General features: G+C 73.9%; 34 protein-coding genes and 1 pseudogene. 14 read left to right on the top strand and 21 right to left on the bottom strand.

What is annotated here, in order from left to right; all coding sequences use genetic code 11:
- Positions 1-191, bottom strand: a pseudogene (locus tag ACH4ZX_RS37160) (2-oxoglutarate ferredoxin oxidoreductase subunit alpha); the annotation flags it as partial.
- Between the two features lie 333 nt (positions 192-524).
- Between ACH4ZX_RS37160 and ACH4ZX_RS37155 the strand changes: the two are divergent.
- The 3 genes from ACH4ZX_RS37155 to ACH4ZX_RS37145 all read left to right on the top strand — a co-directional run bounded on the left by ACH4ZX_RS37155 (position 525) and on the right by ACH4ZX_RS37145 (position 4501).
- A complete protein-coding gene (locus tag ACH4ZX_RS37155; protein WP_398282821.1) occupies positions 525-1109 on the top strand; it encodes a TetR family transcriptional regulator in 585 nt (194 codons plus the stop codon).
- Positions 1110-1581: 472 nt separating this feature from the next.
- Positions 1582-3324 (top strand): MFS transporter, encoded by a 1743-nt coding sequence (locus ACH4ZX_RS37150; RefSeq protein WP_398282819.1) that lies wholly within the window; start codon positions 1582-1584, stop codon positions 3322-3324.
- A gap of 157 nt (positions 3325-3481) precedes the next feature.
- Entirely contained in the window at positions 3482-4501 is a 1020-nt protein-coding gene (locus tag ACH4ZX_RS37145) for a hypothetical protein (protein ID WP_398282817.1), read from the top strand.
- On the opposite strand, the gene ACH4ZX_RS37140 is transcribed toward ACH4ZX_RS37145, so the two are convergent.
- The 7 genes from ACH4ZX_RS37140 to ACH4ZX_RS37110 form a co-directional block, all read right to left on the bottom strand.
- Positions 4396-5076, bottom strand: coding sequence for a TetR family transcriptional regulator (locus ACH4ZX_RS37140; protein ID WP_398282815.1), 681 nt, complete (start codon positions 5074-5076; stop codon positions 4396-4398). The genes ACH4ZX_RS37145 and ACH4ZX_RS37140 overlap by 106 nt on opposite strands.
- Positions 5077-5360: 284 nt before the next feature.
- Positions 5361-7379, bottom strand: a complete 2019-nt coding sequence (locus ACH4ZX_RS37135; RefSeq protein ID WP_398282813.1) for an NAD(P)/FAD-dependent oxidoreductase — start codon at positions 7377-7379, stop codon at positions 5361-5363.
- Positions 7380-7399: 20 nt separating this feature from the next.
- The gene (locus ACH4ZX_RS37130) at positions 7400-9067 is read right to left on the bottom strand and encodes an NAD(P)/FAD-dependent oxidoreductase (RefSeq protein ID WP_398282811.1); all 1668 of its coding nucleotides are present in this window, start codon (positions 9065-9067) and stop codon (positions 7400-7402) included.
- Between the two features lie 84 nt (positions 9068-9151).
- The gene (locus tag ACH4ZX_RS37125; protein ID WP_398282809.1) at positions 9152-14533 is read right to left on the bottom strand and encodes a beta-ketoacyl synthase N-terminal-like domain-containing protein; all 5382 of its coding nucleotides are present in this window, start codon (positions 14531-14533) and stop codon (positions 9152-9154) included.
- The gene (locus tag ACH4ZX_RS37120) at positions 14530-23268 is read right to left on the bottom strand and encodes a beta-ketoacyl synthase N-terminal-like domain-containing protein (protein WP_398282807.1); all 8739 of its coding nucleotides are present in this window, start codon (positions 23266-23268) and stop codon (positions 14530-14532) included. Before ACH4ZX_RS37120 ends, ACH4ZX_RS37125 begins: the two co-directional genes overlap by 4 nt.
- A gap of 169 nt (positions 23269-23437) precedes the next feature.
- A complete protein-coding gene (locus ACH4ZX_RS37115) occupies positions 23438-24802 on the bottom strand; it encodes an NAD(P)/FAD-dependent oxidoreductase (protein WP_398282805.1) in 1365 nt (454 codons plus the stop codon).
- Positions 24803-24883: 81 nt separating this feature from the next.
- Entirely contained in the window at positions 24884-25141 is a 258-nt protein-coding gene (locus ACH4ZX_RS37110; protein WP_360759376.1) for an acyl carrier protein, read from the bottom strand.
- Positions 25142-25301: 160 nt separating this feature from the next.
- Here ACH4ZX_RS37110 and ACH4ZX_RS37105 point away from each other — a divergent pair, with 160 nt between their 5' ends.
- Complete coding sequence (locus ACH4ZX_RS37105; protein ID WP_398282803.1) at positions 25302-26750, top strand: 4'-phosphopantetheinyl transferase family protein; 1449 nt, start codon at positions 25302-25304, stop codon at positions 26748-26750.
- The gene (locus ACH4ZX_RS37100) at positions 26741-27541 is read left to right on the top strand and encodes a thioesterase II family protein (RefSeq protein WP_398282801.1); all 801 of its coding nucleotides are present in this window, start codon (positions 26741-26743) and stop codon (positions 27539-27541) included. The genes ACH4ZX_RS37105 and ACH4ZX_RS37100 overlap by 10 nt, the downstream gene beginning before the upstream one ends.
- Before the next feature lie 88 nt (positions 27542-27629).
- Here ACH4ZX_RS37100 and ACH4ZX_RS37095 read toward each other — a convergent pair whose 3' ends face one another.
- The 5 genes from ACH4ZX_RS37095 to ACH4ZX_RS37075 all read right to left on the bottom strand — a co-directional run bounded on the left by ACH4ZX_RS37095 (position 27630) and on the right by ACH4ZX_RS37075 (position 33806).
- A complete protein-coding gene (locus tag ACH4ZX_RS37095; protein ID WP_398282799.1) occupies positions 27630-28211 on the bottom strand; it encodes a flavin reductase family protein in 582 nt (193 codons plus the stop codon).
- Positions 28212-28217: 6 nt separating this feature from the next.
- On the bottom strand, positions 28218-29693 hold the full coding sequence (locus tag ACH4ZX_RS37090) for an amino acid adenylation domain-containing protein (RefSeq protein ID WP_398282797.1): 1476 nt from the start codon (positions 29691-29693) through the stop codon (positions 28218-28220).
- Positions 29690-30823, bottom strand: coding sequence for an acyl-CoA dehydrogenase family protein (locus tag ACH4ZX_RS37085; protein WP_398282795.1), 1134 nt, complete (start codon positions 30821-30823; stop codon positions 29690-29692). The genes ACH4ZX_RS37090 and ACH4ZX_RS37085 overlap by 4 nt, the downstream gene beginning before the upstream one ends.
- Positions 30824-30875: 52 nt before the next feature.
- Positions 30876-32291 (bottom strand): citrate/2-methylcitrate synthase, encoded by a 1416-nt coding sequence (locus ACH4ZX_RS37080; RefSeq protein ID WP_398282793.1) that lies wholly within the window; start codon positions 32289-32291, stop codon positions 30876-30878.
- 192 nt (positions 32292-32483) lie between these two features.
- The gene (locus ACH4ZX_RS37075; RefSeq protein WP_398282791.1) at positions 32484-33806 is read right to left on the bottom strand and encodes a cation:proton antiporter; all 1323 of its coding nucleotides are present in this window, start codon (positions 33804-33806) and stop codon (positions 32484-32486) included.
- Between the two features lie 294 nt (positions 33807-34100).
- On the opposite strand from ACH4ZX_RS37075, the gene ccrA reads away from it, so the two are divergent.
- The 5 genes from ccrA to ACH4ZX_RS37050 all read left to right on the top strand — a co-directional run bounded on the left by ccrA (position 34101) and on the right by ACH4ZX_RS37050 (position 39037).
- A complete protein-coding gene (gene ccrA / locus ACH4ZX_RS37070; RefSeq protein WP_398282789.1) occupies positions 34101-35480 on the top strand; it encodes a crotonyl-CoA carboxylase/reductase in 1380 nt (459 codons plus the stop codon).
- Complete coding sequence (locus ACH4ZX_RS37065) at positions 35477-37261, top strand: 3-hydroxyacyl-CoA dehydrogenase family protein (protein ID WP_398282787.1); 1785 nt, start codon at positions 35477-35479, stop codon at positions 37259-37261. Before ccrA ends, ACH4ZX_RS37065 begins: the two co-directional genes overlap by 4 nt.
- Before the next feature lie 33 nt (positions 37262-37294).
- On the top strand, positions 37295-37462 hold the full coding sequence (locus ACH4ZX_RS37060) for a hypothetical protein (RefSeq protein WP_398282785.1): 168 nt from the start codon (positions 37295-37297) through the stop codon (positions 37460-37462).
- 66 nt (positions 37463-37528) lie between these two features.
- Positions 37529-38842, top strand: a complete 1314-nt coding sequence (locus ACH4ZX_RS37055) for a glutamate-5-semialdehyde dehydrogenase (protein ID WP_398282783.1) — start codon at positions 37529-37531, stop codon at positions 38840-38842.
- Between the two features lie 15 nt (positions 38843-38857).
- Complete coding sequence (locus ACH4ZX_RS37050) at positions 38858-39037, top strand: hypothetical protein (protein ID WP_398282781.1); 180 nt, start codon at positions 38858-38860, stop codon at positions 39035-39037.
- Between the two features lie 66 nt (positions 39038-39103).
- Here the strand turns inward: ACH4ZX_RS37050 and ACH4ZX_RS37045 are convergent, their stop codons facing one another.
- The 5 genes from ACH4ZX_RS37045 to ACH4ZX_RS37025 all read right to left on the bottom strand — a co-directional run bounded on the left by ACH4ZX_RS37045 (position 39104) and on the right by ACH4ZX_RS37025 (position 43957).
- Positions 39104-39499 carry a peptidoglycan-binding protein gene (locus ACH4ZX_RS37045; RefSeq protein WP_398282779.1) on the bottom strand — a complete coding sequence of 132 codons (396 nt, stop codon included), beginning with the start codon at positions 39497-39499 and terminating at the stop codon, positions 39104-39106.
- A gap of 292 nt (positions 39500-39791) precedes the next feature.
- Complete coding sequence (locus ACH4ZX_RS37040) at positions 39792-40721, bottom strand: ADP-ribosylglycohydrolase family protein (protein WP_398282777.1); 930 nt, start codon at positions 40719-40721, stop codon at positions 39792-39794.
- A 172-nt stretch (positions 40722-40893) separates the two neighbouring features.
- Positions 40894-42132: a glutamate 5-kinase gene (proB, locus tag ACH4ZX_RS37035; protein WP_398282775.1), complete on the bottom strand. Its 1239-nt coding sequence runs from the start codon at positions 42130-42132 to the stop codon at positions 40894-40896.
- Positions 42129-43142 (bottom strand): alpha/beta fold hydrolase, encoded by a 1014-nt coding sequence (locus ACH4ZX_RS37030; RefSeq protein WP_398282773.1) that lies wholly within the window; start codon positions 43140-43142, stop codon positions 42129-42131. The genes proB and ACH4ZX_RS37030 overlap by 4 nt, the downstream gene beginning before the upstream one ends.
- Entirely contained in the window at positions 43139-43957 is an 819-nt protein-coding gene (locus ACH4ZX_RS37025; protein ID WP_398282771.1) for a WhiB family transcriptional regulator, read from the bottom strand. Before ACH4ZX_RS37025 ends, ACH4ZX_RS37030 begins: the two co-directional genes overlap by 4 nt.
- Positions 43958-44531: 574 nt before the next feature.
- On the opposite strand from ACH4ZX_RS37025, the gene ACH4ZX_RS37020 reads away from it, so the two are divergent.
- Positions 44532-45593, top strand: a complete 1062-nt coding sequence (locus ACH4ZX_RS37020; protein WP_398282769.1) for a PhlD — start codon at positions 44532-44534, stop codon at positions 45591-45593.
- A 46-nt stretch (positions 45594-45639) separates the two neighbouring features.
- On the opposite strand, the gene ACH4ZX_RS37015 is transcribed toward ACH4ZX_RS37020, so the two are convergent.
- Both ACH4ZX_RS37015 and ACH4ZX_RS37010 read right to left on the bottom strand, forming a co-directional pair.
- On the bottom strand, positions 45640-46365 hold the full coding sequence (locus ACH4ZX_RS37015) for a TetR/AcrR family transcriptional regulator (protein WP_398282767.1): 726 nt from the start codon (positions 46363-46365) through the stop codon (positions 45640-45642).
- A 182-nt stretch (positions 46366-46547) separates the two neighbouring features.
- Positions 46548-47156 (bottom strand): hypothetical protein, encoded by a 609-nt coding sequence (locus ACH4ZX_RS37010; protein WP_398282765.1) that lies wholly within the window; start codon positions 47154-47156, stop codon positions 46548-46550.
- A gap of 165 nt (positions 47157-47321) precedes the next feature.
- Here ACH4ZX_RS37010 and ACH4ZX_RS37005 point away from each other — a divergent pair, with 165 nt between their 5' ends.
- From ACH4ZX_RS37005 to ACH4ZX_RS36995, 3 genes are read left to right on the top strand one after another with little or no spacing between them, the layout of a single operon-like run.
- Complete coding sequence (locus ACH4ZX_RS37005) at positions 47322-48374, top strand: 3-oxoacyl-ACP synthase III family protein (RefSeq protein WP_398282763.1); 1053 nt, start codon at positions 47322-47324, stop codon at positions 48372-48374.
- On the top strand, positions 48371-49927 hold the full coding sequence (locus tag ACH4ZX_RS37000) for an acyl-CoA carboxylase subunit beta (protein ID WP_398282761.1): 1557 nt from the start codon (positions 48371-48373) through the stop codon (positions 49925-49927). Before ACH4ZX_RS37005 ends, ACH4ZX_RS37000 begins: the two co-directional genes overlap by 4 nt.
- 12 nt (positions 49928-49939) lie before the next feature.
- On the top strand, positions 49940-50131 hold the full coding sequence (locus tag ACH4ZX_RS36995) for an acyl-CoA carboxylase subunit epsilon (RefSeq protein ID WP_398282759.1): 192 nt from the start codon (positions 49940-49942) through the stop codon (positions 50129-50131).
- Here the strand turns inward: ACH4ZX_RS36995 and ACH4ZX_RS36990 are convergent.
- Positions 50108-50680, bottom strand: a complete 573-nt coding sequence (locus ACH4ZX_RS36990; protein WP_398282757.1) for a TetR family transcriptional regulator — start codon at positions 50678-50680, stop codon at positions 50108-50110. The genes ACH4ZX_RS36995 and ACH4ZX_RS36990 overlap by 24 nt on opposite strands.
- Positions 50681-50875: the final 195 nt, after the last annotated feature.

Genomic DNA, 50875 nt, shown 5'->3' with positions numbered 1-50875 from the left:
AACGACGACACGCCCGGCAGGGTGCCTGCGGGAGCGCGGATCTCGGCGGGGAAGTTCGGCAGCGTCGACAGGTCGTTGCCGAACGACGCCGTCTCGGAGGTGAACAGATCACCTGTCAGCTGCATACCGTCGCCCGAGTCGCCCGAGAAGCGTATGACGACCCGGTCGAGCTGCTCTGTTTGATTCGTCACCGGCAAGTGCCTCTCCCTGGACGGAAAATGCGCGTGTCGTACGGCCCGACGGGGGCGGAAGCCCATCGCGAGCCTAAGCTCAACGAACGATGATTTCAATGGGTGTTGAATTGCCCTGGGGGTGGGGGTAGAGTCCGGCCGTTCGGGGTTCGTGGCAGGGGTGCCGCCGGCATCCGCGGTCGAAGCGCAGGCCAGCCGGGGAGTGGCGCCTGCAAGCGGTCTACGCGCGGCGCAAAGCTTTGACCGAAGAAGTCACTGAACGTAGACTTCACGCCAAGATGAATTCGCGTCGCGCGTCCTTCGGGGGACTCGGGATCGAGAGGAAGTGCCGCCGTGGCAAACGCTAGAGGCGCATCCGAAACCCGCCGCGCGATCATGAGGTCGGCGGCGGACCTCTTCGCCGAACTGGGGTACAGCAACACCTCCCTGCGGGCCGTCGCAGCCGACGCCGGCTGTGATCCCGCACTGATCGGGCACTACTTCGCCTCGAAGGAGGATCTCTACAGCGCTGTGGTCGAGGAGACGGTCAGACCCGCCGAGGCGATCCGGGAGGCGATGGAGCGCGGCGATCCGGACGCCGCGGAATGGTTGATGCGGCACGCCGTCGCCGACTGGAACGACCCGGTGCAGCAGCGGCGCATCCTCGGCGTCCTGCGGTCCGCGGCGGACCTGCCCGCGGCCAGGGAGCGGCTGAGCCAGTCGCTGCTGCCCAGGGAGGTGGCGGACAGCGGCGCCGACGAGATCAAGGTGTGGCTGATCAGCAGCCTGTTCATCGGGGTCAACACGTCCCGCCGTATGGGGCTGCTGGATCCCGGGCTGGCGGAGGACGACGAGAGGATGGTGCGCGCGCTGGCTCCGGTCGTGGCCGCGTTCCTCACGCCGCAGGGGATCGCCGGCGGCGCCCGTGCCTCTTCCTGAGGGGCCGCGCGTACGTTCGGCGGTGGTGCTGGGCGGGATCGGCGTTCGATCCCGCCCGGCACCGTGCCGTCGTATCCCCGCTGTCATTTCCCTGTCGTCGTCCCGGTGTGGGCGTCTCCGCGCCGTCGTCCCTGTGCCGTCGTCCCAGTGCCGTCGTCCCAGTGCCGTCGTCCCCGTGCCGGCGTCCCTGTGCCGGCGTCTGCCGTCGTGCGGCGGCCGGGGTCCGTTCTTCGCGGTGTCGGACATCCGTGCGTCCGGCGCTCCCCTCGTGGCCGGGGTGGCGGCCGTCCGTGCCCTGGCCACCGGGTTGTCGCAGGTCAACTCCGAAGAATCGGTGGGCGGTCGAGCGGACGACGAGTGTCCGGATCACGGTCGCCGCGGTTGCCCAAAAGAATTCAGTGCTCGTAGACTTCATTGGAGAGTGAAATATTGAGGGCGCTGTCGGGCAAGGCAGTCGACCCAGGGAGGAATCATGGAATCCATCGACACCGGCGTGACGGCTCCGCCCGGCACCGCACCCGCTCCGTCCGCCACCGCAAACCCCGCGCGCTGGCTGATCCTCGCGGTCACCCTGTCCGCGATCTTCATGCAGATGCTGGACACGACCATCACGATGGTCGCGCTGCCGTCGCTGCAGAGCGATCTCGGCGCCACGTTCGCCGAGATCCAGCTCGTCGTCGCGGTCTACTCGCTCGCCTTCGCCTGCACCCTGGTGACCGGCGGCCGGCTGGGTGACATCCACGGCCGCCGCAAGGTGTTCCTCATCGGCATGCTGGGCTTCACCATCGCCTCCGCCCTGTGCGGCGCGGCCCCCAGCTCCACGTTCCTGATCGCCTCCCGGGTGCTTCAGGGCATGTGCTCGGGCCTGATGTTCCCCCAGGTCCTGTCGATCATCCAGGTCACCTTCTCCAAGCAGGAACGCCCCAAGGCCCTCGCCATGTACGGCGCCTCGGTCGGCCTGGGCACCGTGCTCGGCCCGGTCCTCGGCGGCTGGCTGATCGACCTGAACATCATGGGCACCGACTGGCGTGCGATCTTCTACGTCAACCTGCCCATCGGCGCGATCGCCCTGTGCCTGGGCCTGGCGAAGATCCCCGAGTCCTCCGCACCGGGCGCGCAGCGGCTCGACGTGACCGGCGCCGGCATCCTGACGGCCGGCCTGTTCAGCCTGATCCTGCCGCTGGTCATCGGCCGTGAGCACGACTGGCCGGGCTGGAGCCTGGCGCTGCTGGTGCTGAGCCCGGTGCTGCTCGCCGAGTTCTTCCTCTACGAGAACAAGCTCTCGAAGTCGGCCGACCGCTCCCCACTGGTGCCCACCGGGCTGTTCAAGGAGCGGTCGTTCACCGTCGGGCTCATCATCAGCGTCGTGTTCTTCGCCGGCATCCCGTCGTTCTTCATGACGTTCTTCATGAGCCTGCAGATCGGCTTCGGCTACACGCCCATCTCCGCCGGTCTGGTCAGCCTCGGCTTCGCCGCCCTCATCGCGGTCGGCTCCGCACGCTCGGCGGCCGTGGTCAGGAAGCTCGGCACGAAGACGCTGGCCCTGGGCACCGGTCTGCTCCTGGTCGGCATGGCCGGGGTCATCGGCACCCTGCACTGGGCGGGCTCCGACCTGCACGGCTACCAGCTGATCCCCTCCCTGATGGTGGCCGGTATGGGCGGCGGTTTCTTCCTGGCGCCGTGCACCGGCATCATCCTGGCCGGCATCCGCTCCAGCAACGCGGGCTCCGCGTCCGGCATGCTCGCCACCGTCCAGCAGGTCGGCATCGCCATCGGTATCGCCGTCGCCGGCATCCTGTTCTACGGGCTGCTCGGGTCCAACGCCGACGACTCCAGCGCGTCGGCGGTGCCCCGGCTGCGCAGCGACCTCGCGGCCGCCGGGGTGGCCGAGGCGCAGCAGACGCAGATCACCACGTCCTTCCAGACCTGCTTCCACGACAAGATGAACCAGAAGGACCTCACCGAGACGCCCGCGAGCTGCGCGCGGATCGAGAAGGAGATGGCGAACAGCCCGCTGCCGCAGGACGTCAAGCAGAAGGTGAAGGACGCGGTGCTCGGCACGGCCGTGCCCGAGGCCCGCAAGGCCAACTTCAGCGACAGCTTCGAGCAGGTCGTGTACTGGCAGATCGGCTGCTTCGGCCTGTCCTGCCTGCTGGTGCTCGCGCTGCCCAAGGTCCGGCCGGAGGACGTCGCCGACGTGCCGGGCGGCGCGTGAGCGACTGACCCGGGGCGGGCGGGACGTACGCCGTCGCCGCCCGCCCCGGCATCCCCGTGCGTCCGGGCCGGGGCGCCGCCCGACGGCGGCACCCCGGCCCGTCGCATTTCTTCCGCTACTGCCGCCTCCCGTGCGGCGAAAGGAAGTCGCTGACACCGTGTGGACGGTTCTCGCGCTCGGTACGGCCTCGGCCCTGGTGTACGCGGCCGCGGCCGTCGCGCAGCGGTCGACGGCCGCGCGGTCCGGCGCACCGGGCGGCACGAGCCTCGGCCGCTCGCCCGCGTGGTGGGCCGCCGTCCTGCTCAACGCGCTCGGCGCGCTGCTGCACACCGCGGCCCTGCGCTACGGCTCCCTGGTCGCCGTGCAGATGCTGGGCGTGCTCACCCTGGTCGCGGCGCCGCTGCTGTCGGTCCCGCTGCTGCGGCACCGGATGACCTCCGAGCAGTGGTCGGGCACGGCGGCGACCGTGGCCGGTGTCGTCGGGCTGCTGATGCTGGTTCCCTCCGCGGGCGTCAGCCGTCCGCTGGAGGGACGGGAGGCGCTGGGCGTCGGGGCGCTGGCCGCCGCGGCCCTCGGCGTCCTGGCGGTGGCGGCGCTCGCCGCGCGCCGGGCGGCGGTCAGCAGCCTGGCCTGCGCGGCCGCCGCCGGCGTCGCGTTCGGCGCCGCCTCCGCGCTGGCCCAGACCGCCGTGCTGGAGCTGACCGGACGGGGGGCGGGGGAGCCGGGCACGGCCGTCCTGCTCGCCGTCGGCGTGATCTGCCTGGCGCCCGGCGGGCTCCTGCTGTGCCAGCGCGCCTACCGCACCGGCCTGGAGGCGCCGCTGGCCACGGTCACCCTGGTCAACCCGGTGTTCGCGGCCGTCGTCGGCGTCTTCGTCCTCGGCGACCGCTGTGCCGCGGGTGCGGCCACCGCGCTGGCCGGAGCCGCCGCCGCGCTGGTGGCCGGGCGCGGCGTCTTCGTCCTGGCGCGGGCGGAGGGCGCCACGACGCGGGCGGAGGGCGCCACGACGCGGGCCGTCGAGACCGGCGCCGGGGCGGGCGGACGGGCCGGCAGGATCGCCGCCGTCTGCGGCTACTCCTCGGCCAGGCGGTCGAAGTGGACCTGGATGGAAGGCGCGAGCCAGTCCATCAGCTCCTCGAAGTCCAGCGAGGCGAGCGGCTCCACCGCGAGCACGTAGCGCAGCATGACCAGACCCGCCAGCTGCGCGGAAACCAGCGAGGTGAACGCCGGTGCGCGGTCGGACCGTTCGGGGACGAACCGGCTCAGGCAGGCCTCGAAGGACGACTCGATCCGGTCCCGGAAGGTCTTGGCCGTCGCCTCGTCCGACAGGCTGGTGCGGTAGACGGCGACCAGTGCGGGCCGGGTCGACTCGTCCTCCCAGAGGGAGAGGAAGGCGCGCGCGACCCACTCGCCGCGGCTCTGGCGGCCCGCCTGCACCTCGTCGTCCGTCAGGGAGTCGAAGAGGGCGGACATGTCCAGGCGCGAGGAGACCGCGTCCTGGAACAGCCCGTCCTTGTTGTTGAAGAAGTGGTGGATGAGCGCCGGGTCGACCCGGGCCTGCTGGGCGATGCCACGCATCGTGGTGCCCGAGTAGCCCTTGTCCGCGAAGAGCTCGAGAGCCGCGGTGAGGATCTGGTTCCTGGTGCCGCTCTGACCGGGCCGCCGGCCTCCGCCCCGCGTGGGGCGGCCCGCGCGGGGCGTGGCGCCGCGACGGGTGCTGTTCGGGCAGGGGCTCCCGGCTCCGTTACTCATTGCCCCTCCGTTAATTCATGGGATGTGGAAATCAAGGTTACCAGCATTCCACATGAGGTGACTCCCCGGTAGGGAGCATTCCGTTGGCCGTGCGCCGTGTCCAGCCGCGCCGGATGCGCCGGTGGGCGGGCTGGCCGGAACCGGCAGTCGCCGCCCGCACACGAGGCGCACCGCGCCGCCACCGGACGCCCGCATGCGAAGCCGCCGTTCCGCTCTCCGCCCGCCAGACGGACGCGGAACGGCGGCTTCTCCGGGGCACCGTCAGGTGACGCCCGGCCGGCCGGTCACCGCTCGACGCTGGGGGAAACGGTGGCCCCCGGCGTGAGCACCCGCCGGACCATGTGCGGGGCCCGGCGCTTGGCCCACAGCAGAGTCTTGATCCGCTTGAGGGGAGTGAAGTTGTAGTAACGGTCGGTCGGATCGCCGAAGCCGAACAGCGGCGGCACGAACGAGGCCTGACGCAATTGGCCGAAGATCCGCTCGGCGGCGGCCCCCGCGTCCATCCGGTTGTCGGCGACCTGGCGCACCAGCCGGTCCATGTCGTCGAACAGCGCGACGAAACCGGGATACACCGGGAACCACAGCCCCGCGCCCCGGTGCCGGCCCAGCTCCCGCCACTGTCCGGGGTGACCGGCCGACGCCAGGGCGTCGTTGCGGGCCCGCTTCAGGGACAGCGCGGCGAACATCGAGTGCAGCAGCCACACCCGGCAGAAGGCGTTCCACAGCCGGAAGTCCGTGGTGGCCGTCAGCGCCGTGCCCAGCAGCCGCTCGCTGTGCTCGATCAGGGCCGCCTGGAACGACTCCAGGGCCGTGAACCGCGCCACCGACCAGTCGTCCTCGGCCGCCGCCGCCATGATGTGCGCCGCCGCCTCGTGCACGAGTTCCGCGGTCAGCGTGACGTCCCGGGAGAGCGTGAAGTCGCAGCGCACGGCGGAGCGGTCGAGGACCACGAAGCCGGGGCCCGCCGCCGCGGTGGCCGCGTACTGCCACGGCTCCGCGCTCGTCCACGGACGTACCGTGGTCGCCTTCTCGAACTGCCAGGCCAGGTCCGGGAACTGACGGACCAGCTGCTGGAAGTCCTCCTCCGCGGACGCCGAACCCTGCGGCCACAGCTTGGTGTCCAGACTGACCGCCACACTGGTCAGCGCGTCGTCCCCGTCCCGCTCGGAGCCGAACGGCACCAGCTGGATCCAGCCGCCGGGGAAGACCACCTGGGTCGTGCCGCCCGTCCACGCCGTGCCGCCGGGGCCCGGGTCCACCCGCCGCTCCAGCGGCCGTACGCCCCGCAGGTGCGCGGTGAGCACCCGGGAGGAGTGGCGCAGCGGACGCAGCGCCGGCTCCGGCCCCAGGCGGGCCAGCATCGGGGCGTCCGGCCCGGACATGTCGACCACGAACTCGGCGGCCACGCTGCTGCCGTCGGCCAGCTCGACCGTGAAGTCGCCCGCCTCGCCCCGCACGTCCTTCAGCACGGGACGGCCCTGCGGCGCCTTCGCCCCGTGGCCGACGGCGACCCGGTGCACCCAGGCGTCCACCTCCGGGCGGTACAGGTGCGACTCGCCGTGCTCGCTGGGCACGTTGAACTGCAGCTTGTGGTGCGGGCGGACGCGGGCGCCGGGGCGGGCGTAGACGAAGCCGATGCTCGACTTCAGCCCGGATCCGGCGCGCACCGAAGCGGGCAGCTGCCCGAAGTGGCCGAGCGCGGCGAGCTCCGGGACGCCGTAGCGGCGCGCGAGGAGCTCGAAGACCTCCGCGGTGTACGGGACCGTCGTCTCGCCCGCCGGGATCGCGGCGTCGTGCGCCGAGTCCACCAGGACCACGTCGAGGCCGGCCCGGGCCAGGACCGCGGCGAGCATGCCGCCGCCCAGGTGCGCGCCGAGCACGGCGACCTTGTGGCGGGACGCCGGTGCCGCCGCGGCCACGATCCGCGACGGCCCGTCCGCCAGGGCGCCGCCCGCGCCGCGGACGGCTCCGGCGCGGCCGCCTTCGGTCCCGGCGCCTTCGGTGCGGGCGGCTGCCGCCCGGATGTCCTCGGGCCGGATGTCCTCGGGCTCGTCGGGCAGCGCGGACTCGGCCGCGCCCACCGCCTCGGCGCCCTCCAGCCAGCCGCTGTCCTGCGCCGCGTCCGCCGCCCCGGGCGCCGTCCGCCCGTCCTTGCCGTCCGCCGCGCGGGCCGCGCGCCGCGCCTGCACGTCCTTCGGGGTCGCGGCCGGCCGCGACCGGCGGCCGCGCGTCCCCGTGCTGTCCGTCGCTGTGTCCGTCGATCTCTCCGTCGTCGGCCTTGGCGCCTCTTCGTCCTTGGGCATGGTGCTCTCCTCCTTCGCCCTCAGGCGCTCTTGTGGAATCGGGAGCGCAGGAAGCCGCCCAGCGCGCTGGCCACGATGGGCCCGGTGTCGGGAGCCGCCGCACCGCGCCTGGCCCAGTGCATGGTGCGCAGCATCCGCGGCGGGTTGGGGTTGTAGAACCGGTTCTCCGGGTCGTGCAGACCGAACGGGGGCGGGGCGTAGCCGTCGTCCTGGAGCAGGTCGAACAGCTCGCCGGTGGCCCGGTCCGGCGTCATCAGTCCGGCCTCGACGTCCCGGCAGGCGGACCAGGCCGCGTCGGTGATCTTGTTGAAGCCGACGCTGGCCGGGAAGAGGGCGCCCGGGTGCGGCTGGGCCTCCAGCTCCCGCCAGATCATGTGGTCGCCGGTGCGCTGGAAACGGACCAGCGCGTCCTGGGCGTTGAGGGTGCCGAGCACCGTGCCCAGGGCCCACATGCGAAACGTCGCGTTCCACATGCCGTAGTCGCGGAACGACGTGAAGGAGGACCCGACGACGTCGTCGTGGGCCCGCACCAGGCCCTGCTGGAGGGTCTCGACGTGGGCGAAGCGCTCCGCGGAGAAGTCGTCGTCCCGGGCCGCCTCGATGAGCCGCCAGGCCAGCGAGTTCACCACGTCGGTGGTGTTGGTCAGGCCGCGCGAGTACAGCGCGTCCACGAAACCGGCCGCGTGCGAGGTGAGGCAGAAGCGGTCGCCGACGATTCTCTTCGACGAGTACTGCAGCCGGCCCGTGGACACCCACGGCCGGGCCGCCACCGCGTCCTTGAACTGCGGGGCGATCGCCGGGAAGCGCTCCAGGAACCGGGCGAACTCCTGCTCGGGCGGGGTGTCCGTCTTCGGGTGGCGGCGCGGGTCCAGCGTGAGGCCGACGCTGCACAGCCGGTTGGTGGCGCCCTTGTGGTTGTCGAAGGGGATCACCCACAGCCAGCCGCCGTCGAAGATGTGGTGCAGCGTGCCCTCGTGCCACGGGCTGGGGTTGTCGTGCCCCTGAGCCGCCGGGCAGTCGTCGTACGGACGCACCCCGATCATGTGGGTGAAGAGGGTGCGCGAGTGGGTGCGCTGCTGCGGCACCTCGTCGCGCAGGCCGAACTTGCGGGCCAGCGGCGAGTTGTGCCCGCCGGCGTCCACGATGTAGCGGGCGCGGATCTCCGGCCCGTTCTCCACCGCGAGCGTGACGCCGGAGCCGTCGATCGCGACGTCGGTCACCCGGGTGGCCAGCCGGCCCGTGGTGCCGTAGCTCAGCGCCACGTTGTACATGTAGGCGTCGACGTCCTGGCGGAACATGTGCGACTCGGTGGACAGGGCCACCGGGATCACGAACTGGTTGATCTCGTGCGGGTCCTGACGCTGGCCCTCGCGGTGGTACACGAAGCCGAAGTTGCGCTTCTGCCCCGAGTTGGAGGACACCTTGGAGCGCATCGTGGAGAAGTGGCTCAGGTGGGCGATCTCCGGCACCCGGTAGCGGGCGGCGAGGATGCGCAGCATCACCGAGGTGTAGGGGATCGTCGACTCGCCCACCGCGAACCGGGGGTGCGTCCCCGCGTCGATCAGTACGGTCTTCACGCCGTTGCGGGACAGGATGGCGGCCAGGACGGACCCGGCGATGCCGGCGCCCAGGATGGCGACGTCGTGATCCGCCCTGCCGGACGGATTGGACGCGGGCAGTGGCTGCATGATGCTCGTTCCTCCAGTGGTCGAGGCGGATTGCTGGGTCCGGGCCCGTCTTCCCGCAACACCCGGGAAGACGGGCCCCGGCGGTCACGCCCGGGCTGCCGGCGTCTTCCGGCCGGCCGGGTACCGCTGCTCGACCAGCTCCAGGAGATGGGCACCCCAGTGGATGCCCGGGCAGGCGAAGAAGTCGCGGCTGTTGATCTCCAGGCGCAGGTCGTCCCGGCAGCGGCTGATGAGTTCCATGACCATCAGGCTGTCCAGACCCATGTCGGCGAGGCGCGTGTCCTCGGTGAGGGTGTCCAGCTCCATGCGCAGGATCGCGGAGAGCTGTACCCGGATGTACTCGTTGAGCTCGGCGAGCCGGTCGGCGTGGTCGAGCCCGATCAACTTGGCCGTCAGCGGGCCCAGTTCGGGATCGGTCCCCCCGTCCTGAGCGGGCGCGCTGCGTATCTCGCTGAGGATCGGCCGTTCCCGGCGCGCCTCCATCAGGTCCCGGAACAGCGCCCAGTCCGCCGAGCACACCGTGCGGTGCGCCACGCCGTCGGCGATGGCCTCGCCGAGCAGCTCCAGCGCGTGCTCCGGATCGAGCTGCACCAGCCCGATGGAGCGCAGGAACGCCATCACCGAGTCGTCCGCGAGCCCCGACCGCGCGCCCCACGGCCCCCAGCTGACGGTCGTGGCGGCCAGGCCCCGCAGCTTGCGGTGGTGCGCGAAGGAGTCGAGGAAGGCGTTGGCCGCCGCGTAGCCCGCCAGGTGCTGCGAGCCCCACACCGAGGCGATCGAGGAGAACGACACGAACAGGTCCAGGTCCTGGTCGACGGTCGCGTTGTGCAGCGCCCAGGTGCCGTCCGCCTTGGGACGCAGGCAGCGGTCGTACGTCTCGGGGTCGCTCTCCCGCAGGAACTGCGGCTCCGACAGGCCGGCCGCGTGCACCACACCGCGCAGCGGGCGCCCCGCCAGGCCGAGTTGATCGGTCAGAGAGCGCAGGGCCGTCTCGTCGCACACGTCGATCGCCTCGATCCGCACGTCCGCGCCCTGGGCCTCGATCCGCCGCACCCCCGCGATCTTCGCGCCGGTCGCGTCGTCGAGGTCCGGCGCGTCCCAGCGCGAACGGTCCGGCAGCCCGGTGCGGCCGATGAGCACGACCGTGCCCGCGCCCGACCGGGCGAGCCACTCGCCGACCAGCAGGCCCAGGCTGCCGAGGCCGCCGGTGACGAGATAGCTGCCCAGGTCGCTCAGGCGCGGCGGGACCGGCTCCTCGGCCTGCGGCACCGCCACCAGCCGCGGCACCAGCAGCTCCTCGCCGCGCCGGGCCGTGAGGTCCTCCACGGTCTCGGTGGCCAGCAGGCCGGCGATCTGCTCCGCCTCGTCGGCGTCGCCCGCCGGGTCCAGGTCCAGCAGACCACCCCACAGCTCGGGGTGCTCCAGCGCGGTCACCTTGCCCAGTCCCCACAACGGCCCCGCCGGCAAGCACAGTTCGCGCTGCCCGGTCCCGGTCCACTGGGCGCCCCGGGTCACCGCCCAGATCCGGGTCTCCGCCTCCGCCTCGGCCAGCGTCCGGGCCACCGCCAGGAAGACGTGCTCGACGCTCTCGCGGGCCTGGCGCACCGAACCGGAGTCGAAGCCGGACAGCGGCAGATCCAGGCCGCCCAGCAGGACCACGTGCTGGTACGTCCCGTTCACCTCGAGCGCCCGTACGGCCGCCTCGACGTTGGACTCGGTGCGGGTGACGTCGGCGCCGCGCAGCACCAGCCGCTCGGTGACCGCCCGGGCGGCCGTGTCACCGCCCAGCAGCAGCACCCGCTCGCCGCGCAGGCCGCGCTGCGTGAACCGGGCCGCGTCGGCGGGCCGCCACACCTCCTGCCACACCGTGTCCTCGTGCGCCCCGCGGGGCGGTTCGGGCGCGGCGGGCGCGGCCTGCGGGCGCAGCTGCACGTCCCGCATCGCGATCAGTACGCTGCCGTCGGCGCCCAGGATCTCCAGGCCGCCGCGCAGCTCGCCATCGCCCGAGGACGGGGCCAGCCAGCCGTGCACATAGCGGCGGGTGCCCGAGGGGACCGCCGTGGGCTGCGGCTCGCCCGGCTCCGGCGCGTGCTCCGACTGGCGCAGCAGGCCCAGCGTCACGTCGAGCAGCGCCCCCCGGGGCAGCCGCTCCGCCGCCTGGCTGACCTCCGCGAGGACCTCGCCCGGACCCTGGTACACCTCGCCCACGACGGCCTCGGCCCAGCCCGGCACGGTGATCGTGTCCCGGCCGACGGGCACACAGCGGGCGCGGATGGCCGCCAGGTCGCCGCCGGCGTGGGCGGGCGGGCGGCGCACCAGCACACCGCGGGCGTGCAGCCGCCAGCTGCCGCTCTCCGCGGACTCCACGCCCTGCCGCGAGAAGCACAGGAACAGCGAGCGTCCCTCGTCGTCCTGCGGCAGCACGTACACGCGGATCTTCGCCGGCCGGTGCTCGGGGTCGAGCAGCAGCGGCTCGCCCACCACGAAGCGGTCCACCAGCCTCGGCTGCGCGCCGGGCAGCTTCGCCGCGCCGGCCAGCGCCCAGTTGCAGAACCCGCCCGCCGACACCTGACGGCGGCCGTCCTGGCCGGTCTGCACGAACACCTCGTCGAGCTGGTCGAGCCGGGGGGAGAAGGTGGGCGGCCCGGACAGCATGTGTCCCTCGAAGAGTGCGCCGGGCGCGTCGTCGGCGGTCAGCAGGGCTGGGTCGGCGGCTGGGTCACCGTCGTTGAACCAGTACCGCTCACGCTGCCACGGGTAACTGGGCAGCGACGTGCGGCGCGGCCGCTCGGCGGCGTGCACGGCCTGCCAGTCGACGGCCACACCGCGGTGGTGCAGCGTGCCGAGGGCCTGGCCGACGATGTGCCCGTCCTCGCGGTCCCGGCGCAGCGACGGGATCCAGGCGACCCCGTCCTCCGGCAGGCAGCGGGCGCCCAGGCCCAGCAGCACCGGGGCGGGGCCCAGCTCCAGGAAGGTGCGGCAGCCGGTCTCGTACAGCCGGGTCACGCCCTGGTAGAAGCGCACCGGCGCCAGCACGTGCTCCGACCAGTAGGCCGGCCGCAGCTGGTCGGGGCCCCACTCGCGGCCCGTCACGTTTGAGATGACCGGGTACTTGGGCTGGTTGTAGGCCAGGGTCTCGGTGACGGCCCGGAACTCCTCGAGCATCGGCGCCATCAGCGGCGAGTGGAAGGCGTGCGAGACCTTCAGCGGGCGGTGCTTGACCCCGCGCGCGGCGAGCAGCTCCACCACCCGGGAGACCTCCTCCGCCGGGCCGGACAGCACCACGTCGGTGGGCCCGTTCACCGCGGCGACCGCCGTGCCCGGCACCGGCCCCGCCTCCGCGATCGCCGCGCGCACCGTCTCCTCGTCGCACACCAGGGTCTCCATCACCCCGCCCGAGGGCAGCGCCTCCATCAGCCGGGCCCGCGCGGTGACCAGCCTGGCCGCGTCCTTCAGCGAGTGCACCCCCGCCACGCAGGCCGCGGTGATCTCACCCAGGGAGTGCCCGATCAGCGCGCTCGGCCGCACGCCCCACGCCTCCCACATCCGGGCCAGCGCGTACTCGACGGCGAACAGGGCGGGCTGCGTGAAGCCCGTGCGGTCGATGCGCCCGTCGGCCGCGTCACCGGCGAGCACCGGGCCGAGCGGCTCGTCGAGGTGCTCGTCGAGGGCCGCGACGCACTCCGCCAGGGCCTCGGCGAACACCGGCTCCGTCGCAGCGAGGCGGGCGGCCATCCCGGCGTACTGGGAGCCCTGCCCGGTGAACATCCAGCCCACCCGGCGCGCCTTGGCGCCCGCGGGGCCGTGCGCGATCGCCTGCTCGGCCCGCTCCCCGGCGGCGAACGCGGCCAGTCCCGCGGCCAGTTCGTCGCGGTCGCCGGTGACGCTGAGCCCGTGCTTCATACGGGCGCGCCCGATGTGGGTCGAGTAGCAGATGTCCGACAGGGCGCGCGCGTCGGCCGACCGCACCGGCGCCTCGTACGCCCGCGCCATCTCCCGCAGCGCCTCGGGGCTGTTGGCGCTCAGCGTGAGCAGACCCACCTCGCGCGGCGCGCCCTCGCGGGGCGCGGGCCGGGGCGCCTCGCCGAGCACCGCGTGCGCGTTGGTGCCGCTCGCGCCGAAGCTGGACACGCCGGCCAGCCGGGGGCCCTGCGGCCACGGGGTGTCCTCGGTGGTCACCCGCACGTTCAGCAGGTCCCACGGGATCTGCGGGTTGGGGTCGTTCAGGTGCAGGTGCCTGGGCAGCTTCTCGTGCTGCAGGGCCAGCACCACCTTCAGCATGCCCGCCGCGCCCGCGGCCGGCTCCAGGTGGCCGATGTTCGTCTTCACCGAGCCGACCAGCAGCGGTCGGTCGGCCGGACGGCCCACACTGGTGATCGCGTTCAGCGCCTGCAGCTCGATCGGGTCGCCGAGCTGGGTGCCGGTGCCGTGCGCCTCGACGTACGACAGCTGCTCGGCGGAGATCTCGGCGTTCTTCAGCGCCGAGCTGATCACGTTCTGCTGCGCGGCCGGGTTGGGCACCGTCAGTCCGCTGCTGCGCCCGTCGTGCTCGGTGGCCACCCCGCGCACCACCGCCAGGACGCGGTCGCCGTCCGCCTCGGCGTCCGCGAGCCGCTTCAGCACGAACAGCGCGCCGCCCTCGCCGCGCGCGTACCCGTCCGCGGAGGAGTCGAAGGTCTTGCAGCGGCCGTCGGGTGACAGCGCGCGCAACTTGCTGACCAGCACGAAGCCGTACGGCGACAGCATCAGGTTCACGCCGCCGACCAGCGCCATGTCGCAGGCCCGCGAGCGCAGGCTGAGCACCGCCTGCTCCAGCGCCACCAGCGAGGAGGAGCACGCCGTGTCGATGACCATGCTGGGGCCCTGGAAGCCGAACGTGTACGACACCCGGCCCGCCAGGAAGCTCGGCTCGCCGATCAGCTGGTAGGCGTCGACGTCCGCGAGCGCGCCCTTCTGCTGCCGCATGCGCACGTAGTCGCTGGTGCTGGCGCCCAGGAACACGCCGACCCGGCTGCCCTCCAGCTCGGCCGGCGGCAGGCAGGCGTTCTCCATGGCCTCCCAGGCCAGTTCCAGCACCAGCCGCTGCTGCGGGTCCATGCCCGCCGCCTCACGCGGGGAGATGCCGAAGACGGTGGGGTCGAAGGTGTCCACCGGCCCGTCGAGGAAGTTGCCGGCCAGCGTGTACGCGGTGCCCGGGTGATCGGGGTCGGGATGGTAGAAACCGGCGACGGAGTGCCGCTCCTCGGGGAACTGCGACGTCAGGGAGCGGCCGTCGGTGAGCGACTGCCAGAACTCCTCGGGACTCGCGCCGCCCGGCAGCCGGCAGGACATGCCGATCACCGCGAGCGGCTGCGGCCGTTGCAGCTCCTGAACCCGGGCGCGCAGAGTGCGTATGGTGCCGAGGGAGTCCTTCAGCCGGCCGCGCAGGACGTCCTGGCTGGGCTGCTCGGCGGGGCTCTTCGTCATCGGTTCTCCTCAAACCCGAAGTTCTGCGAGTCGGAGATCTCCGCCTCCAACTGGCGTAGCAGTTCGTCGTCGTCGAGCTCGTCGAGGTCGGAGGCGTCGGCGGCGCCCTCGGCCGCCGACGGCTCGGCCGCGGGGTCGTGCGGGCCGCCGCCGTCCGCGGCGTCGGCCGGATAACCGAGGCGTTCCAGCAGGTGCGCGGTCAGCGCCAGGGCGGTGGGGTGCTCGAAGGCGACCGTCGAGGACAGCTCCACATCCAGCTCCCGGGACAGCCTCAGGCGCAGCGTCAGCGACATCACCGAGTCCATGCCGAGGTCGAAGAAGCCCTGGTCGGCGCGGAGTTCGTCCTCCGACAGGCCCAGCACCGCCGCGACCTGCCCGCACACCCAGTCCAGCGTCCGGTCCCGGCGCTGGTCCGGGTCGAGCGCGTCCAGCCCGGCCACGAACCCGGTGCCGTCCTCGCGCTGCCCCGACCCCAGCACCTCGGCGAACAGCCGCCGGTGCGGGGCGTCCGCGAGCGCCGTGCGGAACTGCTCCCAGTCCACGTCGGCGACCGCCCAGTGCACCGAGTCCTCCCCGGCCAGCAGGTCGAGCGCGGCGATCAGGTCCTCCTCCCGCAGCGGGCCGATGCCGCTGGTCTTCAGCAGTAAAGTCGTCCGTTCGTCGAGGAGTTCGCTGCCCGCCAGCGGCATCAGCTCCAGGTGGGTGACCGGCAGGCCGCTCGCCCGGCGGCGCGCCGCCAGCGCCCGCAGCGCCCAGTCCGACGGCGCCGAGGCGCCCGTGACCGCGCCGCCCCAGGTGCCCGGCACCGAGCCCAGCAGGACGAACAGGCCCACCGGGTCCTTCGCGGTCAGCCGGTGCAGCAACTCGGCGGTCCGGCCCCGGTTCAGCTCGGCGCGCAGCAGCGCCTCCGTCGTCTCCTCCAGCGGCACCGCGGCCCCCGGCGAGCCGGCGCACACCACCGACGCGATCCCGCACTCCGCACGCAACTCCTCGACCAGCGCGGCCAGTTCAGCGCGCGAGCCGTGCGTGGCGACGGTGCGGACCTCGGCGCCCGACGCACGCCAGGCGGCGATCCGGTCGGTGGGCGTCTCACGCGCCGCGTCCGCCGGGTCCGTGTCCACCAGGACGATCCGCCGGGCGCCGGCGCCCACCAGCCACTCCACCGCGCACGGCGCCAGCGCGCCGCCCCCGCCGGTCACCAGGTGCCAGCGGTCCGCGGACAGCGGCCTGCGCTCGGCGGGCCGCGGCGCGGCGCCGCGCACCAGGGAGCCGACCAGCACCGCGGAGTGCTCGACGCGGACGTGCTCGTCGCCGGGCACGCCCAGCATCCGGGTCACCAGGACCCGCAGTTCCTCGGCGCTGCCGTGCGTCAGGTCGACATGGCCGCCCCACGCGTCGGGCCGGGTCATCGCCAGCGTCCGGCCGAGGCCGGCGTGCGCGCCCTGGTTGCCGTCGGGGTAGCCCGCGTGGCCGGTCGGCAGCAGCGCGTGCCGGGTGACCAGCCACAGCCGGGGCGCGGGGCCCTCGGCGTCGGCGAGCGCGGCGGTCAGCGCGACCGTGGCCGGCCAGCCGTCCGGGCGCGAGTCGAGGTCCTCCAGCGGCCACAGGTCGCAGATGCCGGTGGTCGGCGAGTTGGCGTGCACGGCGAGCAGGGTCCGCCAGGCGTCCCGGTCGGCCGGGTCCAGGGCGAGGTCGTGCGGATCGGCGGACGGCGGCGCGGCCTGCGAGCGGACCCGGCGCACCTCGCAGCCGGCCGCCCGCAGCTGCTCCGCCACGGCGCCGGCCAGGTGCTCGGTGTCGCCGCACACCAGCCAGCGCGTCGCGGGCGGCGTGGCGGCGTCCTGCTCGGCACCGGCCGGGCGCTGCCCCGCCGGGGTCCACACCATCCGGTACAGCAGGCTCTCCAGCCGGTCGCGCCGCGCGTCCGCGGCCGTCGGCGACGGGGCGGCGGCCGGCCGCAGCCCGGTCAGCTCCAGCACCGCCCGGCCCGCGGCGTCCAGGACCGTCACGTCCGCCTCCGCCGACCCCTCGGCCGTCCGGCGCACCGGCCCGCGGCGCAGTCGTACGGTGCCGTCGACGGCCGCCTTCACCCGCACCGAGCCGATCGCCGCGACCCCGTCCACCGCCGCGTCGGCGGTCAGGTGCAGGGCCAGGCGCAGCAGCTCGGCGGGCAGCCGGTGCCGGGCGGCCGCGTCCGGCACCCGGACGGTGACCTCCGCGCAGCCCCGGCCGCTGCCCGCCGACTCCACACCGAACGCCGGGAAGGCCTCGGCGAGCGTGGCCCGCAGCGGCTCGTCGTCCGCCAGCGGCGCCGCTTCGGCGGCGGGCGCGGCGAAGTCCTCCGGCAGGCCCATCGCCGCGGTCAGCGCCGGTTCGGCGGGCGCGTCCTCGCCGAGGCAGTGCAGCACCAGGGTGCCCTGCCGGGTGTCGGCGACCGCCTGCAGTTCCGCCCGGCTCTCGCCGTCCGTGCGCGGCGCGGCGCCGAACCGCACGCCGCTCAGCGCCGGCGCGGCCGGTCCGGTGGCGGCGGCCGTGCCGAGCGCGGCCTCCAGCAGGGCGGCCGCCGACACCGCCGTACGGGATCCCTCGCCCGTCGTCTGCCAGGGGCTGCGGGTGCCGTCGACGCTCACCGGGACCAGCGCGGTCCACGGCGCGTGCGCCGGCCGGACCGGGGTGCCGACCAGGCTGCCCGAACCGCCCGTGCGGTCCGCCGGCAGGTCCGGCAGGCGGTGCTCCTTGCGCTGCCACGGGTACAGCGGCAGGTCCACCACGCGGCGGCCGTCACCCGCGAACGCGGCCCAGTCGACCGGCACGCCGTGCGCGTGCAGCGCGCCGAAGGTGGTGAGCAGCGCGCCCACCTCGTCCTCGTCGCGGACCAGCGAGGGCAGCGCCAGCGGGCGTCCGGCCCCGGCCGCGGCGAGGGACTCCTCGGTGCCGGAGACCAGCACCGGGTGCGGGGAGATCTCGACGAACACCCGCTCCTCGGCGTCCTCCACCGCGCTCACCGCGTCCTGGTAGAGGACGGTGTCGCGCAGGTTGCGGCCCCAGTACTCGGCGGTCAGGTCGAGTCCGGACACCTCGCCGCCGGCCACGGCCGAGTACACCGGGACGCGCGCCTCGGACGGCGTCAGGTGCGCCAGCCCGGACACCAGCCGCTCGCGCAGCGGGTCCATCAGCGGGGAGTGCGGCGCCACCGGCACCTTCACCCGCCGCACGAACACGTTCGCCTCGGTCAGCTCCTCGGTCAGCTCCTCCAGCGCGTCGAGGGCGCCGGCGACGACCGTGGTGCGCGGGCCGTTGACGGTGGCGATGCCCAGCTTGTCCTCGTACAGCACCAGGTAGGGCGCGAGTTCCGCACGGCTCAGCCCGACCACGACCGAGCCGCCGGTGCCGACCAGCGTGTCCAGCAGCCGCGAGCGCAGGCACAGCACCTCCGCGGCCTGCGCCAGCGTCAGCGCCCCGGCCGCCCAGGCGGCGGCGACCTCGCCCATGCTGTGCCCGACGACCGCCGCCGGCTCCACGCCCCAGCTGCGCCACAGCTCCACCAGGCCGACCTGCACGGCGAAGATCAGTTCCTGCGGGATGCCCTCGTCGAAGGGCCGGCTGTCCGGCTCGCCGCGCAGCGAGGCCAGCGGCGACCAGGCGATCCACTTGCGCATCTCCTCCTCGCACGCCAGCACCGCGTCCCGGAACACCGGCTCGTTCTCCAGGAGCCGGCGGCCCATGCCGGCCCACTGGGAGCCGAAGCCGGAGAAGACGAACACGCAGGAGCGGACGGTGTCGGCGGTGCCGGTGAGCACGCCGGGATGCTCGCCGCCCTTGGCCAGGGCGCGCAGGGCCGAGCGGACCGCGACCACGTCCCGGCCCACCGCGACGGCCCGGTGCTCCAGGTGGCTGCGGCGCGCGCCCGCGGTGTACGCCAGGTCGGCGAGGACGTCCGCGTCGGCCGACTCCAGCAGGTCGAGGTACTGCCGGGCGGCGGCGGGCAGCGCGGACTCCTGCGCCGTCGACAGGGGCAGCGCGAAGCGGTCCGCGGGCCGGTCCGCCGTCGGCGCGAGGGCCGCGGAGGTCCCGGTCTCCGGCGCGACGGGCGGCTCGGCGACGACGATGTGCGCGTTGGTGCCGGTGAAGCCGAAGGAGCTGACGCCCGCGACGCGGCGCCGGTCCGGCTCGGGCCAGCTCTCGCCGCCCTCGGCGATCGCCAGCCCCATCTCCTCCCAGCGGACCTGCGAGGTCGGCCGGGTGGTGACACCGACGTGCGGCGGGATCTGGCCGTGGTGTACCGCGAGGACGGCCTTGATCAGGCCCGCCATGCCCGCGGACGCCTCCAGGTGCCCGATGTTGGGCTTGGCCGAACCGACCAGCAGCGGCGCGCCGTCGGCGCCGTCGGGCCGGAGCGACTGGGCGAGCGCCCGCAGCTCGATCGGGTCGCCGAGCGGGGTGCCGGTGCCGTGCGCCTCCGCGTAACCGACCTCGCGACCGCTCAGTCCGGCCTGCGCCAGGGCCTGTTCGATCAGCGCACGCTGCGCCGTGCCGTTGGGCACGGTCAGTCCGCTGCTCGCGCCGTCCTGGTTGACCGCGCTGCCGGGCAGCACGGCGTAGACGCGGTCGCCGTCGGCCAGGGCCTGCGACAGCCGCTTCAGCACGACCGCTCCGGAACCCTCGCCGCGCAGGTAGCCGTCGGCCGCGTCGTCGAAGGTGCGGCACTGCCCGGAGGGCGACAGGGCGCCGCCGGCCGACACCGAGACGGGGATGACCGGGCTGAGGATCACATTGACGCCGCCGGCCACCGCGAGGTCGCTCTCCCCGGAGCGCAGGCTCTGGATCGCCAGGTGCACCGCGGTCAGCGAGGACGAGCAGGCGGTGTCCACCGCCATGCTGGGACCGGTCAGGCCCAGGAAGTACGACAGCCGTCCGGCCGCCCCGGCGAAGGAGTTGCCGGTGCCGTAGTACAGGTCGACGTCCTGCAGCCGGCCCGCCACCTGCTGGGAGTGGTCGGAGCTGTTCATCCCGACGAAGACGCCGGTCGCCGAGCCGCGCAGCCGGTCCCGGGTGGCGCCCGCGTCCTCCAGCGCCTCGTAGGCGACCTCCAGGAACAGCCGGTGCTGCGGGTCGAGGCTGCGCGCCTCGCGCGGGGAGACCCGGAAGAAGGCCGCGTCGAAGCCGCGGACGTCGTCGAGGTAGCCGCCGCGCAGCGAGGTGATGGTGCCGGGCGTCCAGGCGCCGTCGGACAGGTACGCCTGACCGTCCCAGCGGTCCGGCGGCACGTCCCGGATGACGACGCGGCCGTCGCGCAGCAGCTGCCAGTAGTCGCCGACGGTGGGGCTGCCGGGGAAGCGGCAGCTCATGCCCACGACGGCGATCGGGTCGTCGGCGGGGGCGGGCTGCTCGGCCGGCTGCGGCTCGGGCGGCGTGGCGACGCCGGCCGCGGCCTCCTCGCCCGGCCCGGCAGACGCGGCCTCCCGCCGCGCCACCAGCGGCAGCAGGTGGTCGACCAGCTCGTCCAGGCAGGGCCGCTCGAACGGGGTGGACAACGGGATGTCCAGGCCCAGCTCCATGCCGAGCCGGTCCACGAACTCCACGATGGTCAGCGAGTCCAGGCCGAGGTCGGCGAAGCCGCGCCGGGGCGGGATGCGCCGGCCCGGGTCCTGGCCGAGCACCGAGGCCAGCACCTCGGTGGTGCGGCGCATCAGGCCGCGGCGCTGCCGGTCGGTCCCGCCGGCCGGGCCGCCGCCCGGCGCGGTACCGCCGGGGGCCGTGGCGCCGCCCTCCTGCGGTGCGGTGATGTCCGCCGCCGCTCCGCTCCGCCTCCTCGCGGAAGCGGCGGCGGACGGATCGACTTCCCGGCCGGCCCCGTGGGGGGCCGGGGCCACGGCCGGGGAGTCACCGGCGGAGGGGGGGAGCCCCGCCGGAGTCGCGAGGTCGGGGACGGGCAGGGCGCCGGCCGGTGCCTCGCCCGGGGCGCCGCCGCCGAGGTCGACCCGGCGCGCCGGACCCAGCGGGTTGCCCGACTCGTCGATCAGCTGCACCGCGAGCTGCGCGGGGCGCGCCACCGCGTCCGGCACGGCGCCCGGCGCGTACTGCGTGCCCGGTGTGACCTCCGGCAGCCAGAACGACTCGTGCTGCCAGGGATGCCGGGGCAGGTCCGTCGGCCGGCCGGGCAGCAGGCCGTCCCAGCGGACCTCCGCGCCCGCGCAGTGCAGTTCGGCGAGCGCGGCGAGCAGCGTGGCGGGCCCGTCCGCGTCGCGGCGCAGCGAGCCGACCGCGACGCCCGGGCGGCGCAGCGCGGTGAGGCCGTCGCTGAGTGGCCGGACCAGGGTGGGGTGCGGGCCGATCTCTACGAAGTCGGCGCCCTGGTTGGCGATCAGGTTCTTCACCGCCGGCCAGAAGCGCACCGGGCTGAGGACGTTGGCCGCCCAGTAGTCCGCGTCCAGCACGGCGGGCGGCGCGTCGGGGGAGACCGTGGAGACGAACGCGTCCGGGCGCGGACTCGGCGTCAGGTCCGCAAGCTGCGCGCGCAGTTGATCGGCGAACGGCGCCATCGCCGGGCTGTGGAAGGCGTAGTCGCCGGGGACGAAGCGGGCCGAGACGTTCCGCTCGCGCAGCAGCGCCGCGATGGCCGTCAGGTCCTCCTCCGACCCGGCCAGCACGGTGGCCGACGGCCCGTTGACGGTGGCGACGGTGACCACGCGGCCGGTGCCGGCGGCGGTGGCCACCGCCTCGTCCTCGGGCAGCGCCACCGCGAGCATCCGCCCGGTTCCGGCGGCCGCGGCCATGATCCGCCCGCGCCGCACGGCGAGGCCGAGGGCCGCGGGCAGGTCGAGGGCGCCGGTGAAGCAGGCGGCGGAGATCTCGCCGAGGCTGTGGCCGATCACGTCCGTCGGCTCCACACCCCGCGCCCGCCACACCTCCGCGAGCGCCAACTGAAGTGCAACCACCGCGGGTTGGGCCAGCTCCGTCTCGGCGAGCCGGTCGCCGCCGAGCAGTTCGCGCAGCCCCGGCAGCCCGGCGGCGCGCAGCACCTCGTCGCTGCGCTCCAGCGAGGCGGCGGCCACCGGCTCCCGGTCCCACAGGTCCAGGCCCATGCCGCTCCACTGCGAGCCCTGACCGGAGAAGACGAAGACGGTACGGTGCCGGCGGCGCGGCTCGGCGGTGCCGGTGACGGTGTGCTCGTCCGGCTCGCCCGCGGCGAGTTCCCGCAGCGAGGCGCGCAGCTGCGCGGCGTCGGCGGCGATCACCGTGGCGCGCGCCTCGTGGTGGGTGCGCCGTACGGCCGCGGTGTGCAGGACGTCCGGCAGCGGACGGTCGTCGTCCAGCGCCTCGGCGAGATCGCGGGCCCGCTCCCGCAGGGCCTGCTCGGTGGAGCCGGACAGCAACAGGACCTGCGGCGCGCCGTTCTGAGGCTCCGTCACCGGCTGCGCCTGGTCCGCCGGGGCGGACAGCAGCAGGTGCGCGTTGGTGCCGCTGAGCCCGAAGGCGCTCACCCCGTACAGCGTCTCCTCGCCCGCGCCGTCGACCGGGACCGCCTCGGGGGAGATGGTCAGCGGGCCGTCGTTCCAGGGGATGGCCGGGTTGGGGGTGCCCAGGTGCAGCTGCGGCGGGACGAGACGGTGCCGGGCGGTCAGTACGGTCTTGATGAGCGCGGCGACACCGGCCGCCGCGTCCGTGTGCCCGAAGTTGGCCTTGTGCGAGCCGATGTGCAGCGGGTGCTCGCGGCCCGGTCCGAACACCTGCTGCAGCGCGTACGCCTCGATCGGGTCGCCGAGCGGGGTGCCGGTGCCGTGGGCCTCGACGAAGGCGACCTGCTCCGGCCGGGCGTCGGCGCGGGTGAGCGCGTCCCGCAGCAGGGACTCCTGCGCGGAGGCGTTGGGCACCGTGAGGCCGACGCTGCGGCCGTCGTGGTTGAAGGCGCTGCCGCGGATCACGGCGAGCACCCGGTCGCCGTCGGCGAGGGCGTCGTCGAGCCGCTTCAGCACGACGACACCGCAGCCCTCGCCCCGGACGATGCCGTCCGCCGCGGCCGAGAACGGCTTGCAGCGGCCGGTGGGGGACAGGGCCTGCACCTTGCTCATGAAGATGGACAGCTCGGGGGTGGCCAGCACGTTGACGCCGCCGGCCAGCGCGGTGTCGGCCTCGCCGCTGGCCAGGGAGCGGCAGGCGAGGTGCACCGCGACCAGGGACGAGGAGCAGGCGGTGTTCACGGCGAGCGCCGGCCCGTGCAGCCCCAGGGTGTAGGCGACGCGGCCGGGCGCGAAGCTGAACTCCTTGCCGCTGGCGTAGTAGGGGTCGATGGCCTTCACACCGCGCGTCTTGGAGTGCAGCAGCGTGTAGTCCATGCCGAGCATGCCGAAGAACACGCCGGTCCTCGATCCGGACAGGCGCGGCTTGGTCAGGCCCGCGTGCTCCAGGGCCTCCCAGGAGACCTCCAGCAGCAGCCGCTGCTGCGGGTCCATCTCGCGGGCCTCGCGGAAGGAGATGCCGAAGAAGTCGGCGTCGAAGCGGTCGAGCCCGGGCAGGACGCCGGCCCAGCGGCAGTAGCCGGTGCCGGGAGCCGCGCCGTCCTCGCTGATGTACTCGGGGCCCCAGCGCTCGGGGGGTATCTCCCCGATGACGTCGACGCCGTCGCGCAGGACGCGCCAGAAGGACTCGGGGTCGACCACCCCGCCCGGGTAACGGCACCCGATGCCGACGAGAGCGATGGCCGGGTCGGAGCTGGTTCCGTTGCGGGCGGGCATGGATCCCCCTTGTCAGGAGCGACGATCGGGTGGGTGGTGCCTGGATGGAGCGGGCAGTGCCTTGATGGAGCGGGCGGTGCCTTCGACGGTGCGGGCGGTGCCGCGAGGGAGGTGCGCGAGCAGCCGGGCCGTGGGGCGTGCCTGGGCCCCACGGCCCGGACGCGGCGGCCTAGAACTTGGCCGCGGCGGAGGGGGCCTTGAGCTTGCCCAGGTACTTGTGCCACAGGTGGGTGGGGTCCTTCTCCACCGCTTCGACGATCTCCCGCATCGCCGCGAGGGCCTTGGGCTCGCCGTCGTACACGTCGCCCTGGAGCATCTTCAGGACGTCCAGGCGGTAGCGCGGGTCCTGGACGAACGCCGTGAAGAGGATGTTCAGGCGGTAGTAGATCGAGATGAACTCGTACCAGTTGCTCACCGCGCTGCGCAGCGTCTTCACGTAGGTGTCGAAGCGCTCCTTGCGGAAGTCGCCGGCCTCGTGGGCGGCGATGATGTCCGCCGCGGCCAGGCGGGCGCTGTTGAGCGCCACGCTCACGCCGCTGGAGAAGATCGGGTCGACGAACCGGGCCGCGTCGCCGATCATCACGAGCGAGTCGTCCGCGATCTTCGTCAGGGCGTAGCTGTAGTCGCCCTCGGACTTGAACGGCTTGACCTGGCGGGCGTTCTGCAGGGCCTCCTTGAGCGCCGGGCGGCTGCCGACGGTGTCCCAGAAGAAGGTCTCCAGGTCGTTCTTGGCGGCCTTGAAGCGGGCCTTCTGCGTCACCACACCTATGGACGTGATGGTGTCGGTGATCGGGATCTGCCAGACCCAGGTGTCCTCGAGCGGCAGGAAGTGGATGAAGATGTAGTCGGCCTGGTCCTTGTTGACCGCGAGGGCCTTGCGGTCGAAGTCGTCGAACCAGGTGTGCACCGCGTACTGGTTGAAGACCGGGTCCGGCTCCTTGCACTTGAGCTGGGCGCCCATCATGGTGCGGCGGCCGCTGGCGTCGACCACCATGCGGACGGGCACGCCGATCGGCTGGTTGCCCACCTTGGCCTCGAGGACCGGCCGGTCGCGGTCGGAGAAGTCGACGCGGTTGACGCGGACGCCGTGGTACACCTTCGCGCCCAGGCTCTCGGCGTGCTGCAGCAGGATCTGGTCGAACTTGCCGCGGTCCACGTGGAAGGTGTGGTCCCGGTCGACGCCGTTCTGGTCCCGCTCGCTGAAGAGGACCTCGGCGGAGCGGAAGTCGTGGTCCAGCCCGGTGAACCCGTTGTGCGGGATGTCCCTGTCCTCCGCGGACGTCCAGGCGGCGCCGTACTTCTTGGGGAAGCCCGCGGCCTCCACCTTCTCCATCGCTCCGGTCTCGATGAGCACCGGGGTGGTGGCCGGGACGAGGGACTCGCCGACGTGCTCGCGCGGAAAGGTCTCCGATTCGAAGACCACCACGGACAGGCCCGCCTTGGCGAGGTACGCGGCCGCCGTCGCACCGGCCGGACCGCCGCCGATGATGCCGATGTCGTAGTCGTAGCCGTTGTTCTCGGATGCCTCGGACAACGTGATCTCCTGTCGTGATGTGGTGTCGGGCGCGTTCCGCGGCGGCCGCTCAGGTCGCGTGCCGGCCGTGCGCACGCGGGGTCAGCGGAGGGTCAGCACCAGGTCGGTGATGCTGTCCAGGTTCTGGAAGTTGCCGCCGGTGAGCTCGGTCGGCGGGATGGTGGTCCCCAGCTCGTCACGGATGAACGTGAGCAGCTGAGCCGTGTTCACCGAGGTGAGGATCCCCCACTCCAGCAGGGGGGTGTCCGCGGCCAGGCCCTGCGAGTCGGGGTCGGAGAGCAGCCGTTCCTGGACGAACTCGGTGAGCTGGGAGAGCAGTTCTTCGCGGTCACTGGCCACGCCGTGCCTCCTTGAGACGCGTTGAGAAGTGGTGCCGGCGAGAAGCTCAACACTCGTAGATTTCAACGCATGATGATGTCATTTCCTGATGAACTCTACTAGTGTTGAGTTCCGCGTCAAGTGGCCAACCGCGACTGGCCGGACGAGGGTTGGAGGCCCGATGAACCGAGCACGGAACGGTCCGCCGCCAGGTGAGACGCACGTCTGGGTGGTCCCCGAACCCGGCCCCGGGCCCCGGCGGGAGGCGCTGGTGCAGCGCTGCGCCGGGCTGCTGGCACCCGAGGAACGGCGCCGCTTCGGCCGGATCGTCCCCTCCGCCCGCACGCTGTACGCCTGCTCGCACGCCGCGCTGCGGGCGGTCACGGCGCTGTACTCGGGCCGCAGCCCCGACCGCGTCGCCTTCGTCCGGGGGAAGCTCGGCAAGCCGTACGTCAGCGGTGACCCCGGGCTGCGGGTCAGCCTGTCCCACACCGACGGCCTGGCGCTCGTCGCGGTGAGCCGGGACGGCCCCGTCGGCGTCGACGTGGAACGCGTCACGCCGCTGCACGACCCGGCCGGCCTGCGCCGCCAGATCCTCTCCCCGTGGGAGGACCCGCGCTGTCCCGGCAGCGCCGAAGACCCGTCGCACGGTGCTCTGTTCACGCACTGGACGTGCAAGGAGGCGGTCCTGAAGGCGCTGGGCACCGGCCTGGCCGGCGACCTCACGGCGGTGTGGGTCGCGCCGGGCGAGCGCCGCGGCGGCCCGGTGCGCGTCCACCGCGCCCCCGGCGACCCCGGGCGCGCCTGGCGCCTGTGGCTGATCGACGCGGGCCCCGGATTCCGCGCGGCGGTCGCCGTGGCGGGCGGCGGCGACGTGGTACGGGTCCTCGGCCGCCTCCCCGGCCACGACGACGGGCTCCTCGCGGCGGCCGCCCCCGGTGACGCCGGCCCGCTCGCCCCGGAGCCGACGGACATCCGGACCCTGGTCACGGCAGGGGCGGGCGTGCGTCTCCTCGCCCCCTCCACCGCCGTTCACCCAGCTCCCTCCACGGCCGGTCACCTGGTCTCGTCCACGGCCGGTCACCTCGGCCCGTCCACGGCCGGTCACCTCGGCCCGTCCAGCGCCGGTCACTTCGGCCCGTCCACGGCCGGTCACCTCGGCCCGTCTACGGCCGGTCGCCTCGACTCGTCTACGGCCGGTCACCTCGGCCCGTCCACGGCCGGTCGCCTCGGCTCGTCCACGGCCGGTCACTCCGACCCGTCCACGGCCGGTCGCCTCGCCCCGTCCAGCGCCGTTCACCTCGCCCCTGCCACCGCGGCCTCCCGTGCGCCCGCCGCCCCCGACCTGCGCGCGTCCGCCGCCCCCCGGAGCACCCCCCGCTCCCCGCACCCCGCGGCCCCCCTTCCCATGGCCCCGCACCCCGCGGCCGCGCATTCCACAGCCGCGCGCCCCGCGAGCCCGCACTCCACAGCCGCGCACCCCGCGAGCCCGCACTCCACAGCGCCGCAACCCGCGGCCCCGCCCCCCGCGGCCCCGCACCCCGCGGCCCCGCACCCCCCGCCCACTCCCGCGCCGGTGCCCTCCGTGGTCGGCGTGGCTCAGCAGAAGGAGATCCCGTCATGCAGGTGAGCCCTCCCGGCGCGACCGCCGCCGTGCCACCCGCCGCTCCCGCCGCTCCCGCCGCTCCCACAGCTCCAGTCGCTCCCGCCGACGCGCCGGCGCTGTTGTGCCTGCCGTACGCCGGCGGGGCCGCCCAGGCCTTCACCGGACTGCGCACCGCCCTGTCCGCGGCCGCGCGCACCGAGCTGCTCGAACTGCCCGGTCACGGGCGCCGGATGGCCGAGCCCGTGCGCGACGACTTCGGAGAGGTCCTGAACGACCTGGTGCGCTCCTCCGCGCCGCACACCACCGGCCACTACGTCCTGCTCGGATACAGCATGGGCGCCGCCTTCGCCTACGAACTGGCGCGTCACTGGAGCGCGTTGGGCCGGCCGCCGAGCGGTGTCGTGCTCGTCGGCCGCAACGGGCCCACCGCCCGGCAGACCTTCCCCGACATCCACCGGCTCGCCGCCCCGGCCTTCCTGGACGCGGTCCGCCGGCTCGGCGGCACCCCGCCGCAGCTCTTCGAACGCCCGGAGCTGATCGAGCTGTTCGCCCCGGTGCTGCGCGCCGACTTCACCCTGTCGGAGACGTACGAGGCGCTGCCCGGACCGCCGCTCGGCTGCCCGCTGTGGGTGTGCGCCGGCACCGACGACCCGATGGTGGACGACGCGGGCCTGCGCGACTGGGAGAACCACGCCTCGGGGGACGTCTGCATCGAGTGGCTGCCCGGCGGCCACTTCCTGCTCGACGACGCGGCGTTCCACGCCTACGTCGGCGGAGTCCTGCGCGCGCTGCCGCGGCCGCGCGCCCGGTGCTGAGAGGGCCCGGCCGCACCACGGCCGGGCACCGCGACGCCGCCGGCCTTCCCCGCAACGCAGGGGGAAGGCCGGCGGCGTCGCGGGCTGCTCAGGCGGCCGGCTGGGCGGTCACCTCCGAGAACTGGGCCCGCCAGTACGCCAGCGGCGTGTGCGTCGTGCTGACGTCGCCGTGCACCAGGCGCCCGATCAGGATCTGGTGGTCGCCCGCCAGATAGCTGCTGGTCAGGATGCACTCGGCGGTGGCCACGTTGGCGTCGAGGACCGGCGCGGCGATCCGTTTGCCCGGGCTCCAGGCCACGCCCGAGAACCGCTCGGGCACCGGCGAGGCGAACGTCCTGGCGGTCTCGGCCATCCCGGAGGACAGGAAGTTCACCGCGAAGACGGAACTCTCGTGGATGGCCTCCAGCGTGCCGCTGGGATGCTTGACGCACACCAGCAGCAGCGGCGGGGAGGCCGAGACGCTGCACACCGCGCTGCACGTCAGGCCGCGCGGTTCGCCGTCGGAGGTGACGCTGGTGACCACGCTGACGCCGGTGGGCAGCGACCCCATCACCGAACGGAAGGTGTGCAGGTCGACCTGGTCAGGCAGGGTAAGGGAGGAACGGAGTTGTTCGGGCATCTGTAGATCCTCGTCGTCGGTGAGGCCCAGGAACGCCAGGGCCGCGGACATCGCAGGTCACCCCGGATCGACGGCCGTGATGCGCTCCACCAGGGCCTGACGGTCCGTCTTGCCGTTCGCCGTGAGCGGGAACGCGTCGACGACGTGCACCGCGTCCACCACCATGTACAGCGGCAGCCGGCTGGCGCAGTCGCGCTTGAGTTCCAGCAGGCCCGGCGCCTTGGGGCCCTCGGGCACCACCACGGCGTGGATGCGCGCGTCCAGGCCGCTGCCCACGACCACGCACGCCGCGGCCCGCACCCTCGGGTGCGCGGCGACCACGGACTCGACGTCGCCCAGTTCGATCCGGTGGCCGCGCACCTTCACCATCTGGTCGCGCCGGCCCACGTACTCCAGCATCCCGTCCGGGCCCATCCGCCCGATGTCCCCGGTGAAGTACGGGCCCTGCTGCGGCTCGCGGCCCCAGTAGCCGAGCATCACCGTCGGGCCGCTCACCACGATCTCGCCCTCGCGCGCCCGCGGCGGATGCAGCCGGATGCGGTCGCCGGAGGCGGGCGCGCCGATCGGCAGCGCGCGGGTGCTGCCCAGGTCCCGCTCGGTGACCTCGTAGCTCGTGCACACGTTGGTCTCGGTCGGCCCGTACCAGTTGAACATCCGCACGTCCGGCCACGCCTTGCGCAGCTCGTGCACCTGCTGGATCGGGAAGGGCTCGCCGGCGAAGACGCACACCCGCAGCGCCTCGGGCGGGTCACCGGCCAGCAGGTCCCCGCGCTGCATCATCAGGACCAGCGCCGACGGCACCGAGTACCAGACGCTGATCCGCTGCTCGCGCAGCAGCGCGCCGAGCTGGGCCGGGTCGTAGGCGAGGCCCTCGGGGATCAGGAAGACCGAGGCGCCCGCCTGGAAGGCGCCGTACAGGTCGAAGACGGACAGGTCGAAGTTGAACGGGGCGTGGTTGGAGAGCAGGTCCGCGTCGGTGAGCCCGGTCTCGGCGACGGCCCAGCGGACGAAGGACAGGGCGTTGCGGTGGCTGATGCACACGCCCTTGGGCTCGCCCGTGGAACCGGACGTGTACAGGATGTAGGCCGGGTCGTCGGGCTGGTTGTCGTGCACGGGCGGGGCGTCCGCGGCGGGCGCCTCGTCGCGTACGTCGTCGAAGGCGGCCAGCGGCAGCGCATCGGGCCAGCCGGCGTCGGCGGCGCGGCGGACGCCGTCGGCGTCGGCCACCACCAGGGCCGGGGAGCAGCCCTCGGCGATGCGCTGGACGCGGGCGGCCGGGTTGTTGGCGCTGACCGGGACGTAGACCGCGCCGACGCGCAGCGCCCCCTGCATCAGGGCGACGGCGTCCACGGTCTTGTGGGTCCACAGCACCACCCGGTCGCCGGGCCGCACACCGCGCCGGTGCAGCGCGGCGGCGTAACGGTCGGCGAGTTCGTCCAGCTCCCCGTAGCTGTGCACGCCCTGGGAGGTGCGCACGGCCGGGGAGTCAGGGGCGCGCCGTGCGGAGTCGATGACGAGTTGGTGGAGCCTCACAGCCCTATCTCCTTCACTATCAGTTGGCGCTGGATGTCGGAGGTACCGGAGAAGATCGTGCTGGGCACGGCGTCGCGCAGGACGGCCTCGATGCCGTCCTCGCGCAGGTATCCGCGCCCTCCGAAGACCCGTACGGCGTCGGCGGCGGAGGCCAGGACGCCCTCGGAGACGGCCAGTTTCGACAGGGCGATCTCCAGCACGGACGACTCGCCCCGGTCCATCGACCAGCAGGCCCGGTACAACAGCAGCCGGGCGCTCTCCAGCCGCAGCTTGATGTCGGCGATGCGGTTGGACACCGACTGGAACTCGCCGATGCGGCGGCCGAACTGGCGCCGCTCGCGGGCGTGCGCCACGCACTGCTCCACGAGCCGGTCCAGCAGCCCCACGTAGAGGGCGAACAGGCAGGCCCGCTCCCAGCCCATGGAGTGCTGGAAGATCGCCGCGCCCGCGCCGACGCCGCCGAGCACCTGCTCATCGGGGACGAAGCAGTCCTCGAAGGTGATCGCGCCGGCCGGGCAGGAGAGCATGCCCATCTTCTCGTACGGCTGCCCGACGACGAGCCCGTCGGCGCCGCGTTCCACGACGAAGCCGGTCACGCCGAGGAAGCCCGCCTTGGGGTTCACGGTCCCGTACGTCACGAACACGTCGGCGGCCGGCCCGTTGCTGACGAAGCTCTTGGTGCCGTTGAGCAGGTACCCGCCGTCGACCGCGGTCGCCGTCACGGTGAGCCGTGAGGAGTCCGAACCGGCGTCGGGCTCGGTCATCGCGTTGCCCGCGATGAGCCGGCCGGCGGCCAGCTCGGGCAGCAGCCGGCGCCGCACCGGCTCGCTGCCGAACTCGGCGATCGGCACGGCGCAGGCGAAGGTGTGGGCCGAGGCCGCGAACACCAGGCCGGTGTCCAGGCAGCCGCGGCCCACCGCCTCCACCACGCGGGCGGTGTCCAGCGCGCCGAGGCCGCGCCCGCCGTACTCCTGGGGCAGGCAGGCCCCGAGCATGCCGATCTCGCCGAGGCGCAGCCAGTCCTTGCGGCTGTAGAACCCGCCGTCCGGCGGCGCGGGGAAGGCGGCCCGGGTGGCCGCCAGCACCTCGTCGTAGCGCGCCTGTTGCTCTTCGTTCCAGCCGAACTCCACGTCTACTCCTGGGGTACGGGGAAGGCGGCGCCCTCCCGCCGTCGGTCGGTGGTCAGTTGTGCCCGGGCCCGAGGGCCTTGGGCAGCCGCAGGTTGCGCGGGCCGACGTAGCGCAGGCGCGGGTGGATGCGCCCCTGCTGGGCCCGCTGTTCCTCGACGTGCGCGAGCCACCCGGGGACCCGGGCGGCGGCGAACATGGGGACGAACAGGTCGGAGGGCATGCCGAGCATGTGGTAGATGGCGGCGGCGTAGCAGTCCACGGTCAGGTAGGGGCGGGGCCCCTTCGACGGGTGGGCGGCGGTCCGCACGGCGTCCAGCACCTCCAGGACGCGCTGGCCGTCGGGGCCGCCGCGCAGCCGCCGGGCCGCCTCGCGCAGCGGCCGGACCCGGGGGTCCTCCTCGGCGTACGAACCGTGCCGGGCGCGCCCCTCGCGGGCCTGGTCGACGCGGCCGCGCAGGTAGGCGGCGGCGGCGGACGGGCTGTCGCCCTGCCTGGCCAGCTCGATGACCTGGTGGGCGGCGCCGCCGTGCAGCGGGCCGGTGAAGGTGGCGAGCGCCACGGTCATGGTGGCGAAGGTGTCGGCGCCGGTGCCGGCCGCGACGCGGGCGGCGAACGCCGATGCGTTGCAGCCGTGTTCGGCCTGGAGGATGAGGCACAGGTCGACCAGCTTCACCCGCTCCGGGTCGCGGGGCAGGCCCAGCATGTGCAGGATGTTCTCCGCGTGCGACAACTCCGGTTCGGGGCGCGGGAGTTTGCGCCCGGTACGGGCCGCCTGCTGGATGGCGAAGATGGTCGGGATGCGGGCGACGAGCCGTTCCCCGAGGTCGATGTGGGCCGCCGGGTCGGCGTCGGCCTCCGCGGCGACCGCGAGCGCAGACACCGCCGTGCGCAGCACCGAGGACGTGCTGCAGCCCGAGTTCAGCACGAGGTTGGTGGCGACCATGGAGGGCAGTTCCCGCGCGGCCGCCAGCCGGGCGCGGAAGGCGGTCAGCTCGTCCTGGTCGGGCAGCCAGCCCCGGATCAGCAGGTGGACGACCTCCTCGAACGTCACCCGGCCGATCAGCTCCTGGACGGGATAGCCGCGGTAGGCCAGCCGGCCGCGCGCCGGGTCCACCTCGGAGATGCCGGTCTCGCCGATCACCATCTCGGAGGGGGTCTCGGGGACCGGGGCCGGCCGGTCGGCCGGTCCGGGCAGGGGAGGGGCGATGGCGGAGGCGTCCCGCGGGGCCTTCATCGAGCTGAGCTCGGCCAGCCGTTCGTCGTAGAACTCGCGCAACTGGCCCACGGAGTCGATGCGTTCGATGAGGTGGTCGTCGAGGGTGGTGCCCAGTTCGTGTTCCAGGTGGACCTGGAGCTCCACGGCGCTGAGGTCGTCCCAGCTGGCCACGGCGCGGAGCTGCATCTCGTCGCCGATGAACTCCGACGGCATGTCGAAGACCCGGGACAGCGTGCTGATGACGGGGTGCACCTGGACCATCTCCTTGTCTGGACGTCGCTTCTGTCGTTCCGGACGCCGCTCGTCGTGCGGGTGCCGTTCGGGGCCTCGCGGCCCGCACCCGTGGGCCGGGCCGGCGGCCGGCGGCCGGCGAGACCCGCGGCCGCTCGCCGGGCCGGACCGGGCCCGCGGCCGGTCACCCGGCCAGGTCGGGCCCGCGGCCGGTCACCCGGCCAGGTCGGTGGCCTGCTCCGCGGGTTCGGGCATGCGGACCACGGAGGCGGTGTGGCGCGAGGCGACCAGGCCGAGCCGGTGGGGGAAGAGGTGGGGCAGCAACGGGCCGGTCATCGCCGTGGTGATCAGCGCCATGAGGACCATCTCGGTGAACAGCGTCTGGTCGAGCACGCCGAGGTTGAGCCCCACGCCGAGGATGATCAGTTCGGTCAGGCCGCGGGTGTTCATCAGCACGCCCACGCCGGTGGACTCCCGCCAGCTCAGGCCGAACGACCTGGCGGGCAGGCCGCCGCCGAGCAGCTTGCCGCACATCGCGGCGCAGAGGATGAGGGCCAGCTCGCCCCAGGCGGTCGGCGACATGTCCGCGATGTCGACGGAGAGCCCGGTGACGATGAAGTACACCGGCAGCATCAGCTCCCCGGCGTGCTGCAGCGGCCGGAGCATCCGCTCCTCCAGCAGGACGTGCGGTTTGCGCGGCATGACCAGGCCGAAGGCGAAGGCGCCGAAGATGGGGTGGATGCCGATCTTCGAGGTGGTGTACGCAGAGAGCAGCAGGCCCGCCGTGACCAGGGTCGCGAGGTGGACTCCGGAGCCCCTCCGGACCATCCGGGTCACCGCGCGGGCGAGCAGCGGACGGACGACGACGATCATGGCGGCGCCGTAACCGGCCGACATCCACAGGGTGTCGGTGAACCCGGTCGGGCCGGACGCGGTGACCACCGCGACCACGGCGGCCAGCAGGCACCAGGCGAGCACGTCGCCGAAGGCCGCGCTGGTCAGGGCGAGCGCGCCGACCGCCGTACGGCTGATGCCGTTGTCCTTGAGGATGCGGGCCAGCACCGGGAACGCCGTGATCGACATGCTGACGCCGAGGTAGAGGGTGAAGGAGGTCATCGGGACCTTCTCGCCGTCGACCACCGAGTGGTTGTGGTAGAGGAGCGCGGCGACGCCCATGCCGAGGATCAGCGGCGTGAGGATGCTGCCCGCCGTGACGGCGGCCACCGAGCTCTTGCGGCGGCGCATGGAGGCCCAGTCCAGCTCCCATCCGACGGTGAACATGAATAAGAGAAGGCCCAGTTGGGCCACCATCGACAGCAAGGGCCGCACGTCGTCCGGGAAAAGACGGTGCGTCAGGTCACCCGGCAGCAGTCCGAGCAGGCTCGGGCCGAGCAGGATGCCCGCGGTGATCTCGCCGATGACGGCAGGCTGACGGACTCTGCGTGCCAGGTGCGCCAGGGCGGTGCCCGCGATCAGGATGCCCGCGATGCCGGCGATGGCGGTGGCCTGCAGAGACTCGAGCTGGTGCGGTGTCACGGCAGCTCCCTCGGGTGCCTGGTAAGAGGAACAAAATTCAACGACCAAGGAACTCAACTGATGGTGAGTTTTGCATGCCGGGCGATGTCGGACAAGGGGCGTCCGGGCGTGGGGGCGCGTCGCGGGTGGGTCGCGGGTGGGTCGCGGGTGGGTCGGGACGGGGCTTGCCGGGGTCCTGGCTTCGTGTAAAACTCCTTGCCTGTTGAGTTCATTCTCTGTTGAGTTCTTCTCCGGTGGGAAGTCGGGTCCGCCTCGGCACGCACCGGCGGGAACCGCGGAAGGTGGTGCCTGCTCATGCGCGAACTGGTGGAGGCGATCGAGTCCCCGGACTCGGTGCCGGCCGACGTGGCGGCCCTGGGGGTTCCCGACTCCTACCGGGCGGCCGTGCTGCACAAGGCGGACGCGGGCATGTTCGACGGCGTGCCGCTGCACGACCGGAAACCCGCCGACTCCTTGCACATCGAGGAGGTGCCCACCCCCGAACCGGGCCCCGGCGAGGTCCTGGTGGCGGTCATGGCGAGCGCCGTGAACTACAACACGGTCTGGAGCGCCCTGTTCGCACCGGTGCCCACCTTCGCCATGCTGGAGCGGTACGCCCGGCTCGGCGGCCTCGCCGCCCGCCACGACCGGCCGTATCACGTCCTCGGCTCCGACCTGGCCGGCGTCGTCGTCAAGCGCGGCCCCGGCGTACGGCGCTGGAACGTCGGCGACCGCGTGGTGGCGCACTGCGTCTCCGTCGAACTCGAGGCCGCCGAAGGCCACAACGACCCCATGCTCGACCCCGAGCAGCGCATCTGGGGCTACGAGACCAACTACGGCGGCCTCGCCGACCTGGCGCTGGTCAAGGCGACCCAGCTGCTGCCCAAGGCGGAGCACCTCACCTGGGAGGAGGCCGCCGCACCGGGCCTGGTGAACTCCACCGCCTACCGCCAGCTCGTCACGCCCAACGGGGCCGGCATGAAGCAGGGCGACAACGTGCTGATCTGGGGCGCCGTCGGCGGCCTCGGCTCCTACGCCACCCAGCTCGCGCTGGCGGGCGGCGCGAACCCGATCTGCGTCGTCTCCTCACCCGAGAAGGCCGCCCTGGCACGCTCGCTGGGCGCCGAGCTGATCATCGACCGGAACGCGGAGGGCTACCGCTTCTGGAGCGACCCGCACACCCAGGACCAGAAGGAGTGGAAGCGCTTCGGCTCCCGCATCCGCGAACTGACCGGCGGCGAGGACGTCGACATCGTCTTCGAGCACCCCGGCCGCGAGACCTTCGGCGCCTCCGTCTACGTCACCCGCAAGGGGGGCACCATCGTCACCTGCGCCTCCACCGCCGGATACGTCCACGAGTACGACAACCGCTACCTGTGGATGTCGCTGAAGCGGATCATCGGCACGCACTGCGCCAACTACCGCGAGGCGTGGGAGGCCAACCGCCTCATCGCCAAGGGCAGGATCCACCCCACCCTGTCCCGCACCTACGCCCTCGACGACGTCGCCCGCGCCGTGGAGTCCATCCACCGCAACGAACACCACGGCAAGGTCGGCGTGCTCTGCCTGGCACCGGGCGAGGGCCTGGGCGTCCGCGACCCCGAGCTGCGCGCCCGCCACGAACCGGCCCTGCACCGCTTCCGGGAGACGGCCACCCCGTCGGACCGGGCCCGGCTGAGCGGGGTGGCGGCATGAGCGCGGCGGCCAACCGGGAACCGGACGGCACCCGACAGCCGGCAGCCGCCCGGCGACCCGCGGCCGCCGAGGAGCCGGGCGGCGCCGCGCTCGGGATCGTCGGCGTCGGCGCCATCGGCGGGGCGCTGGTGCGCCGGGCCGTGCTCGCCGGGCACGCCGTCGTCGTACGGGATCCGCGCCCCGACGCGCGGGCCCGGCTCACCGAGCTGTTCGACACGCCCGAGCAGGCGCGGGCCGCCGGCCGGCACATCCGGCTCGCCCGCGACTGGGCGGAGTTCGCCGGGGCGCGCGTCGTGGTCGAGGCGGTGCCCGAGCGGCGGGACGTCAAGACCGAGGTGCTGCGCGAACTGGACCGGGTCTGCCCGCCCGACACCGTCCTCGCCACCACCGCCTCGGCGCTCTCCCTCACCGACCTCGCGGCGGCCTCCGGGCGGCCCGGACGGCTCGTCGGCCTGCACCTGCCGCTGCCCGCCGCCGGCCTCGCGGAGATCGGCCGCACCGTCATCGCCGACGCCTCCGCCGTGGCACGCGTCCGCGAACTGGTGCGCGCGCTGGGCCTGGAGGCCGTGACCCTGGGCGACCGCCCCGGCCTGGTCTCCGCCTCGCTCCTGTTCGGCTTCCTCAACCAGGCCGTCACGATGTACGAGCGGCGGGCCGCCGGACGCGACGACATCGACGCCGCCATGCGGTACGGCTGCGGGCTGCCCAGCGGCCCGTTCGAACTCCTCGACGTCATCGGCACCGACACCGCCTGCGACGTCCTCGACGCGCTGGCCGCCCGCTACGACGAGCCCGCCTTCGAACCCGCCCGCCGGCTGCGCCACATGGCCCTGGCCGGCCTGCACGGCCGCAAGTCCGGCCGCGGCTTCTACGACTACCGCGAACCGTCCGACGTCGGCCCCGCCGCCGCCCGCCGGTCGCAGGGCGCGTCCCCGGTGCGCCGGGTCGGCGTCGTCGGCACCGGCACCATGGCCACCGGCATCGCCGAGGTCTTCGCCAAGGCCGGCGTCGACACGCTCATCGTCGGCCGGAGCGACGAGCGCGCCAAGTCCGCCTGGGACGCGGTCGCCGCCTCCACCGGACGCGCGGTGCGCCGCGGCAAGCTCACCGAGGCGGACCAGACGGCCGCGCTGGAGCGGCTGGCGCCGGCCGGCGACCTGGACCGGCTCGCCGACCGCGACCTGGTGATCGAGGCCGTCGCGGAGGACCTGGCGGTGAAGAAACCGCTGTTCGCCCGCCTCGGCGCGGTCGGCAGGCCCGGCGCCCTGCTCGCGACGACCACCTCCAGCCTGCCGGTGATCGAGTGCGGGCTGGCCTCCGGGCGGCCCGAGGACGTCATCGGCCTGCACTTCTTCAACCCGGCGCCGGTGATGCGGCTCGTCGAGGTCATCCCCTCCCTGGAGACCGCGCCCCGGCACGTCGACACCGCCCGGGAGGTGTGCCGGCGGCTCGGCAAGCACCCGGTGCAGTGCATGGACCGGCCCGGCTTCATCGTCAACGCGCTCCTGTTCCCCTACCTCAACGGCGCGGTACGGCTCGCCGAGAGCCACTACGCCGGCGCCGACGAGATCGACGCCGTGATGAGGCTGGGCTGCGGCTATCCGCTCGGGCCGTTCGAACTGCTCGACGTGATCGGCCTCGACGTGTCGCTCAGCATCCAGCGCGTCCTGCACGACGCCGACCGCCGCCCCGGGACCGTGCCCGCACCCCTGCTGGGCCACCTGGTGGCGGCCGGCCGGGCGGGACGCAAGACGGGCGCCGGCTTCCGGGTCTACGGCTGAGCCGGGCCACCCCGGCAGGACAGGGAGAACCCCATGAAGAGCACGGGCCCCGAATCCACCGCCCACGGCGACGCGGCGGACGCCCTCGCCTGGGCGCTGCTGGCCGAACTGATCGGCTGGTCACCGACGTCCGCGGACGTCCTGCCCCCGCACCCGCCGCACACCCCGACGACCCCCGCGGAACAAGGGGAGGACCGATGACGACGACCAGGGCACACCGGGGGGAGGACCGATGACGACGACCAGGGCACACCGGGGGGAGGACCGATGACGACCACGGCACACCGGCACCCCCGGACCGGCGACGCGCCCGCCCGCACCGTCCGCGAGGCGGCGCTCGCCGCCCGGGCCGCCGCGCGCGCCCTCGCCCTCACCACCGGGGCCGAGCGGGACGCCGCGCTGTCCGCGATGGCGCGGCGGCTGACCCTCGACCCGGCCGGGATCCTCGCCGCCAACGAACGGGACGTCGCCGCGGCCCGCGCCGCCGGGCGGTCGGCGACCGTGCTCGACCGGCTGACCCTCACCCGCGGCCAACTCGACGGCCTCGCGGCCATGTTGCGCACCCTCGCGGACCAGCCGGACCCGGTCGGCGAGATCGTGAGCGGGGGAGTGCTGCCCAGCGGTCTGGAGGTGCGCCGCGTCCGGGTGCCCCTCGGCGTGGTCGGCATGATCTACGAGGGGCGGCCCAACGTCACCGTCGACGCCGCGGGCCTCTGCCTCAAGAGCGCCAACGCCGCCCTCCTGCGCGGCTCCTCGACCGCACGCCAGACCAACGCCGCCCTGGTCGCGGCCCTGCGCGAGGCCCTCGCCGAGACCGGCGTCCCCGTCGACGCCGTGCAGGTCGTACCCGGCACCACGCACGACTCCGTACGCGAACTGATGTCCCTGCGGGGCCTGGTGGACGTCCTCGTGCCGCGCGGCGGCGCCGAGCTGATCCAGGCCACGGTGCGGGACGCCGCGGTCCCGGTCATCGAGACGGGCGTCGGCAACTGCCACGTCTACGTCGACGAGCACGCCGACCTCGACAAGGCGCTCGCCATCCTGCTCAACGCCAAGACCCAGCGCCCCTCCGTGTGCAACGCCGCCGAGTCCCTGCTGGTGCACGAGGCCGTCGCGGCCGGCTTCCTGCCGCGCGCGTTGCGGGCGCTGACCGAGCACGGCGTGCTGGTGCACGGCGACGCGCGGGTGCGCTCGTTCCACGACGCGGTGGTGCCCGCCGACGACGCGGACTGGGACCGCGAGTACCTGGCCCTCGAACTCGCGGCCGCCGTCGTCGGCTCCCTCGACGAGGCGGTCGAGCACATCCGCCGGCACGGCAGCGGCCACACCGAGGCGATCGTCACCGAATCGCAGGCCGCCGCCCGCCGCTTCGTCGCGTCGCTGGACACCGCGGTCGTCGCGGTCAACGCATCCACCCGCTTCGCCGACGGCGGGGAACTCGGCCTCGGCGCCGAACTCGGCATCTCCACCCAGAAACTCCACGCGCGCGGCCCCATGGGGGTGACCGCGCTGACCACCACCAAGTACGTCCTGGTGGGCGACGGGCACATCCGGGGCGGAGCCGCCGCCCCGGCGCCGTAGACGGGAGGTCGGTCCATGTACATACGGATCATCACGGAGACCAGACCGGCGGGCCGGCTGCTGTACGAGCGCAAGCCGCACCGGAACTCCTGGCCGGCCGCTTCCCGGCCCGCCGCGCCCGAGGCCCCGCGCCTGGCCCTCGCCGGCGTGGACGAGGACCCGGCCGAGACCCACATCGTCCGCGGCATCGACTGACGGCTCGCCGCCGGAGCCGGCCGTTCCGGCCCCGGCGGCGAGCCGGGCGCGTCCGATCGGCGCGGATCAGGCGGCGCGCAGCGCCCGCCGGGTCTGCGGACCGACCATGCCGTCGACCGAGACGGGGTGGCTGCCACCGGCACTCCAGTTGGCCTGGAGTCCGCGGACCGCCGTCTCGGTCTTCGCGCCGTAGTCCCCGTCGGCGGTCAGCTTCGGCCCGTCGTAGTACGCGTGGTTGTTGATCACGCACTGGATCTCACGGACGATGTCGCCCCGGTCGCCCCGCTGGACCACCGTGTTCCAGGCCCAGCTGTAGCCGGCGGTGAATCCGGAGTGGCCCCCGCTGGTCTTCCAGTGGATGTTGCAGGTGGCCGCGGCGACGGTGCCGTAGTTGATGCCGGTGGTCCGCCGGCACCCCGCGACCCCAGAACCTACGGCCCACCTGCGCCGACCGCTTCCCACCCGCGGTCGGCGTCCCCGCAGACCCCGGCGGTAGCCACCCGACGCCTGCAACCCCCGTGGTACCACCACCGGCTGACACCACCCACCCACCCCCTTTGACGGCACGCCACGGCCCTGCGCCCCGCCCCCTCGCCGTGGACCCGGGCGGACCTGGGCTCGAACGGCGGTGCCCGGGGGCTCCTGGAGCACTGAGCCGGCCGGCGCGATCGCCGCCGCCGCGGTTCCCCCTGTTCTACGCCGGATCCGCGTGATCACGGCGACCCGTTCGGGGCTGGGGTGGCAGGGCCCGGGTTCAGCCTCCGAGGCGGTGTGCGAGGTGGAGCAGGTCCGCCAGGCGCAGCACCCGTCCGTCGAATCCCGGGAGGGGGACATGGAGCGGCCGGGTCCAGTGCGCGGGGATCGCGTCCAGTCCGTAGTACGCGCCCGCGAGGCCTCCGGTCACCGCGGCGACGGTGTCCGTGTCGCCGCCGAGGTCGATCGCCGCGCGTATCGCGTCCTCGAAGCCGCTGGTGGTGCGCAGGGCCCAGACGGCGGAGCCCAGGCAGGGCCAGACGGCGCCGTTGAACTCGGTCGCCCGGTCGGGGTGCCAGTCGGGGGCGAGGACGGTGGCGTAGCGGCCGCGGTGGTCCGGGTGGACGAGAGCGAGGATGTCCGGGATCGCGGCGAGGGGGTCGCTTTCCTCGAAGGTGACGCGGATGAGTTCGTGGAAGATCGCGGTGCCTTCCCGGGCCGCGGGGTCCCCGTGGGTGAGGGCGGCGATGCGGCGGGCCGCGTCCATGGTGGCTTCCTGGCCGGCGGCCGCGAAGTGGACCGCGGAGGCCGACGCCCGCATCAGGGAGCCGTTGCCCGCTGCGCGCCGGTTGACCTGGAAATGGGTCGCGGCGGCGAGGTCCCAGGGCATGCCGTTGGTCAGGACGTCCTCGGTCTGCAGGCCGATGTCCTTCGGTTCCGCTGCCGCCCACCGCTGGAAGCGGGCGAAGACGTCCGGCAGGTCCAGTCCGCCCCGCTCCAGCAGCGACTCCGCGACCAGGACGGCCATCTGCGTGTCGTCGGTCGCCTCGCCGGGGTCCCAGCCACCGCCTCCGCACATCTCGCCGCCGGCACCGGGCGTGGGAAACCGCGCGGAGAACGCTCCCGGGGGACCGAACTCGAAGGGGCCGCCCAGCGCGTCACCCACGGCTGAGCCGACGACCGCGCCGGCGGCCCGCTGAATCCGCTGCATTCGCGCAGGTTATCCGCGCCCGATGCCGTCGGAGACGTCCCGGACGGGGATGTGACGACGCATCGGGCGTCAGCGGCTCCGGCCCGCGAGGCTCCCCGCCGCGTGACTGCGGTCGGCGCCGCCGGGCGGGCCTCGGACCGGCCGGGGGCCAGCCCGCCGGTCAGCCCGCCGGTCAGTGCGGCGGCAGGCCCGCGGGCGCGCCGGGCCGGGCGGGGTCGTGGGCGGGCACCTCGCGGGCGGGCCGGACCCGTACGCTGACCCGCCGGCGCAGCTGGGCGGGGAGTCCGGCGCGGGCGGCGGCCGGCAGCAGCACCAGGTCGTCCTGGCCGACCACCTCACGGGCCGAGCGGCCGCGCAGCAGGGCGAGTTCCTGGACGGCGAGCGAGGACAGCCCGCGGCCGACCACCCGGCCCGCCTCGTCCACCAGCTCCACCGGGTCGCCGGCCACGAAGTGCCCCTCGACCCGGGTGACGCCCTCCGCGGGCAGCGGCCCGCGCCCCTGCACCAGCGCGTGCACGGCCCCGTCGGTGAGCTGCACCGTCCCGCGCGGGCTGCTGGCGTGCTCCAGCCACAGCAGGTGGTCGGAGCCCCGGTCGCCGGTGCGGTGGAACAGCGTTCCCGTCTCCCGCCCGGCCAGCGCGTCCGCGGCGTGCCGGGCGGCCGTCAGCACGACGGGGACGCCCGCGGCGGTCGCGATCCGCGCCGCCTCCACCTTGGTCACCATGCCGCCGGTGCCGACGCCGCTGCCCGTACCGCCGATCTCCACGTCCCGCAGGTCCTGCGGGCCGCGCACCTCGCGCAGCCGCCGGGCCCCGGGCCGGCGCGGGTCGCCGTCGTACAGTCCGTCGATGTCCGACAGCAGGACCAGCAGGTCGGCCCTGACCAGGTGGGCGACCAGCGCGGCGAGCCGGTCGTTGTCGCCGAACCGGATCTCGGCGGTGGCCACGGTGTCGTTCTCGTTGACGACGGGCACCGCGCCCATGGTCAGCACCTGGGCCAGCGCGCGGTAGGCGTTGCGGTACTGGGTGCGGCGGCCCATGTCGTCGGCGGTCAGCAGGACCTGGCCCACCCGCAGGCCGTAGCGGGCGAAGGAGGCGGTGTAGCGGGCCACCAGCAGCCCCTGCCCGACGCAGGCCGCCGCCTGCTGGCGGGCCAGGTCCGCGGGCCGTTCGGTCAGGCCCAGCGGGGCGAGGCCGGCGGCGATCGCGCCGGAGGAGACCAGGACGATCTCCGCGCCCGCGACGCGGGCCCGCGCGAGCACGTCCACCAGGGCGTCCACCCGGTCGGAGTCGAGTCCGCCGAGCGCGGTCGTCAGCGACGACGAGCCCACCTTCACCACGATCCGGCGTGCCGCCAGCACGTCGCGGCGCAGCCCCGTCTCACCGTCCGGGCCGCTGTGCGGGCGCGTCACCGCGCTGTCGCCATCGGCTCGGCGGGGCGGGGGCGGGAGCCACGGGGCGGTTCCTCGGGCCGCCGCAGTTCGCGCAGCAGCGCGTGCACCGTCTCCACGACCAGCACGGGCCGCTCGTACGGCAGGTCGTGGCCCTGGTGCGGCACCGTCTGCAGGACGGCGCCGGGGATGTCGTCGGCCAGCCGCGCGGCCTGCTGCGGCGGGGTGTACCCGTCGAGGGCGCCGACCAGGACGCGGGTGGGCACCCGGCCCAGCGCGCCCAGGCGTCCGGCGCAGTCGTGGGTGGTCAGGGCGGCGTAGAACTCGGCGACCGTCAACGGCGGGATGTCGCGCAGCGCCCGCGCGTCCGTGCGGACGCCCTCGCCCCGCGGCCCCGCGCCGAACAGCGCGCGCCACACGGGGGCGGTCGACGGGTGGGAGAGCGGGCCGGTGAGCAGCCGGTGCACGGTGCGGGCCCAGCCGGGGGAGCGCAGCAGGCCGGCGGCGACCGCCCGGCGCCCGGCGTCGGCCCGGCGCTGCGCCTGCCCTTCGTGGGGCGCCACGGGCGCCGCTCCGACCTGGTCGAGGCAGGTCGAGATCAGCGCGACGCCGGCCACCCGGGCCTCGAACATGCCGGGCCGGTGCGCGGCGAGCTGCTGGATCGCCATGCCGCCCATCGAGTGGCCGACCAGCACCACGGGACCGTCCAGTCCGGCCGTGGTCTCGGTCAGCACGCGGCCGAGGTCGCGGCCGAGGAGGGCCATGTCGAGCAGGGCGGTGCCACGGGTCGAACGGCCGTGCCCGCGCTGGTCGTAGCTGACCGTCCGGACCGCCGGGAAGCCGGGGCGGGGCCGGGTCAGCGCGTCGATGTGCGGCCGCCAGCCGCGGGCGGACAGCGTCCAGCCGTGGCACAGCACGACCGTGGCCCGGGCATCGGGTGCGCCGTGGGTGTCTACGACGATCTCGGCGCCGTCGTCGGTGGTGACGGTCCGGGTCAGCAGGCGCTGCGGCGCCGAGGCGAACGCGCTCATGACGCCCGCACGTTCCCGGCGCCGGCCGCGCCGCCCAGCCGCACCCAGCGCCGGGGGCCGCGAGGCCGGTCGGGTTCCGCCGCACGGGCCTTCGGCACTCGGACATCCGGCGTACGGGTCCCGGTCACGGGGGCGTCGGCGGCCGGGCCGTCCGGCGTAGGGGTACCGGGCGGGACCGGCCGCGGAGCGCGGACCGCGGGCGTAGCCGGCTCGCCCGTACGGCGCACGCCGTCACGCGCCCCGGCGGCCGCGGCCTCGGGCGCACCCGCCCGCGCGGCCGGCGTCCGTGTCCTGCCCGCGGGGATTTTCGCCGGGCTGAATCCCGGCATCCGGTGCACGGGGCCGCGGGTGCAGGCGGAGGCGTAGTCCGCCGCGCGCCAGGCCTGCTGGACCTGGCTGAAGGTGAGCCCCAGCGCGGCGGCGATCCGGCCCGGTTCCCACCCGTGCCGGTGCAGGAACCACACGTACGCCGGCCGTTCCCGCGGCGGTGCGGTGATCCGGCGTCCGCCGTGGGCGAGGAACGCGGCCAGTTCGCCGGGCATCTCCCGCAACGAGGCGGCGACCCGCAGCACTTCGCGCCGTTCCCGCACGGTGAGCCCGCCCCAGATGCCCGTGCTCTCCTCGTGCAGCAGCGCCTCGCGCAGACATTCGCGGGTCACCGGGCAGCGGGCGCACAGGCGTTTGGCGGCCGTCTCGCGGTCGGAGTCGTCGGTGCCGCCGGCGGGCGGGAAGAAGGTCTCGGGGTCGGCGTCGCGGCAGACCGCGCGCTCCACCCAGGGGTCGGTGTCCGCGCGGTGGCGCGCCGGTGCGTACATGGCGGTCGGCCCTTTCTCGGTGTGGACGCGGGTCGCTCGTACCGCAAGACTAAACTCAACATGCGATGATTTCAATGGTTGATGACATTCATCCGCGGAGCGGTCGCCGGTGGCGGGGAATGTGGTTGAGAGCTGGACGAACGCGTTCGCCCGGCCGATTCCACGAGCGTTGAAATTCGGTCTTGCCGCGGCACCCGCTCTGCCGTACGGTCACGTCATGGACACGCTCTGAAGCCAGGACCGGCCGAGGACATGTCCACCGGTGTGCCCGGGCCGCGGATGTCCGGGTGCAAATCAGCCACGGCACAGCCGACGGCGGAGACCCCAAGGTTCAGCTTCGGGCCGCCGCGTGCCGGTAGGTACAGCGATCTCAGCTCCGCATCTCTCTTTCCGCGCTGCGAAGGCGCTCCCACGGGGGGAGCACTGTCAGACACCGGGGGTGTTCGGCGTGCGCAGACTTCCAAGGCAACGGGTCGCTCCACCACGGCGTGGCGGCAACCCGGGCGCGGACGGACCTGGCGGGTGTGACCGGCCCGCGCATCCCCTGCAGGTTTCCCACAGTCTTGGAGTCGTCGTGCCAGTCGTCAGTGCCCCCGTCGTCGTTCTGCCCCGCCATCAGGTCACCACGGAGGAAGTCCTCGAGCGCATCGCCGAGCTGTACGCCGACCACCCCAAATGCGCCTACATCCGCCGGACCATCGCCGCCACCACCGTGCGGACGCGCTGGTACACCCGGCCCCTCGCCGAGCAGATGCGCGGCGAGGGGTCACTCGCGGTGCGCACCCGCGAACACCTCACCGACTCCCTGGAGCTCGCGGAGAAGGCCGCCCGCAGCACCTTGCGGGAGGCGGGCCTGGAGCCGTCCGACATCGACGCCCTGGTGGTGGTCAGCGCCACCGGGCACACGACGCCCGGACTGGACGTCCTCCTGATGGCGAGACTGGGGCTGCCGCCGTCGGTGCGCCGCATACCGGTGACACAACTTGGCTGCACCGGAGGGGTGTTCGGCCTTTCGATGGCGGCGGAACTGGTGGCCGCCCGACCGGACGCGACCGTTCTCGTCGTGTGCGCCGACGTGTTCAGCCACTACCTGCACCGTGCCGACACGGGCATGGACGGCATGATCTTCAAGGGGATACTGGGTGACGGAGCCGGTGCCTGCGTGGTCCGCTCCTGGGCGAACGGCCCGCACATGGAGCTCGCGCAGTCCTGGGAGTGCGTCCAGCCCCTCAGTCACGACATCGTCGGTTCGAACGTGGACAGCGACGGGTTGCACGCCCACAACTCCCCGGATCTGGTGCGCGCGATCCTGGGCGTCATGCCCCGGCTGAACGACTGGCTGGCGCGCACCGCCCCCGCCGGCTCCGACGGCACTCCCGAGTTCATCGTCTCGCACACCGGGAGTCCCAAGATCCTGGACTCCCTGGTCGAGGGCGTGGGGTGCCCGCCCGCGTTGTTCGGGCTGGCCCGCGACTCGCTGCGCGAGGTGGGCAATCTGGGGTCCGCCTCGGTGCTGGAGGTGCTGGAGCGGACCTTCGCGAAGCCGCCCACCGACGGAGCGCACGGTCTGGCGCTCGGGGTCGGGCCCGGGGTCTCCATGATGGCGGTGCGCACCGTCTGGAGGGGCGGCGTCTGACGGCCGGCCGCCCGGACCGTTCATCGGCGCCCCGCCCGGCCGCGGGTCACTCCTGCGGCCGGGCGTCCGGCCCGAGCGGCTCCAGTTCGACGGACAGTCGCATCTCCAGCGACGGCACCACCCAGGAGAGGAACTCCTCGTAGGTCATCTCCGCCAGTGGGTGCAGCCTGAGGATGTAGCGCATGATGGCCAGGCCGGCCAGATGGCTGGACGCCAGGGCCGCTCGGACCTCGGAGTCGGGGCGGTCCCGGTAACCGCTCCGGCTCGCCCAGCCTTTGGCACTCGCCTCGACGCGGGCTCGGAGGACGTCCGAGGTCGCGCTGTCGGCCAGCCCCGCCCGGTAGATGGCGGTCATGGCATAGCGGGTCCGCTCGTTCTCCCAGAACTCCAGGTACCTGCGGGCGATCCAGCCGGCCTCCGATGTGCCCGTCTCCGATTCCGGCATGGTGTCGAAGGTCGCGGAGACGCTGAAGGGCGAGTTGACCGCGGCGTCGAACACCCCCTCCTTGTTGCCGAAGAAGTGGTGGACGAGGGCCGGGTCCACCCCCGCGTCCTCGGCGATCGCCCGGATCGTGGTCCTGGCGTAGCCGCGGTCCGCGAAGAGGTGGAGCGCCGACTCGAGGATCTGCTCGCGGGTGCCGCTGTCGCCGGGGCGGCGCCCGCTGCGGGCCCGCTGCGGGCGGGTCCGCTTCGCGGTGGAAGCGGCCGTCCGGGAGGCGGGGGTGGATTGGCGTGCGGGGGTGGCGGAACTGTCCGTGCCCTTGGATGTCATGGGATCACTGCACTTCAACGAGGCTTGCCGACCGATAATTCACTGCATAGTGAATACACCCTATCAGGCGGCGGCCGTGGAGACCATCCGCGGACGGCAGCCGAAAGCGGACGGCGCGGGCCGAGTCGTTCACGCCTCGGACACCTGCCGGCCGGGCGGCTCTCGCCGCGGCGTCGCCGGACTCATCCGGCGGGCGCGGTGCCCAGTAGCGTAGCCCGCAGCCCAGGGGTGATCGTCTCTATCACCGCGCCGACGTCCATGGACGCCAGCGTCCTGACCCCGAGCAGGTGCCGGGCTATCGCCGTTCCGCCGAGCTGCGCGCCGAAGAGCGCGGTGCGCAGCTCCGGGTCGTCGCCGTCCAGGCCCTGGTCCACCACCGAGTTGAGGATCTCCGCGACGCGTGCGCGCAGGACCGCCGAGGCCTCCTTGTCGGCGAGCCCGATCCGGTACACCTGCACCAGCGGGGACTCCTCCTCCTCGCCGGGCTCCCACAGGGCCAGGTAGGTGCGCGCGATCCGGGCGGGGAGGTCCTCGTCCACGCCCTCGGCCAGTGCGGGGCCCAGCAGTCCGGCGACCCTGACCGTCCGCTCGACGAGCGCGCCGAACACCGCCGCCTTGTCCGGCAGCAGTTCGCGGGCGTACCCGGGGTCCAGGCCGGCCGCCGCGGCGAGGTCCGTGAATTCCGTCCGGCGGTAGCCGAGTTCGGTGAAGACCACACGGCCCGCGGAGATCAGGGACTGGGTCGCCTCGATCCGGGCGTCCTCCGTGCTCACTTCGCTGATGGTGGTCATGTTCCGCAGCCCCCGTCGGGTGTGGCCGTCCGGACGGCGCCCTGGTGCGCCGACCACTAATTCATGAGCAAGTGAACTCTCTCCGTGTTGAATTAGTCAAGCGCCTCTGCGATGATTTCAACGAATGGTGAGTTATTGAGGCTCGCCGTTGCCCGAGGAGGAATCGTGCAGTCCATCGGCATCACCGGAGTGGGCTCGTACCTGCCCGAGACGGTCATCAGCAACGAGGAGATCGCGCACGACGCCGGCGTGACCGACGAGTGGATCGTCCGCAAGACCGGCATCCGTGAGCGGCGCCGGGCCGCTCCCCACGAGGCCACCTCGGACCTGGCCGCGGCGGCCGCCCGGGAGGCCCTGGACCGCGCCGGTCTGACGGCCGACCGGCTCGCGTACGTCGTCGTCGCCACCTCCACCCCCGACCACCCCCAGCCCGCCACCGCGGCCCTCGTCCAGGACCGCATCGGCGCCCACCGGGCCGCCGCCTTCGACGTCAACGCGGTGTGCAGCGGCTTCGTCTACGCCCTCAAGACCGTGGAGAAACTGCTGGCCGGCGCCGGCCCCGGCGAGCAGCGGCACGGACTGGTGATCGGCGCCGACCTCTACTCCCGCATCCTCGACTACGGCGACCGCCGCACCGCCGCCCTCTTCGGCGACGGCGCCGGCGCGGTCGTCCTCGGCCCCGTCCCGGCCGGCCGGGGACTGCGCCACGTCTCCCTGGCCACCCGCGGCGACGCGCACCGGCTGATCGGGGTGGAGGCCGGCGGCAGCCGCCGCCCCGCCTCCCCCCGCACGGTCACCGAGGGCGGCCACTACTTCCGCATGGACGGACGGGCGGTGCGCTCCTTCGTCCAGCGCACCCTGCCGCAGGAGATCGAGCGTCTGCTGCGCGGCGCCGCCGTGTCCCCGGACGCCGTCCAGCACTTCGTGCCCCACCAGGCCAACGGCATCATGCTCGCCGAGCTGTGGCCCGACCTCGGCCTGCACGGCGCCGCCCTGCACCTCACCCTGGAGCGCTACGCGAACACCGGCGCCGCCTCCGTGCCCGTCACGCTGGCCGAGATGGACCGCACCGGCGCGGTCGCCCCCGGCGAACTCGTCGTCCTCGCCGCGTTCGGCGGCGGCATGAGCGTCGGCACGGCCCTGCTGGAGTGGACGATGGGCGACGCGGCCGGGACCGGCCGGACGATGCCCGAACTCCTCACGACGGTGGCGTCATGACCGCCCACGGCGTACACGGCCGGGCGGCCGCCCTGCGGGCGCTCAAAGAGGAGATCGCGCAGGGAGACGAGAAGGCGACCGCCGCGCAGCACGCCAAGGGCAAGCTGACCGCCCGCGAACGCATCGCCCTGCTCCTGGACGAGGGCTCGTTCACCGAGGCGGAGCCCCTGCGCCGCCACCGCGCCACCGGCTTCGGCCTGGAGGACCGGCGCCCCCACACCGACGGCGTGATCACCGGCTGGGGCACCGTGCACGGCCGTACCGTCTTCGTCTACGCGCACGACTTCCGCATCTTCGGCGGCGCCCTCGGCGAGGCGCACGCCCAGAAGATCCACCGCATCATGGACCGTGCCCTGGCCGCCGGCGCCCCGCTGGTCTCCCTCAACGACGGCGCGGGCGCCCGCATCCAGGAGGGCGTCACCGCGCTCGCCGGCTACGGCGGCATCTTCCAGCGCAACACCAAGGCCTCCGGCGTCATCCCGCAGATCTCGGTGATGCTCGGCCCGTGCGCGGGCGGCGCGGCCTACAGCCCCGCCCTCACCGACTTCGTGTTCATGGTCCGCGAGACCTCGCAGATGTTCATCACCGGACCCGACGTCGTCCAGGCCGTCACCGGCGAGCGGGTGTCCATCGGCGGCCTCGGCGGCGCCGACGTGCACGCCGAGGTGTCCGGCGTCGCGCACTTCGCCTACGACGACGAGGAGACCTGCCTCGAGGAGGTCCGCTACCTGCTCTCCCTCCTCCCGCAGAACAACCGCGAGACACCCCCCTCCGCCGCGACCGACGACCCGGCGGACCGCCCCACGGACGCCCTGCTCGACCTCGTACCCGCCGACGGCAACCGCCCCTACGACATGCGGCGCGTGATCGAGGAGATCGTCGACGACGGCGAGGTCCTCGAGGTCCACGAGCGGTGGGCGGCCAACGTGATCTGCGCCCTCGCCCGGCTCGGCGGCCAGGTGGTGGGCATCGTCGCCAACCAGCCCCTGGTCCAGGCCGGCGTGCTCGACATCGACGCCAGCGAAAAAGCGGCCCGCTTCGTCCAGCTGTGCGACGCCTTCAGCATCCCCCTGGTCACCCTGGTCGACGTCCCCGGCTTCCTGCCCGGTGTCGACCAGGAGCACAACGGCATCATCCGGCGCGGCGCCAAACTGCTCTACGCCTACTGCAACGCCACCGTCCCCCGCGTCTCCCTGATCCTGCGCAAGGCCTACGGCGGCGCCTACATCGTCATGGACTCCCGCTCCATCGGCGCCGACCTCACCTACGCCTGGCCCACCAACGAGATCGCGGTCATGGGCGCCGAAGGCGCCGCCAACGTCATCTTCCGCCGCCGGATCAAGAACGCCGACGACCCCGACGCCATGCGCCGCCAACTGGTCAAGGAGTACCAGGCCGAGCTGATGCACCCCTACCACGCGGCCGAGCGCGGCCTGCTGGACGACGTCGTGGACCCGGCCGACACCCGCCGCGTCCTGGTCGAGGCCCTGCGCATGCTGCGCACCAAGCACGCCGACCTGGCCCCCCGCAAGCACGGCAACCCGCCCCAGTAGAAGGAGCCTCAGATGACCACACCACTCGTCCGCGTGGTCCGGGGCGGCGAACTCGGCGCCGAGGAACTCGCCGCCCTCACCGCCGTCCTGCTCTCCCGCGCCGCCGCGGCGCAGGATCACCAGGAGGAGGAAGAGGAGATACGGGTCGTACCGCTCTGGGAGAGGACCGCGGTCTACCGCTCACCGGTGAGCTGGCGCGACTGACGCCGTGTCCAGCGCGAGCCGCATCGACGGCGCGACCAGCTCGGCCAGGGCCGGCACCGAGAGCTCGGCGATCGGCCTCAGCCGCAGCACGTACCGCGTGAACGCCACGCCGAGCAGCTGGGCGGCCAGCAGCCCGCTGCCGGCGGCGGCGCGTTCATGCCCGAGCACACCGCTCAGACAACTGGTGAACTGCTCGTGCAGCATCTGCCGCAGCCGCTCGGCGGCCCGCTCGTTGGTCGCCGCGCACCGCAGCAGCAGCCGCAGGGACCCCTCGGCGGAGTCCTCCTCCCACGGCGCCAGGAAGTGGGCGATCAGACACTGCGGCAACTGCTCCGGGTCGGTTCCCGTGAGGTCGGGCAGCCCCAGATCCAGATCGAGCGCCGCGTCGAACAGCCGCTCCTTGCTGCCGAAGTACCGCATCACCATCGAGGGGTCGATCGAGGCGTCGGCCGCGATGGCCCTGATCGTGGCCCGCTGATACCCGTCAGCGGCGAACCGCACCCGAGCGGCCCGCAGTATCCCCTCACGCGTACGCCGCGACCGCGTCATGAGCCCTCTCCTTTCCGTACCCCGCAAACCCAAGGCGCACAGCCGGCCGTCCGCCCTCCCATCGGCCCGGAACACACCGCCGGCCGCGCACGGCGGTGAGGCGGTGTCCGGGCTGTCGCGCGACCCGCGCCCGCCGACGGCGGGAAGGGGACGGGACGGGGGTGTCCGCCCGCAGCGGTTGGCGCGTCAACCCCC

Source organism: Streptomyces sp. NPDC020490, from assembly GCF_044335305.1.
Classification (GTDB): Bacteria; Actinomycetota; Actinomycetes; order Streptomycetales; family Streptomycetaceae; genus Streptomyces.
The sequence above is the reverse complement of the archived record's forward strand: the minus strand, read 5'-3'. Positions and strand labels throughout refer to the sequence as shown.

Excerpts from the sequence above, each read along its gene's own strand:
- ACH4ZX_RS37150 (WP_398282819.1), top strand. The coding sequence starts at position 1,582 with ATGGAATCCATCGACACCGGCGTGACGGCTCCGCCCGGCACCGCACCC.
- ACH4ZX_RS37140 (WP_398282815.1), bottom strand. The coding sequence starts at position 5,076 with ATGAGTAACGGAGCCGGGAGCCCCTGCCCGAACAGCACCCGTCGCGGC.
- ACH4ZX_RS37135 (WP_398282813.1), bottom strand. The coding sequence starts at position 7,379 with ATGCCCAAGGACGAAGAGGCGCCAAGGCCGACGACGGAGAGATCGACG.
- ACH4ZX_RS37130 (WP_398282811.1), bottom strand. The coding sequence starts at position 9,067 with ATGCAGCCACTGCCCGCGTCCAATCCGTCCGGCAGGGCGGATCACGAC.
- ACH4ZX_RS37125 (WP_398282809.1), bottom strand. The coding sequence starts at position 14,533 with ATGACGAAGAGCCCCGCCGAGCAGCCCAGCCAGGACGTCCTGCGCGGC.
- ACH4ZX_RS37120 (WP_398282807.1), bottom strand. The coding sequence starts at position 23,268 with ATGCCCGCCCGCAACGGAACCAGCTCCGACCCGGCCATCGCTCTCGTC.
- ACH4ZX_RS37105 (WP_398282803.1), top strand. The coding sequence starts at position 25,302 with ATGAACCGAGCACGGAACGGTCCGCCGCCAGGTGAGACGCACGTCTGG.
- ACH4ZX_RS37100 (WP_398282801.1), top strand. The coding sequence starts at position 26,741 with ATGCAGGTGAGCCCTCCCGGCGCGACCGCCGCCGTGCCACCCGCCGCT.
- ACH4ZX_RS37095 (WP_398282799.1), bottom strand. The coding sequence starts at position 28,211 with ATGTCCGCGGCCCTGGCGTTCCTGGGCCTCACCGACGACGAGGATCTA.
- ccrA (WP_398282789.1), top strand. The coding sequence starts at position 34,101 with ATGCGCGAACTGGTGGAGGCGATCGAGTCCCCGGACTCGGTGCCGGCC.
- ACH4ZX_RS37065 (WP_398282787.1), top strand. The coding sequence starts at position 35,477 with ATGAGCGCGGCGGCCAACCGGGAACCGGACGGCACCCGACAGCCGGCA.
- ACH4ZX_RS37060 (WP_398282785.1), top strand. The coding sequence starts at position 37,295 with ATGAAGAGCACGGGCCCCGAATCCACCGCCCACGGCGACGCGGCGGAC.
- ACH4ZX_RS37055 (WP_398282783.1), top strand. The coding sequence starts at position 37,529 with ATGACGACCACGGCACACCGGCACCCCCGGACCGGCGACGCGCCCGCC.
- ACH4ZX_RS37050 (WP_398282781.1), top strand. The coding sequence starts at position 38,858 with ATGTACATACGGATCATCACGGAGACCAGACCGGCGGGCCGGCTGCTG.
- ACH4ZX_RS37040 (WP_398282777.1), bottom strand. The coding sequence starts at position 40,721 with ATGCAGCGGATTCAGCGGGCCGCCGGCGCGGTCGTCGGCTCAGCCGTG.
- ACH4ZX_RS37030 (WP_398282773.1), bottom strand. The coding sequence starts at position 43,142 with ATGAGCGCGTTCGCCTCGGCGCCGCAGCGCCTGCTGACCCGGACCGTC.
- ACH4ZX_RS37025 (WP_398282771.1), bottom strand. The coding sequence starts at position 43,957 with ATGTACGCACCGGCGCGCCACCGCGCGGACACCGACCCCTGGGTGGAG.
- ACH4ZX_RS37015 (WP_398282767.1), bottom strand. The coding sequence starts at position 46,365 with ATGACATCCAAGGGCACGGACAGTTCCGCCACCCCCGCACGCCAATCC.
- ACH4ZX_RS37010 (WP_398282765.1), bottom strand. The coding sequence starts at position 47,156 with ATGACCACCATCAGCGAAGTGAGCACGGAGGACGCCCGGATCGAGGCG.
- ACH4ZX_RS37000 (WP_398282761.1), top strand. The coding sequence starts at position 48,371 with ATGACCGCCCACGGCGTACACGGCCGGGCGGCCGCCCTGCGGGCGCTC.
- ACH4ZX_RS36995 (WP_398282759.1), top strand. The coding sequence starts at position 49,940 with ATGACCACACCACTCGTCCGCGTGGTCCGGGGCGGCGAACTCGGCGCC.
- ACH4ZX_RS36990 (WP_398282757.1), bottom strand. The coding sequence starts at position 50,680 with ATGACGCGGTCGCGGCGTACGCGTGAGGGGATACTGCGGGCCGCTCGG.